This window comes from Micromonospora sp. CA-248089, assembly GCF_050948515.1.
Taxonomy (GTDB): Bacteria; Actinomycetota; Actinomycetes; order Mycobacteriales; family Micromonosporaceae; genus Micromonospora.
The window spans coordinates 3,741,164-3,797,958 of the sequence record NZ_CP192016.1 but is presented as its reverse complement, the minus strand read 5'-3'; the positions used below and the strand labels follow the sequence as shown (position 1 = coordinate 3,797,958).

Annotated in this window: 48 protein-coding genes (2 of these 48 running past the window's edge); 31 read left to right on the top strand and 17 right to left on the bottom strand. The window is 73.6% G+C overall.

The window, feature by feature from the left end; genetic code table 11:
• The 6 genes from ACQP26_RS18065 to ACQP26_RS18040 form a co-directional block, all read left to right on the top strand.
• Window positions 1-1,346, top strand: partial view of a sugar ABC transporter ATP-binding protein gene (locus tag ACQP26_RS18065; protein WP_433493471.1) — the 3' portion only. The gene continues 196 nt to the left of window position 1, outside the view; the window shows 1,346 of its 1,542 coding nt (coding positions 197-1,542); its start codon lies off the left edge, out of view; its stop codon occupies window positions 1,344-1,346.
• Window positions 1,343-2,413 (top strand): ABC transporter permease, encoded by a 1,071-nt coding sequence (locus ACQP26_RS18060; RefSeq protein ID WP_269705550.1) that lies wholly within the window; start codon window positions 1,343-1,345, stop codon window positions 2,411-2,413. Before ACQP26_RS18065 ends, ACQP26_RS18060 begins: the two co-directional genes overlap by 4 nt.
• Window positions 2,410-3,402 carry a galactofuranose ABC transporter, permease protein YjfF gene (gene yjfF / locus ACQP26_RS18055; protein ID WP_091417258.1) on the top strand — a complete coding sequence of 331 codons (993 nt, stop codon included), beginning with the start codon at window positions 2,410-2,412 and terminating at the stop codon, window positions 3,400-3,402. Before ACQP26_RS18060 ends, yjfF begins: the two co-directional genes overlap by 4 nt.
• 26 nt (window positions 3,403-3,428) lie before the next feature.
• On the top strand, window positions 3,429-4,931 hold the full coding sequence (gene araA / locus ACQP26_RS18050) for an L-arabinose isomerase (RefSeq protein ID WP_269705551.1): 1,503 nt from the start codon (window positions 3,429-3,431) through the stop codon (window positions 4,929-4,931).
• A 248-nt stretch (window positions 4,932-5,179) separates the two neighbouring features.
• Window positions 5,180-7,258, top strand: a complete 2,079-nt coding sequence (locus tag ACQP26_RS18045; protein ID WP_281577548.1) for an RICIN domain-containing protein — start codon at window positions 5,180-5,182, stop codon at window positions 7,256-7,258.
• 315 nt (window positions 7,259-7,573) lie between these two features.
• On the top strand, window positions 7,574-8,563 hold the full coding sequence (locus ACQP26_RS18040) for a LacI family DNA-binding transcriptional regulator (RefSeq protein ID WP_269705553.1): 990 nt from the start codon (window positions 7,574-7,576) through the stop codon (window positions 8,561-8,563).
• Window positions 8,564-8,585: 22 nt separating this feature from the next.
• Here ACQP26_RS18040 and ACQP26_RS18035 read toward each other — a convergent pair whose 3' ends face one another.
• From ACQP26_RS18035 to ACQP26_RS18025, 3 genes are read right to left on the bottom strand one after another with little or no spacing between them, the layout of a single operon-like run.
• Window positions 8,586-9,191 (bottom strand): copper resistance CopC family protein, encoded by a 606-nt coding sequence (locus tag ACQP26_RS18035; protein WP_433493470.1) that lies wholly within the window; start codon window positions 9,189-9,191, stop codon window positions 8,586-8,588.
• A 20-nt stretch (window positions 9,192-9,211) separates the two neighbouring features.
• A complete protein-coding gene (locus ACQP26_RS18030; protein ID WP_433493469.1) occupies window positions 9,212-10,444 on the bottom strand; it encodes a Dyp-type peroxidase in 1,233 nt (410 codons plus the stop codon).
• The gene (locus tag ACQP26_RS18025) at window positions 10,441-11,016 is read right to left on the bottom strand and encodes a copper chaperone PCu(A)C (RefSeq protein ID WP_433493468.1); all 576 of its coding nucleotides are present in this window, start codon (window positions 11,014-11,016) and stop codon (window positions 10,441-10,443) included. The genes ACQP26_RS18030 and ACQP26_RS18025 overlap by 4 nt, the downstream gene beginning before the upstream one ends.
• A 227-nt stretch (window positions 11,017-11,243) precedes the next feature.
• On the opposite strand from ACQP26_RS18025, the gene ACQP26_RS18020 reads away from it, so the two are divergent.
• Complete coding sequence (locus tag ACQP26_RS18020) at window positions 11,244-11,648, top strand: Fur family transcriptional regulator (RefSeq protein ID WP_269705558.1); 405 nt, start codon at window positions 11,244-11,246, stop codon at window positions 11,646-11,648.
• 14 nt (window positions 11,649-11,662) lie between these two features.
• Here ACQP26_RS18020 and ACQP26_RS18015 read toward each other — a convergent pair whose 3' ends face one another.
• The 3 genes from ACQP26_RS18015 to ACQP26_RS18005 all read right to left on the bottom strand — a co-directional run bounded on the left by ACQP26_RS18015 (window position 11,663) and on the right by ACQP26_RS18005 (window position 18,126).
• Complete coding sequence (locus ACQP26_RS18015) at window positions 11,663-12,055, bottom strand: SCO5389 family protein (protein WP_269705560.1); 393 nt, start codon at window positions 12,053-12,055, stop codon at window positions 11,663-11,665.
• Window positions 12,056-12,194: 139 nt separating this feature from the next.
• Window positions 12,195-17,660 carry a carboxyl transferase domain-containing protein gene (locus tag ACQP26_RS18010; protein ID WP_433493467.1) on the bottom strand — a complete coding sequence of 1,822 codons (5,466 nt, stop codon included), beginning with the start codon at window positions 17,658-17,660 and terminating at the stop codon, window positions 12,195-12,197.
• Between the two features lie 235 nt (window positions 17,661-17,895).
• Window positions 17,896-18,126, bottom strand: a complete 231-nt coding sequence (locus ACQP26_RS18005; protein ID WP_269705562.1) for a DUF2188 domain-containing protein — start codon at window positions 18,124-18,126, stop codon at window positions 17,896-17,898.
• A 176-nt stretch (window positions 18,127-18,302) separates the two neighbouring features.
• Between ACQP26_RS18005 and ACQP26_RS18000 the strand changes: the two genes are divergently transcribed.
• Window positions 18,303-18,953, top strand: coding sequence for a class I SAM-dependent methyltransferase (locus ACQP26_RS18000; protein ID WP_433493466.1), 651 nt, complete (start codon window positions 18,303-18,305; stop codon window positions 18,951-18,953).
• 6 nt (window positions 18,954-18,959) lie between these two features.
• Here the strand turns inward: ACQP26_RS18000 and ACQP26_RS17995 are convergent, their stop codons facing one another.
• The 6 genes from ACQP26_RS17995 to ACQP26_RS17970 form a co-directional block, all read right to left on the bottom strand.
• On the bottom strand, window positions 18,960-20,162 hold the full coding sequence (locus tag ACQP26_RS17995; RefSeq protein ID WP_433493465.1) for a sugar efflux transporter: 1,203 nt from the start codon (window positions 20,160-20,162) through the stop codon (window positions 18,960-18,962).
• Between the two features lie 69 nt (window positions 20,163-20,231).
• The gene (locus tag ACQP26_RS17990; protein ID WP_433493464.1) at window positions 20,232-20,537 is read right to left on the bottom strand and encodes a DUF2470 domain-containing protein; all 306 of its coding nucleotides are present in this window, start codon (window positions 20,535-20,537) and stop codon (window positions 20,232-20,234) included.
• Window positions 20,534-21,199 (bottom strand): heme oxygenase (biliverdin-producing), encoded by a 666-nt coding sequence (locus ACQP26_RS17985; protein WP_433493463.1) that lies wholly within the window; start codon window positions 21,197-21,199, stop codon window positions 20,534-20,536. The genes ACQP26_RS17990 and ACQP26_RS17985 overlap by 4 nt, the downstream gene beginning before the upstream one ends.
• Before the next feature lie 3 nt (window positions 21,200-21,202).
• On the bottom strand, window positions 21,203-22,072 hold the full coding sequence (locus ACQP26_RS17980) for a heme ABC transporter ATP-binding protein (RefSeq protein WP_433493462.1): 870 nt from the start codon (window positions 22,070-22,072) through the stop codon (window positions 21,203-21,205).
• A complete protein-coding gene (locus tag ACQP26_RS17975; protein WP_433493461.1) occupies window positions 22,069-23,172 on the bottom strand; it encodes a FecCD family ABC transporter permease in 1,104 nt (367 codons plus the stop codon). The genes ACQP26_RS17980 and ACQP26_RS17975 overlap by 4 nt, the downstream gene beginning before the upstream one ends.
• A complete protein-coding gene (locus ACQP26_RS17970; RefSeq protein WP_433493460.1) occupies window positions 23,169-24,209 on the bottom strand; it encodes a heme/hemin ABC transporter substrate-binding protein in 1,041 nt (346 codons plus the stop codon). The genes ACQP26_RS17975 and ACQP26_RS17970 overlap by 4 nt, the downstream gene beginning before the upstream one ends.
• A 242-nt stretch (window positions 24,210-24,451) precedes the next feature.
• On the opposite strand from ACQP26_RS17970, the gene ACQP26_RS17965 reads away from it, so the two are divergent.
• The 4 genes from ACQP26_RS17965 to ACQP26_RS17950 all read left to right on the top strand — a co-directional run bounded on the left by ACQP26_RS17965 (window position 24,452) and on the right by ACQP26_RS17950 (window position 28,880).
• Window positions 24,452-24,718, top strand: a complete 267-nt coding sequence (locus ACQP26_RS17965; protein ID WP_433493459.1) for a hypothetical protein — start codon at window positions 24,452-24,454, stop codon at window positions 24,716-24,718.
• 507 nt (window positions 24,719-25,225) lie between these two features.
• Window positions 25,226-26,719, top strand: a complete 1,494-nt coding sequence (locus ACQP26_RS17960) for an HtaA domain-containing protein (protein WP_433493458.1) — start codon at window positions 25,226-25,228, stop codon at window positions 26,717-26,719.
• Between the two features lie 92 nt (window positions 26,720-26,811).
• Window positions 26,812-28,020 carry a WxL protein peptidoglycan domain-containing protein gene (locus ACQP26_RS17955; protein ID WP_433493457.1) on the top strand — a complete coding sequence of 403 codons (1,209 nt, stop codon included), beginning with the start codon at window positions 26,812-26,814 and terminating at the stop codon, window positions 28,018-28,020.
• Window positions 28,017-28,880 (top strand): hypothetical protein, encoded by an 864-nt coding sequence (locus tag ACQP26_RS17950; RefSeq protein ID WP_433493456.1) that lies wholly within the window; start codon window positions 28,017-28,019, stop codon window positions 28,878-28,880. The genes ACQP26_RS17955 and ACQP26_RS17950 overlap by 4 nt, the downstream gene beginning before the upstream one ends.
• On the opposite strand, the gene ACQP26_RS17945 is transcribed toward ACQP26_RS17950, so the two are convergent.
• The gene (locus ACQP26_RS17945; protein WP_281577556.1) at window positions 28,877-30,451 is read right to left on the bottom strand and encodes an FMN-binding glutamate synthase family protein; all 1,575 of its coding nucleotides are present in this window, start codon (window positions 30,449-30,451) and stop codon (window positions 28,877-28,879) included. The two genes, ACQP26_RS17950 and ACQP26_RS17945, sit on opposite strands and share 4 nt — an antisense overlap.
• 84 nt (window positions 30,452-30,535) lie before the next feature.
• Between ACQP26_RS17945 and ACQP26_RS17940 the strand changes: the two genes are divergently transcribed.
• The 4 genes from ACQP26_RS17940 (at window position 30,536) to ACQP26_RS17925 (ending at window position 32,996) form a co-directional block, all read left to right on the top strand.
• Window positions 30,536-31,102 carry an RNA polymerase sigma factor gene (locus ACQP26_RS17940; protein ID WP_433493455.1) on the top strand — a complete coding sequence of 189 codons (567 nt, stop codon included), beginning with the start codon at window positions 30,536-30,538 and terminating at the stop codon, window positions 31,100-31,102.
• A complete protein-coding gene (locus ACQP26_RS17935) occupies window positions 31,095-31,808 on the top strand; it encodes a hypothetical protein (RefSeq protein WP_269705568.1) in 714 nt (237 codons plus the stop codon). Before ACQP26_RS17940 ends, ACQP26_RS17935 begins: the two co-directional genes overlap by 8 nt.
• 65 nt (window positions 31,809-31,873) lie before the next feature.
• Entirely contained in the window at window positions 31,874-32,398 is a 525-nt protein-coding gene (locus ACQP26_RS17930) for a hypothetical protein (protein ID WP_433493454.1), read from the top strand.
• Window positions 32,399-32,435: 37 nt separating this feature from the next.
• A complete protein-coding gene (locus tag ACQP26_RS17925; protein ID WP_433493453.1) occupies window positions 32,436-32,996 on the top strand; it encodes a DUF5872 domain-containing protein in 561 nt (186 codons plus the stop codon).
• Window positions 32,997-33,065: 69 nt separating this feature from the next.
• On the opposite strand, the gene ACQP26_RS17920 is transcribed toward ACQP26_RS17925, so the two are convergent.
• Window positions 33,066-34,259 (bottom strand): endo-1,4-beta-xylanase, encoded by a 1,194-nt coding sequence (locus ACQP26_RS17920; protein ID WP_269705571.1) that lies wholly within the window; start codon window positions 34,257-34,259, stop codon window positions 33,066-33,068.
• Window positions 34,260-34,467: 208 nt separating this feature from the next.
• Window positions 34,468-35,472 carry a LacI family DNA-binding transcriptional regulator gene (locus tag ACQP26_RS17915; RefSeq protein ID WP_269705572.1) on the bottom strand — a complete coding sequence of 335 codons (1,005 nt, stop codon included), beginning with the start codon at window positions 35,470-35,472 and terminating at the stop codon, window positions 34,468-34,470.
• Between the two features lie 135 nt (window positions 35,473-35,607).
• Between ACQP26_RS17915 and ACQP26_RS17910 the strand changes: the two genes are divergently transcribed.
• The 8 genes from ACQP26_RS17910 (at window position 35,608) to ACQP26_RS17875 (ending at window position 46,454) form a co-directional block, all read left to right on the top strand.
• Window positions 35,608-36,918 carry an ABC transporter substrate-binding protein gene (locus tag ACQP26_RS17910; protein WP_269705573.1) on the top strand — a complete coding sequence of 437 codons (1,311 nt, stop codon included), beginning with the start codon at window positions 35,608-35,610 and terminating at the stop codon, window positions 36,916-36,918.
• Window positions 36,915-37,916, top strand: coding sequence for a carbohydrate ABC transporter permease (locus ACQP26_RS17905; protein WP_433493452.1), 1,002 nt, complete (start codon window positions 36,915-36,917; stop codon window positions 37,914-37,916). Before ACQP26_RS17910 ends, ACQP26_RS17905 begins: the two co-directional genes overlap by 4 nt.
• Window positions 37,913-38,779, top strand: coding sequence for a carbohydrate ABC transporter permease (locus tag ACQP26_RS17900; protein WP_269705576.1), 867 nt, complete (start codon window positions 37,913-37,915; stop codon window positions 38,777-38,779). Before ACQP26_RS17905 ends, ACQP26_RS17900 begins: the two co-directional genes overlap by 4 nt.
• A 39-nt stretch (window positions 38,780-38,818) precedes the next feature.
• On the top strand, window positions 38,819-41,143 hold the full coding sequence (locus tag ACQP26_RS17895; protein WP_433493451.1) for a glycoside hydrolase family 3 N-terminal domain-containing protein: 2,325 nt from the start codon (window positions 38,819-38,821) through the stop codon (window positions 41,141-41,143).
• Window positions 41,144-41,292: 149 nt separating this feature from the next.
• Window positions 41,293-42,402, top strand: coding sequence for a glycosyltransferase family 39 protein (locus ACQP26_RS17890; RefSeq protein WP_433493450.1), 1,110 nt, complete (start codon window positions 41,293-41,295; stop codon window positions 42,400-42,402).
• A 94-nt stretch (window positions 42,403-42,496) separates the two neighbouring features.
• Entirely contained in the window at window positions 42,497-44,377 is a 1,881-nt protein-coding gene (locus ACQP26_RS17885; protein ID WP_281577563.1) for a glycosyltransferase family 2 protein, read from the top strand.
• Window positions 44,371-45,525: a glycoside hydrolase family 26 protein gene (locus tag ACQP26_RS17880; RefSeq protein ID WP_281577564.1), complete on the top strand. Its 1,155-nt coding sequence runs from the start codon at window positions 44,371-44,373 to the stop codon at window positions 45,523-45,525. The genes ACQP26_RS17885 and ACQP26_RS17880 overlap by 7 nt, the downstream gene beginning before the upstream one ends.
• A 47-nt stretch (window positions 45,526-45,572) precedes the next feature.
• Window positions 45,573-46,454, top strand: coding sequence for a DUF1963 domain-containing protein (locus ACQP26_RS17875; RefSeq protein WP_433493449.1), 882 nt, complete (start codon window positions 45,573-45,575; stop codon window positions 46,452-46,454).
• Between the two features lie 13 nt (window positions 46,455-46,467).
• On the opposite strand, the gene ACQP26_RS17870 is transcribed toward ACQP26_RS17875, so the two are convergent.
• The gene (locus ACQP26_RS17870; RefSeq protein WP_433493448.1) at window positions 46,468-47,811 is read right to left on the bottom strand and encodes an aminotransferase class V-fold PLP-dependent enzyme; all 1,344 of its coding nucleotides are present in this window, start codon (window positions 47,809-47,811) and stop codon (window positions 46,468-46,470) included.
• Between the two features lie 139 nt (window positions 47,812-47,950).
• Here ACQP26_RS17870 and ACQP26_RS17865 point away from each other — a divergent pair, with 139 nt between their 5' ends.
• The 3 genes from ACQP26_RS17865 to ACQP26_RS17855 all read left to right on the top strand — a co-directional run bounded on the left by ACQP26_RS17865 (window position 47,951) and on the right by ACQP26_RS17855 (window position 51,651).
• Window positions 47,951-48,841, top strand: a complete 891-nt coding sequence (locus ACQP26_RS17865) for an alpha/beta hydrolase family protein (protein WP_269705583.1) — start codon at window positions 47,951-47,953, stop codon at window positions 48,839-48,841.
• A 93-nt stretch (window positions 48,842-48,934) separates the two neighbouring features.
• Window positions 48,935-50,569, top strand: a complete 1,635-nt coding sequence (locus ACQP26_RS17860) for an AAA family ATPase (protein WP_433493447.1) — start codon at window positions 48,935-48,937, stop codon at window positions 50,567-50,569.
• A gap of 56 nt (window positions 50,570-50,625) precedes the next feature.
• A complete protein-coding gene (locus tag ACQP26_RS17855) occupies window positions 50,626-51,651 on the top strand; it encodes a helix-turn-helix transcriptional regulator (RefSeq protein WP_433493446.1) in 1,026 nt (341 codons plus the stop codon).
• 33 nt (window positions 51,652-51,684) lie between these two features.
• On the opposite strand, the gene ACQP26_RS17850 is transcribed toward ACQP26_RS17855, so the two are convergent.
• Window positions 51,685-52,443, bottom strand: a complete 759-nt coding sequence (locus ACQP26_RS17850) for a class I SAM-dependent methyltransferase (RefSeq protein WP_433493445.1) — start codon at window positions 52,441-52,443, stop codon at window positions 51,685-51,687.
• A gap of 182 nt (window positions 52,444-52,625) precedes the next feature.
• Between ACQP26_RS17850 and ACQP26_RS17845 the strand changes: the two genes are divergently transcribed.
• The 4 genes in view from ACQP26_RS17845 to ACQP26_RS17830 are tightly spaced (at most 52 nt apart) and all read left to right on the top strand, a layout consistent with a single transcriptional unit that may run on beyond the window.
• Complete coding sequence (locus ACQP26_RS17845) at window positions 52,626-54,905, top strand: FAD-dependent oxidoreductase (RefSeq protein WP_433493444.1); 2,280 nt, start codon at window positions 52,626-52,628, stop codon at window positions 54,903-54,905.
• Entirely contained in the window at window positions 54,902-55,222 is a 321-nt protein-coding gene (locus ACQP26_RS17840) for a putative quinol monooxygenase (protein ID WP_269705587.1), read from the top strand. Before ACQP26_RS17845 ends, ACQP26_RS17840 begins: the two co-directional genes overlap by 4 nt.
• On the top strand, window positions 55,219-56,445 hold the full coding sequence (locus ACQP26_RS17835) for a cytochrome P450 family protein (RefSeq protein ID WP_433493443.1): 1,227 nt from the start codon (window positions 55,219-55,221) through the stop codon (window positions 56,443-56,445). The genes ACQP26_RS17840 and ACQP26_RS17835 overlap by 4 nt, the downstream gene beginning before the upstream one ends.
• 52 nt (window positions 56,446-56,497) lie before the next feature.
• A protein-coding gene (locus ACQP26_RS17830; protein ID WP_281577573.1) for a TcmI family type II polyketide cyclase crosses the window boundary here: on the top strand, window positions 56,498-56,795 show its start. The gene runs 368 nt beyond the window's last position; 298 of the gene's 666 nt are visible here — the first part of the coding sequence; its start codon is at window positions 56,498-56,500; its stop codon lies beyond the right edge, outside the window.

The following is a 56,795-nucleotide window of genomic DNA, read 5'->3' as shown; positions in this document are numbered from 1 at the left end:
TCGGCGGCGAGCAGGTCTCGTTCAGCGGTCCGATGCAGGCCGCCGCGGCCGGTGTCAGCACCGTGTACCAGGAGGTCAACCTCTGCACCAACCTGTCGGTGGCGGAGAACGTCTTCATCGGCCGGGAGCCCCGCCGGTTCGGTGCGGTGCGCTGGGGCGAGATGCGCCGCCGGGCCCGTGACCTGCTGGCCCGCCTCGACCTGGACCTCGACGTGAGCGCGCCGCTCGGCTCGTACTCGCTGGCGGTGCAGCAGATGGTCGCCATCGCCCGGGCGATCGACGTGCGGGCCCGGGTGCTGATCCTGGACGAACCGACGTCCAGCCTGGACGCCGGCGAGGTCGCCCAGCTGTTCCGGATCATGCGGCAGCTGCGCGACGAGGGGATCGCGATCCTGTTCGTCACCCACTTCCTCGACCAGGTCTACGGCATCGCCGACCGGATCACGGTGCTGCGCAACGGCCGGCTCGTGGGGGAGTACCGCACCGAGGAGCTGCCGCAGTTCAGCCTGGTCGAGAAGATGATCGGGCAGGAGCTGGACGTGCTGGAGCGGCTCGACGAGCAGCAGAAGCGCGCCACCGTCGACACCGCGGACAAGGCCCCGCTCGCGGACGCCGCCGAACTGGGCCGGCGCGGCGCCGTCGCCCCGTTCAGCCTGCGCATCCACGCCGGTGAGGTGGTCGGCCTGGCCGGCCTGCTCGGCTCCGGCCGGACCGAGGTGGCGCGGCTGATCTTCGGCGCGGACCGGGCCGACCACGGCCAGGTCCGCCTCGACGGCGGCCGGGCGCCGGTGCGCAACCCGATCCAGGCCATCGGCCAGGGCGTCGGGTTCTGCTCGGAGAACCGCCGGGCCGAGGGCATCGTCCCGGAACTCACGGTCCGGGAGAACATGATCCTGGCGATGCAGGCCGCGCGCGGCTGGCTGCGGCCGATCCCGCGCCGCCGCCAGGACGAGCTGGTCCGCAGGTACGTCGAGGCGCTGAGCATCCGTCCGGCCAACCCGGAACTGCCGGTGCGCAACCTGTCCGGCGGCAACCAGCAGAAGGTGCTGCTGGCCCGCTGGCTGATCACCGAGCCCCGCCTGCTGATCCTCGACGAGCCGACCCGCGGTATCGACGTCGGCGCCAAGGCCGAGATCCAGAAGCTGGTGGTGCAGCTCTCCGACGGCGGCATGGCGGTGCTGTTCATCTCCGCCGAGCTGGAGGAGGTGCTGCGCCTGAGCCACCGGGTCGCGGTCATGCGCGACCGCGAGATGGTCGCCCAGCTCGACAACGACGACACGCTCGACGCCGACCGCGTCATGCGCACCATCGCCAGTGGAACACCCCGGGAGGAGGTGACCCGATGACCGCCGTCGCCGACCGCCTCCGCCCGCTGACCGGCCACCGCCTGTTCTGGCCGGCGCTCGTGCTCGTGGTCATGATCGCCGCGAACACCGTCTACCGTCCCGGCTTCCTCGCCGTCGAGGTCAAGAGCGGCCACCTGTACGGCACGCCCATCGACATCCTCCGGCTGAGCGCGCCGCTGATCCTGGTCGCGCTCGGGATGACGCTGGTCATCGCCACCGGCGGCATCGACCTGTCGGTCGGCTCGCTCTGCGCGATCAGCGGCGCGATCGCCTGCCTGCACATCAGTGGGGCGGCCGACCAGAACAGCCCGGCCACGGTGGCCACCGCGCTGGCCCTGGCGTTCGGTGCCGCGCTCGTGCTCGGCGCCTGGAACGGGATACTCGTGGCGGTCATCGGCATCCAGCCGATCATCGCCACGCTGATTCTCATGGTCGCCGGGCGGGGCATCGCCCAGCTGGTCACCGAGGGCCAGATCATCACGATCAACTCCGGTCCGTACCGGGCGATCGGGCTCGGGCACTTCCTGACGCTGCCGCTGGCCATCCTGATCGCGCTCGCCGCCGCGCTGCTCGTGGCCGCGTTCACCCGGCGGACCGCGCTCGGCCTGATCGTCGAGTCGGTCGGCGGCAACGCCGAGGCCAGCCGGCTCGCCGGCATCCGGTCGCGGCGCATCGTCTTCCTCGTCTACGTGATCAGCGCCGTCTGCGCCGCGCTCGCCGGTTTCATGGTCACCGCGAACGTCTCCAGCGCCGACGGCAACGCCGCCGGCCTGTGGATCGAACTCGACGCGATCCTGGCGGTCGTCATCGGCGGCACCTCGCTGGCCGGCGGCCGGTTCTCCCTCGGCGGCACCGTCCTCGGCGCGCTGATCATCCAGACCCTGACCACCACGGTGTACGCGATGAACATCTCGCCGCAGACGTCGCTGCTGTTCAAGGCGGTCGTCGTCATCGCCGTCTGCCTCGTGCAGGCCCCGGCGTTCCGGGCCCGGCTGCGCCGGCGCCGGCGTGGGGCCGAACCCGGCCCGGCGGCCCCGCAGCGGGAGAAGGAGCAGGTGCCGGCATGAGCAGCACGTCGTTGACCACCGGCCGCTCCTGGCGGCCCAGCCTGCCCCGGCGGCACGTGCCGGTGCTGGCCACGCTCGCCCTGCTGCTGGTCATGTACGGCATCGGCGTGTCCCAGTACCGCGCCTTCTCCAACGTCCAGGTCGTCTTCAACGTCTTCATCGACAACGGCTTCCTGCTCGTCGTCGCGGTGGGCATGACGTTCGTGATCCTGACCGGCGGCATCGACCTGTCCGTCGGCTCGGTGGTGGCGATGACCGCGATGGTGTCGGCGTCGTTGCTGCGCGACGGCCTGCCCGCGGCCCTGGTGCTGGTGATCGCGCTGCTGATCGGCCCGACGCTCGGTTTCCTGATGGGCTGCGCGATCCACTTCTTCGAGATCCAGCCGTTCATCGTGACACTCGCCGGGATGTTCTTCGCCCGGGGCATGTGCACGTTCATCAGCGACTCCTCGATCTCCATCACCGACGGTTTCTGGACCTCGATGTCGCAGCAGCGCATCGGTGACCCGGCCGGCAACTTCGTGTCGATCAGCGTGCTGATCGCGTTCGCGGTGGTGCTGATCGCGGCGTACGTGCTGGCGTACACCCGGTTCGGCCGCAACGTGTACGCGGTCGGCGGCAACGCGCAGTCGGCGCTGCTGATGGGCCTGCCGGTGGCGCGGACCCGGATCGCCGTCTACACGATCAGCGGGCTCTGCTCGGCGATCGGCGGGATTCTGCTGTCGTTCTACACGCTCTCCGGCGCGCCGCTGATCGCCGTCGGGATGGAACTGGACGTGATCGCCGCCGTCGTGATCGGTGGCACCGTGCTCACCGGCGGTTCCGGGTACGTCTTCGGCACCGTGCTCGGCGTGCTGGTGCTGGGCGTGATCCAGACCCTGATCACGTTCGACGGCAGCCTCAACTCCTGGTGGACCAAGATCGTGATCGGCGGCCTGCTCTTCGCGTTCATCCTCCTCCAGCGCCTCATCGGCATCCGGTTCAAGTGACGGTTCCTAGCGCGGAAGGCAACAACATGGCAACTCACCCCCAGCCCGAGGTCTGGTTCCTCACCGGCAGCCAGGGCCTCTACGGCGAGGACACCCTGCGGCAGGTCGCCGAGCAGTCCCGGCAGATCGCCGCGCGCCTGGACGAGTCGCCGGACATCCCCGTACGCGTGGTCTGGAAGCCGGTCCTCACCTCCAGCGCGGACATCCTGGCCGTGTGCCGGGACGCCGCGGTGCAGGGCGCGGTCGGGGTGATCGCCTGGATGCACACGTTCTCCCCGGCGAAGATGTGGATCTCCGGGCTGGACGCGCTGCGGACGCCGCTGCTGCACCTGCACACGCAGGCGAACGTGGCGCTGCCGTGGGACGAGATCGACATGGACTTCATGAACCTCAACCAGGCCGCGCACGGCGACCGGGAGTTCGGGTTCGTCCAGACCCGGCTCGGTGTCGCCCGCAAGACCGTCGCCGGCCACGTCACCGACCCGCGGGTCGTCGGCCGGGTCGCGGCCTGGGCCCGGGCCGCCGTCGGCTGGTCGGCGCTGCGGACGCTGCGGCTGGCGCGCTTCGGCGACAACATGCGCGACGTCGCGGTCACCGAGGGGGACAAGGTCGAGGCGGAGCTGCGCTTCGGCGTCTCGGTGAACACCTACGGCGTCAACGACCTGGTCGCGGCCGTCGACCAGGTGGCGGACGCGCAGGTGGACGACCTGGTCAAGGAGTACGACGACACCTTCCGAGTGGCGCCGGAGCTGCGGCCCGGCGGGGACCGGCACGACTCGCTGCGGTACGCGGCACGTCAGGAGCTGGGCCTGCGCGCGTTTCTGGAGGCCGGCGGGTTCCGGGCGTTCACCACGAACTTCGAGGACCTCGGCGGGCTGCGCCAGCTTCCCGGGATCGCGGTGCAGCGCCTGATGGCCGACGGCTACGGCTTCGGCGGCGAGGGCGACTGGAAGACCTCGGTGCTGGTGCACACGCTCAAGGCGATGGCCGTCGGCGTGCCGGGCGGCACCTCGTTCATGGAGGACTACACGTACGACCTGACGTTCGGCCAGGAGCTGATCCTCGGCGCGCACATGCTGGAGGTGTGCCCGAGCATCGCCGCCGACGTGCCGAGCGCGGAGGTGCACCCGCTGAGTATCGGCGGGCGGGAGGACCCGGTCCGCCTGGTCTTCGACGCGGCGCCCGGCCCGGCCGTCGTGCTGGGCATGGCGGACATGGGGGAGCGGTTCCGGCTGGTCGCCAACACGGTGGACGTGGTGCCGCCGCCGCACCCGCTGCGCCGCCTGCCGGTGGCGCGCGCGGTCTGGCGTCCGCAGCCCGACCTGGCCGGCTCGGCGGAGGCGTGGATCACCGCGGGTGCCCCGCACCACACCGTGCTCTCCCAGGCCGTCGGCGTGGAGGAACTGCGCGACCTGGCCGCGATGGCCCGGACCGAGCTGGTGGTCATCGACGCCGAGACGCGCCCGCACCGCTTCGCCGACGAGCTGCGCTGGAACCAGGCGTACTACCGGCTCGCCCGGGGTTTCTGAACCCGTTCGCCGCCCGCCACGCCGACCCGCGCGGCGGGCGGCGTGTTACGCCTTGACGAACGCCATGTTATCGCTCACAGTCGATGGATAGGGTCACCGGCACCGCTCGCGGGCCGTTCCGGGCGCGATCTGCGCCGCAGTTGCCAGGGATCCGACTCCCGCCTGGGTGGGCATCGCTGTTAGCGATAACGCCGACGTCGTCGGCCGTGCCGCCGTGCCCGGGCTCCGGTCGACGAAGGAGGATCGTGGTGACGGCTCGACTGTCCCGTGGACGTGGACGCCTGTCCCGGCTGCTGGCCGGGGTGGTGGCGCTGCTGGTCGGCGGCGTGGTGGTGGGCGCCGTGCCCGCGCCGGTGTCCGCTGCCACAGTGGACACCAGCGCGTACTACGTGCTGGTGAACCGCAACAGCGGCAAGGCGCTGGACCTGTACAACCAGGCGACGAACGACGGTGCGCGGATCACCCAGTGGACGCGCAACGACGGCGCCTGGCAGCAGTGGCAGTTCGTGGACTCCGGTGGCGGCTACTACCGGCTGCGGTCCCGGCACTCCGGCAAGGTGCTCGACGTGACCGGCGCGTCCACCGCCAACGGCGCGGCGGTGGTGCAGTGGACGGACCACGGCGGCACCAACCAGCAGTTCCGGCTGGCCGACTCCGACAGCGGGTACGTCCGGCTGATCAACCGTAACTCGAACAAGGTGATGGAGGTGCAGAACGCCTCCACCGCCGACGGCGGCAACATCGTCCAGTACGACGACTGGAACGGCGCGAACCAGCAGTGGCAGCTCGTCCGCGTCGGGGACAACCCCGGCAACCCGGGCACCCCGGGCGGTAACTTCACCAACCCGGCCGTCTGGCAGGACTTCGCCGACGTCGACATCATCCGGGTCGGCGACGTCTACTACATGTCGGCCTCCACCATGCACTACTCGCCCGGCGCGCCGGTGCTGCGCTCCTGGGACCTGGTGAACTGGGAGTTCGCCGGGCACTCCGTGCCGCGGCTGGACTTCGGCTCCAAGTACGACCTCAGCGCCAACGAGCACGCGTACGTGGACGGCATCTGGGCGTCGACGCTGAACTACCGGCCGAGCAACCGCACGTTCTACTGGGCCGGGTGCATCGACTTCGCGCAGACCCACATCTACACCGCCGGCGCCGTCGACGGCGCGTGGAGCCGGCTCGCCACCATCCCCAACTGCTACTACGACGCCGGCATGCTGATCGACGACAACGACACCATGTACGTCGCGTACGGCAACGGCACCATCAGCGTGGCCCAGTTGTCCGCCGACGGGCGCAGCCAGGTCCGGGCCCAGCAGGTCTACCAGACGCCGTCGAGCATCGGCACGCTGGAGGGCGCGCGCTTCTACAAGCGCAACGGCGCGTACTACATCTGGCTGACCCGGCCGGCCAACGGCCAGTACGTGCTGAAGTCCACGAACGGCCCGTTCGGCCCGTACGAGCAGCGGCAGGTGCTGCTCAACATGCCCGGCCCGATCTCCGGTGGCGGCGTGCCGCACCAGGGCGGGCTCGTGCAGACGCAGACCGGCGCCTGGTACTACATGGCCTTCACCGACGCCTACCCGGGCGGGCGGATGCCGACGCTGGCGCCGATCACCTGGACCTCCGACGGCTGGCCGCAGGTGCAGACCGTCAACGGGGCCTGGGGCGCGAGCTACCCGAACCCGCTGCCGACCCGCCCGGTCAAGCCGCTCACCGGCACCGACACGTTCTCCGGCACCACGCTCGGCGTGCAGTACGAGTGGAACCACAACCCGGACAACAGCAGGTGGTCGGTGAACAACGGCCTGCGCCTGCAGACCGCCAGCGTCACGAACGACCTGTACCGGGCCCGCAACACGCTCACCCACCGCATCCAGGGTCCGACCTCCACCGGCACCATCGAGCTGGACTACTCGACCATGCGCGACGGTGACCGGGCCGGCCTGGCGATGTTGCGGGACAGTTCGGCCTGGATCGGCGTACGGCGGGACAACGGCACCACCCGGGTGGTGATGACGAACGGCCTGACCATGGGCTCGAACAACTGGAACACCACGAGCACCGGTACGGAGATCGCCAGTGCGGCGGTGTCCGGCGGGCGGATCTGGCTGCGGGCCAACGCCGACATCCGGCCTGGCTCGGGGCGACAGGCGCGCTTCTCGTACAGCACCGACGGGGTCAACTTCGTGTCGCTGGGCAACGCGCTGACGCTGAACAACGCGTGGCAGTTCTTCATGGGATACCGGTTCGGCTTCTTCAACTACGCCACCCAATCGCTCGGCGGCGCGGTGACGGTGCGGCAGTTCTCGCTGACGACACCGTGACAACGGTCACCATTCGCGACCGTTGACACATCTTCAATAGCCCGGGGTGCGGCTCGGCAATCGCCGGAAATGCCGCACCCCGGGCCCAATTTCACCCGCTCCGAGCTGCCTGTTCGTGCCACTGCGTAACGGAAGGGAATGAGCCGCCGGTCGATTCCGCGATATCGGCGCGCCACGGTGGGAACGGTCGATCGGCGGTACCGATACCGATGGGACGGCTGGCGTAGACTGTCGCCACCCGGGCCGGTCCGGCGAGATCGACCGGGCATGGCCGCGGGCAGTGGCGAAAGTGAGGTGGCCGTGCGCGGTCCTGCGATGACGGATGTGGCTCGCCTCGCCGGAGTCTCGCACCAGACGGTCTCCCGGGTCCTCAACGGGCATCCCAACGTGCGTGAGCAGACCCGGCTGCGGGTGCAGGCCGCCATCACCGAACTCGGCTACCGGCCCAACCGCGCGGCCCGCGCGCTGGTCACCGGCCGGTCGCAGGTGATCGGCGTGGTCGCGCAGAACACCACGCTCTACGGTCCGGCGTCGCTGCTGGCCGCGCTGGAGCAGACCGCCGCCGAGGCCGGTTTCGCGGTGAGCATCGGCAGCGTCCGCGACCTCGACCACCGCTCCATCTCCGCCGCCGTGGAGCGGCACCTGGCGCACCGGGTCGCCGGCATCGTGGTGATCGCGCCGGTCGAGTCCGCCGGGGAGGCGCTCGAACGGCTGCCCCAGGACGTGCCCCTGGTGACCGTCGACGGCGATCCGCGGCGACCCATCCCACTGGTCACCGTGGACCAGGTCGCCGGCGCCAAGGCCGCCACCGAGCACCTCCTCGCCGCTGGGCACCGCACCGTCTGGCACGTGTCCGGCCCGTCGGACTGGTTCGACAGCGCCGGCCGGATAGAGGGGTGGCGCGAGGCGCTGCGGCAGGCGGGCGCCGAGATCCCGCCACTGGTCCCGGCCGACTGGTCGGCGGCGGCGGGCTACCGGTGCGGGCAGATGCTCGCCCGGATGCCCGAGGTCACCGCCGTCTTCACCGCCAACGACCATCTGGCGCTGGGCGTGCTGCGGGCGCTGTACGAGCACGGCCGCCGGGTGCCCGACGACATCAGCGTGGTCGGCTTCGACGACGTGCCCGAGGCGGCGTACTTCATCCCGCCGCTGACCACGGTGCGGCCGGACTTCGGCGCGGTCGCCGCGGCGAGTCTCGACCTGCTCCTGGCCCAGATCGAGTCGTCGAGCGTCGGGCCGCTGCGGCAGACGATCGCGCCGACGCTGGTCCCGCGCAGCAGCGTCGGCCCGCCGCCCCTGCGCTGAGGCGGCCGGGCCCGCCCGGTCGTCAGCGATCCGGGCGACGATCGCGCGCCCGGCGCGCGACGAGCAGCACGACCCCGGCGACCACGACCAGACCGGCGACCGCCCCGCCGGCCAGCAGCGCGACCTGCGGGCCGTCGTCACCGGACCGTGCACCGGAGGCATCCGGCTCGCCCGCGCCGTCCACGCCTGCCGACGCGGCAGCCGCCGTCGGCGTGGGAGCCGCCGGCGAGACGGGAGCCGACGGTGCGGGCGCGGCCGGATCGGCCACGGTGAAGCGGTACGACCCCTGGACCGGGTGGCCGTCGCGGGACACCACCCGGTACGCGACCGTGTAGGTGCCGTTGCCCAGCGGCTCGTCGATCGTCACCGTGCCGGTGGCGCCGTCCACCGCCGGTGCGGAGGTGGGGACCTTGCGCTGACCGGCATCGCTGACCGTGATCGTGGTGAAGGAGGGGTTCAGTCCCTGCATGAACCGCAGCGTGACCTGCGTCGGTGCGGCGGTGAGCCGGGCGTCGCGCGCCGGCGTGGCCTCCTGGAGCGAGTTGTGCGCCGCCGCGGGCGTGGCCGGTACCAGCAGCATCGTGGTGAGGACCGCGGCGAGCAGCGCGGTGACGGAACGGGTACGCATGACGCGCCTTCCTGTGGTGGTCAGCCGAGCAGTTGCCGGCCGATCCAGCCGCCCTCGGGGCAGCCGGGCGGTACGGCGAACACGGCGGAGCCGATCGGGGTGGTCCACTCGTTGAGCAGGTCGCGTTCGGCCAGCCGCCGTTGGACGGGCAGGAACTGGCGGGCGATGTCGGCCTGGTACGAGGCGAAGACGAGCCCGCTGTCCGCGTTCCCCTCCGGGGTCGGCACGCCGTCGTAGTTGTAGGGCCGGCGCAGGATCTTCTGCCGGTCGTCGGTGACGCGGGCCCGGGTCAGGTGCGAGAAGTCGGGGATGACGGTGAGCCCGTCCGGGCCGAGCGCGGCGAAGTCCGGCTCGTCGTGTTCGGCCCGGCCGGTCAGGGGCGCGCCGGTGTCGAGGCGCCGCCCGACGGCGAGTTCCCGGTCGGTGCGGCCCAGCAGGTCCCAGGTCTCCAGGTTCATGCTGATCCGCCGCACCACGAGCGTGGTCGAGTCCCGCAACCAGTCCGGTCCGTCGGTCACCCACACCGCGGTGTCCGCGGGCGTGCCCGGCTTCGGGTTGGCGGTGCCGTCGAGTTGCCCGAACAGGTTGCGCTGGGTACGCCCCGGCTCGGCGCCGGCCGCCCGGCGGAAGCCCTGCTGCACCCAGCGTACGACGGCGAACGGACGGCTGTCCTTGACCAGGACCCGCTGGGCGTGGGCGACGGTGAGCGGGTCGTCGGCGCAGATCTGCAGCAGCAGGTCGCCGCCGGACCAGCGGGGTTGCAGCCGGTCGATGCCGAACGCGGGCAGGTCGGCGACCGAGGCGGGCCGCCGGTCGTCGAGCCCGGCGGCGGCGTAGAGCCCGGGACCGAAGCCGAACGTGACCGTCAGCCGGGCCGGCAGCAGGCTCAGTTCCGGTTCGGTGTCGGCCAGTGCCGGGCGGCCCTGGGTGAGCCGGGTCGCGTCGTCGGAGAGCAGCCGCAGCATCCGCCCGAGCGCCGCCCGGTCGGTGCCGGGCCGCAGCGTGAACGCGACGAACGCCGCGTGCGCCTGCGGGTCGGTGGTGACGCCGGACTGCCGGGTGCCGTGGAACGGCTCGACCGCGTCGCCCACCTGGGCCACCGGGACGGCGTCGCCGGGGCGTACCGCCGGGGTGCCGGACCGGGCGGCGGCGAGGGCGCCGGCGCCGGCCAGCGCGCCCCCGGCGGCCATCGCGCCGCCGGTGAGCAGGCCGCGCCGGCTGACCCGGCGCGCGGGTGCGCCGGCGCCGGTCATGACGCGGGGCTCGCGCCGTGCCCGGGGGCGTAGCTCTCCTGGGCGCCGGTGAACGGCTTCGCCACCGCGGTGAACGTCTGGGTCCGGCCGTCGGCGAAGGTCAGCGTGATGTCGAGCTGGTCGCCGGGGCGCACCGGGCGGGCCAGGTCCATCAGCATCAGGTGGTCGCCGCCGGGTTCCAGGGCGGCCTGCGATCGGGCGGCCACCACGACGCCGCCCTGCTTCTGCCGCATCGCCATCTTCCCGTCGGCCATGGCCATCTCGTGGATCTCGGCCCGGGACACGTCGGTGGTCACCCCGGTGATCGTGACGTCGGTGTCGCCGTCGTTGGCGAGGGTGGCGAACGCCGCGGTCATGCCGTTGTCGGCGGCCTTCACCCACGGGTCGCGGACGGCGAGCACGCCCGCCGCCGCGCTCGCCGAGGCCGAGGCCGAGGCCGACGCCGAGCCGGACGCCGACGGGGCGGCGGACGGCGTGTCCGCGGACCCGCAGGCGGTGACCGACGCGGCGAGCACGGCGGCGCCGATCAGGGCCGCCGGGCGCAGGAACCGGCGGCTGGTGGTGCTGGGCATGACCTCGTCCCCTCGATGATCCGGTGTTCGTACCGTTTGTCGGCGGGGTGCGGCGGAAAGTTCCGGCCGGGGTGGTCGGTCACGTCACACCCCGGCTCGGTGGACCGGGCCGACCGGGGATCGGCGGTGCGCGCGGAAGGCATAATGGTTCCGGGTGTCAGTGGCGCGCCGGGCACGGCCGGGCCGGACGAGGGTGCCGGGCGGGCGCCCGGACGAGGGAGGCGACGGTGAGCCAGGTGACGACCGGGGCGACCCGCAACACCCGTCAGCGCGCCGAGGTGCTGGCGCTGCTGCGGGAGCTGGACGGCTTCCACAGCGCGCAGCAGCTGCACCAGATGCTTCTCCAGCGGCAGGCGAAGGTCGGCCTCACCACGGTGTACCGGACGCTGCAGATGCTCGTCGACAACGGCGAGATCGACTCGGCCCGGCTACCCGGTGGCGAGCACCTCTACCGCCGCTGCAGCCAGAGCCGCCATCACCACCACCTGGTCTGCCGCCGCTGCGGCCGGGCCGTGGAGGTGGCCGGCCCGGCCGTGGAGCGGTGGGCCGACCAGGTCGCCGCGCAGCACGGGTTCACCGACGTCGGGCACACCCTGGAGATCTTCGGCACCTGCGACCGCTGCGCCGCCTGACCCGCCGGGCGCCGTCAGCAGTTGCGCAGCGTGGGGGACTGGTTGAGCACCTGACCCCGGCTGGAGGTGAACCGGCGGTACGCCTCGGAGCCGGCCGCGCCGCGGCGGAACGCCGCCACCCGGTGGCAGTTCTGGAACGCCAGCGTCACCCCGAAGTGCCGTTCCAGACCGGCGCGGATCGCGTCGCTGGCCAGCGCGCGCAGCAGTTGCCCGCGCTCGGCGTCGCCGGGCGGGGGCACGACGTTGTCGGCGAACTCGGCGTCGGACGCGGCCAGGTCGGCGGCCACCCGGCTGACCGTCTCCCAGGCGTACGGCAGGGAGTCACGGACGCAGGCGACGAACGCCTCCTCGTCCACGGGACCGGTCTCGGCGGCGTGCAGCAGGGCGGGCGGAACGGTGAGCGACATGGGTCCTCCGTCATCGCTAACGAACACGGTTTCCATTACCGATTGAGCACACCATGCCACCGAGGGTCCGTCAAGGACCGGCGCACGCGAAACGGCGGGCGGGCCCGAAGGCCCGCCCGCCGCCCGGCGGTGCGATGTGTCAGCGCAGGTGCGCCTCGATCGCCTCGATGACGCGGGGACGCAGCTCGGCAGCACGGATCACCGCGTCCACCGAGCCGACCTCGACCGCGCGCTGGATGCTGTGCACCCGGTCGAACTCGGCGGCCACCTCGCCCAGCTTCTCCGCCCGCACCGAGGCGCGCAGCTCGTCCAGCTCGGCGGTGAGCGTCGCCCGCTCGGTGCCGGCCGCGGCGGTGACCCGGGCCTCCAGGTCGCGTACCCGGGCGTCGGCGGCGGTGCGGGCGGCGACCTCGCCGGCGAACACCACGGCGGCGGCGGGCGCGCCACCGAGCACCGAGGCGAACGACCCCTCGATCGCCAGCACCGTCATGTCCGGGTTGAGCGCCTTGGAGAAGACCACGAACGCGCCGCCGTGGTAGCGCGAGATCACGCAGAACACGATCGGGCCGCGGAAGTTCACGATCGCCCGGCCGATCTCCGCGCCGTACTCCAGTTGCAGCTTGCGCATCGACTCGGGTGAGCCGTCGAAGCCGGACAGGTTGGCGAGCACGACCAGCGGCCGGTTGCCGCTTGCCGCGTTGATCGCCCGCGCGGCCTTCTTCGACGAACGCGGGAACAGCGTGCCCGCGGTGTACGTGTCCGGGCCGTCGGTGGGCGGGAAACCGTGCCGGGGCACCGAGCGCGACTCGATGCCGAGCAGGCACACCGGGATGCCGCCGAGGTGCACGTCCTGCACCACCGCCGTCTCCGCGTCGGCCATGCCGGCCCACCGCTCCAGCACCGGGTGGTCCTGGTCGGCGAGGGCCCGCATCACGGTACGGATGTCGAACGGCTTCTTGCGGTCCGGGTTGGCGGTGGCGGAGAAGATCTCGCCCACAGTGGCGAAGTCGCTGCCGGCCACCGCGTGCGGGTAACCGCAGATGTCCCGGTCCACCGGGTCCATGGTGACGGCCCGGCGCGGGGCGTGCTCGCCCGGCGCGACGTACGTGTGGTCGTAGTGCGCCATCAGCACGTCCCGAGCGGCCGGCAGGTCCGGCGCCCAGTACTGCGCCTGCCCGTTCGGCCCCATCACCCGGTCGTAGCCGCCGATGCCGAAGTTGTCCTCGGCGGAGACGCCGCCGGAGAAGTCGAGCGACTGCTTGCCGGTGAGCACCATCGCCGAGTCCGGCGTCATGACCAGCACGCCCTTGGTGTGCATGAGCATCGTCGCCTCGGCGTTCCAGTACGGCTGGGCGCCGACGTTGATGCCCGCCACCACGATGTTGATCTCACCACCGTCCTGGGTGAACTCGACGATGCGCTTGAGCGCCGCGGCCACCCAGTCCATGTTCTCCGTGCCGGAGGTCATCGAGATCCGGGCGCCGGCGCTCAACGCGTACCACTCCAGCGGCACGCCCATCCGCTGCGCCAGGTCCAGCGCGGCGATCACCCGCCGGCACTCCGGCTCGGACAGCGCGCCCAGCGCCTTGGTCGGGTCGCCGAGCAGCACCACCCGGGTCACGCCCTGCGGGTGCCGCGGCGTCGGGGTGGTCACCACGCCGGCCACGATCGCCGCGGTGTTGCGGCCCTTCGGCCGGTCCACCGGCACCAGCTGGTGGTCGGCGTCCAGGTCGTGCTCGACGAAGTCACCCAGCAGACCGGTCAGCTCGTACGGGTAGACCGTGTTGCGGCCGGCCGCGCGCAGCACCTTCAGCCGGTAGTCGTCCAGCGGCTCGACCGGCTCGACCGGCGGCTCGCCCACCGTCAGCTGCGCGTGCCCGCTCACGTCGAAGGTGATCCGCACGCCCACCTTGGTCAGCTCGCCGGTACGCCGGTCGCGCTGCCGCGCGATGAACAGGATCTCCTCCAGCTCGGCGCCCACAGTGGTCGGGCGTACCCGCCCGGCGATCAGCTCCATCTCCTCGCGGGTCAGCTCGCTCGGCGGCCACACGTAGATGACGATCCGGTTGGTCGGGAACCGCGACTTCGACGGCCGCCTCGACTGCGCCCGGCGGATCGAGTCGATGCAGGCCGCCACCGTGTCCTCGGTGGTCGGCAGCGCCACCAGCCGGCCGTCCTGTTCCCGCAGCTCGGTCAGGTCACGCACCTGCGCGAACGCGACCAGCCGCTGGTCGGACGGGTTCTGCCGGGCGACCGCCTGGAACAGGTAGACCTCCTCGTCCAGCGACGGCAGCCGGGTCAGGTCGAACTCGCGCAGCCGTTCCAGGTGCATCCGCTGCGCGATGTACGGGTGCAGGCCGCGGATCAGCCGCTCCTCGACCATCCCGCCGCCCTCGGCGGGGCGGAACGTGACGTGGTGGTGCATCACCGCGCCCGCGCGCCCGGCGACGGTGGTGGTGAGGCGGCGCACCTGCTGCGGCAGCGGGTGCGCGTTGACGACCTCCAGCAGCGCGGCGGCGGTGGCGCCCAGGTCCTCGGGCTGGTTCTCCCAGGCCAGGTAGACGTCCGCGTCGACGGCCTCGCAGTCCCGGGCCACCTGGGCCAGCCCGCGCAGCGCGTCGCCGAGGGCGTCGAAGCGTACGGCGGCCGAGACCACGCTCGACCCGTCGCGCCCGGCCACCACGAACGTGCAGCCGCCGGCGGCGCGGGTGCTGACCTCGGTGAGCGCCTTGTTGCCGTAGTACCGGCGGGTCAGCACCTCCAGCATGGCCGCGTTGTCCAGGTCGTTGCGGACCAGGCGCTGGCCGAGCAGCCGCACCAGCGGCTCGGTGCTGCGGACCATCTCGGCGATCCGTTCGGCGCGGTCCGGCGCGTCCGGCTGCGCGTCGAGGTGCCGCAGGTGGGTGCGGACCTGGGCGTAGACCCGGGCCCGGTTGCGGCGCAGTAGCGGCTGGGCGAACCAGGCGAACACCACGCCGCGGGCCAGGTCGGCGACCACCGGGAAGCGGACCTGGGTGGCCGCGACGAGCCGCTCCAGCGTGAGACCGGCCGGCTCGCGCAGCGCCTCGTCCGGCGGCGGCTCGCGCAGCCAGGAGCGCAGCAGCGCGGCGATCACCGTGGCGTCCGCGGCGGCCCGCTGCTGGGCCAGGAAGATCCGGAAGACCGCGGCCTCCAGGTCGGGGGAGCGGTCCAGCTCGGTGACGCCGTAGTGGGCGAGCGCCTTGGCCAGGCGGGTCCGGAACGACTCCGGGGAACCGGCCCGCTCGACGTCGAGGCTCTGCAGGTAGGTGTGGAAGTACTCGCGGGCGCTGTGCACGTGCCCGCCCGGCCCGTCGTCGCCGCCGGGCCGGTTACGGCTCAGCTCGGCCAGGTCGGCGAAGACGTTCACCAGTTCCAGTTCCTCGGCCAGCGGCCGGTGCCCGGCCTCGGTGGCCGCGCGCCGCGCGTCCAGGTAGTCGTCGAGCACGCGGCGCTCGTCGTGCGGGTCGACGTCGTAGCCGAGCAGAAGCGAGCACAGGTCCTCCTGGCCGCGTTCGGCCCGCGACCGCGCCGGCACGTCGGCGGGCGCGGTGGGCAGGTCCAGCTCGACCGCCGGTCCGGCCGGGCCGGCGGCCGCCTCGTCGCCGGACTCCGCGATCGGTTCCAGGCGCAGCAGCGGTGCCCCGGCCTCCACCTGGGTGCCGACCGCCACCGACGACTCCTTGAGGCGGGCCCGGAACGGTGCCCGCAGCACCGTCTCCATCTTCATCGCCTCCAGCACCAGCACCGGCGCGCCGGCCTCGACCTCCGCACCGACCGCGAGTGGCGTGGCGACCACCAGCGCCGGCATGGGCGAGCGCAGCACGCCGCCCTCGTCGCGGCTGATCCGGTGCGTCACACCGTCCACCTCGACCAGATGCACCGGCCCGTGGGTGTCGGTGAGTAGGCGGAACCGCGCGCCGTTGACGGCGATCTGGCCGGTGTGCCGGTCGAAGCGGTCCAGCTCGACGTCGGCGGTGCGCGCGTCGCCACCGGCCTCGACGCCGACCCGGAACCGGTGCGCGCCGACCCGGGCCACCCGCATCCGGTAGGTCACGCCGCGCAGCTTCAGGTCCAGCGGCCGGCCGCTGCGGTGCTGCACCTGCGGGCGTCCACCGGCGGCGGTGGACAGCAGCCGCTGCCGCTCGGCGGTCTCGTCCTCCTCGTACGCCTCGATCGCGGCGGCGGCGAGCGCCACGGCGGAGTGCCGGTGCGCGACCAGCCGGCCCTCGCCGCGTACCCGGTCGATCCAGCCGGTGTCCGCGCTGGCGTCGATCACCTCGGGCTGGTCGAGCAGGTCGAGCACGAAGCTCTTGTTCGTCGCGCCGCCGGCGATGACCACTGTGGTGTTCGCCATCGCCCGGCGCAGGCGGCCCAGCGCCTCGTCCCGGTCCCGGCCGTACGCGATGATCTTGGCGATCATGGAGTCGAAGTCGGCCGGGATGGTGTCGCCCTCGCTGACGCCGGTGTCGACCCGGATGCCGGGCCCGGCGGGCAGGTCCAGCCGGGTGATCCGGCCGGGGGAGGGGGCGAAGTCGCGGTCCGGGTCCTCGGCGTTGAGCCGCGCCTCGATCGCGTGCCCGCGCTCGACCGGCGGCTCACCGGTGAGCCGGCCGCCACCGGCCACATGCAGCTGTGCCTTGACCAGGTCGAACCCGGTGGTCGCCTCGGTGATCGGGTGCTCGACCTGCAGGCGCGTGTTGACCTCCAGGAACGCGAACAGCCGGTCGCCCGGGTGGTAGAGGAACTCGACAGTGGCCGCGCCCCGGTAGCCGACCGCCACCGCCAGGCGCTCCGCCGACGCCTTCAGCTCCGCCACCTGCTCCGGGGCGAGCACCGGCGACGCGGACTCCTCGATCACCTTCTGGTTGCGCCGCTGCACCGAGCAGTCCCGTACCCCGAGCGCCCACGCGGTGCCCTGACCGTCGGCGATCACCTGCACCTCGACGTGCCGGGCGCCGGTGACCAGGCGCTCCAGGAACACCACGCCACTGCCGAACGCGCGCGCCGCCTCCTGGCTGGTGCGCTCGTAGGCGTCGGCCAGCTCGGCGTCGCTGCGGATCACCCGGATGCCGCGCCCGCCGCCACCGGCTGTCGCCTTGAGCATCAGCGGGTAGCCGATCGAGGCCGCCGCGCGCAGCGCGTCCTCGAGGCTCTCCACCGCGCCGCGGCTCCACGGCGCGACCGGCACGCCGACCTCCTCGGCGATCAGCTTCGCGCCGATCTTGTCGCCGAGCTTGCGCATGGCATCAGGGCTCGGCCCGACGAACGTCACGCCGATCTTCTCGCACAGCTCGGCGAACGCCGGGTCCTCCGCCACGAAACCCCAGCCCACCCACGCGGCGTCCGCGCCGGTCTCGACCAGCGCGCGCTCCAGGGTCTTCAGGTCGAGGTACGGGCGGGCGGACGCGGGGCCGAGGTCGTAGGCGATGTCCGCCTCGCGGACGAACGTGGCGGTACGGTCGACGTCGGTGTACAGCGCGACGGTCTCGATCCGGCTGCCGGTCTCCGCGGCCAGTTCCCGGACCGCGTGGATGAGCCGCATCGCGGCCTCACCACGGTTGACGATGGCGACACGGGTGAACACGTGACCGTCCCCTTCGGTTGACCCACTCCTGCGCGCCGGGCGCGGCGATGCCCCCGGCTTGCCTCACCCTTCCGGCTGTGCGCGGGCGGCGCCATGTCGTAACGGCCGAAGCCTGAGCGGGGACCGTTGTAGGAACCGAACAAAAGTTTTTAGCCAGCCACTCACTACCAGCCGGTACGCGATACGGCGCCGGACCCGTGCGGGTCCGGCGCCGTGACGTGCCTGCGGTGCGGGCTCAGCCCGGGATGTCCCGGGGGTCGCGCTCGCGGGGGTACGTGTTCTTCTCGCCGATCGTGCCGTCCTGCTTCTTGATCACGTGCTCGGTGCCGCGGTCGGCCGCCATCTCCCGGCCGGCCGCTTCGGCCTCCGCCTTGGTGTCGTGGCGGCTGCTCGCGCGCTCGTTGCCCTCCGGGCGGTTCTTCCACTGCCCGTCCTGCTGGTAGGTGTCGATGTCGCCCTTCGCCATGCCGTCAGCTCCCCTCGTTCGCGTGTCCGATGACAAATGTCTGCCCACGGGCGCGGTGCGTTAATCCTGCGGTAGCTCAGCCGTTTGCCGGAACAGCAAGCTTCCTTGCTGTCCGGTCCGGGGCGACGCACGATGGCGGGGCCGGTCGGCAGACGACCGGCGGCGAGGAGGCAGATATGACGGGGCACCACCACCACGAGCACCCGGCGGACACCGACCCGGCCCGGTTCTGGGACGAGCGGTACGGCCAGCGGGACCGGATCTGGAGCGGCCGGGTGAACCCGGTCCTGGCCGAGGTGGCCGCCGCGCTGCCCCCGGGCACCGTGCTCGACCTGGGCAGCGGCGAGGGCGGCGACGCGGTGTGGCTCGCGTCGCACGGCTGGCGGGTCACCGCCGTGGACATCTCGTCCGTCGCGCTGGACCGCCTCGTCGTGGAGGCCGAGCGGGCCGGGGTGGCCGACCGGATCACCACCGTCCGGCACGACCTCACCCAGGGCTTCCCGCCCGGCCGCTACGACCTGGTGTCCGCGCAGTTCTTCCAGTCGCCGCTGGTCCTGCCCCGGGAGGAGGTGCTGCCCCCGGCGGCCGAGGCGGTCGCGCCCGGCGGCCTGCTGCTCGTCGTCGAACACGGCGCGCCGCCGCCCTGGGCCGGGCCCGACACCGGCCACCACCGGTTCGCCGAACCGGAGGAGATCCTGGCCGCGATGAGCCTCGACCCGGACGCCTGGGAAACCGAGCGGCTGGGCGCGGCGCGCCGTACGGCCACCGGCCCGGACGGCCAGACCGGTGAGTTGATCGACCACGTGGTGCTGGTGCGGCGCCGCTGACCCCGGTCAGGCCCGCGCGGGCGGCCGGGTCAGCAGCAGCACCAGCAGCCCGGTCGCGCACAGCGCGGTGCTCATGCCGTACGCCCACCGGTAGCCGACCTGCGCGGAGAGCCCGAGCAGCGGCCCGGCGAGCATGGCGCCGATCGGGAACGTGTTGGTGAACAGCGTGGTGGCCCGGCCCGGCTCGCCCGGCAGCAGATCCTGCACGTAGGCGATGCCGACGCCGGACACCGCGGCGATGAACAGCGCGTTCACCGGCTGCGCGAACAGCAGGACCGGCACGCTCGGCGCCAGCGCGGCGGTCGCGTAGTAGGCGACCCCGCAGGCGCCGCCGACCAGGACCAGCAGTCGCAGCCGGACCCGCGCGGTCAGCGCGCCCAGCCCGAGGATCAGCGGGATCTCCAGCGCCGCGCACAGGCCCAGCACCAGCCCGGCGCGGGAGGGGTCGTCGTTCAGTTCGGTGTCGATGAACAGCGGCATCGCCTGCACACCGACCGTCAGCGGGCACTGGAGCAGGACGAACGTGAGCGCCGTCAGCGCCAACCGCAGCCGGGACGCGCCGGGCGGGCCGGGCGGGGCGCCGTCCGGGTCGGCCGCGACCGGCCGCGCCGGCAGCGGCAGCTCCTCCAGCCGGAACGCGGCCACCAGCGCGGCCAGCGCGTACATGACGGCGGCCATGCCGTAGACCAGGCGGAAGCCGCCGACGTCGAGCAGCACCGCGGCCAGCGCCGGCCCGGCCACCCAGGCCAGCGAGAACACGGTACGCATGAGGCTGACGCCGAACGCGGCCCGCGCCGGATCGTCCCTGTCGAACAGCGCCCGGGTGTACGCGAACGACTGCGGGAACAGCGAGTTCGCCAGCGCGGTGGCGGTGGCGGTCAGCCCCAGCAGGATCCAGTAGTCGCGGACGTACGCGGTCAGGCCCGCGCCCACCACGCCGGCCAGCGCGGCGCCGACCAGCAGCGCGCGCCGGATCGGCAGGCGGTCCGACAGCCGGCCGATCAGCGCGGAAGCGACCACCCCGGACAGCGGGGCGACGACCAGGAACACGGTCACCCGTACCGGACTGGCGTGGACCTCCCGGTCGAGGAACAGCGACAGGAACGGCAGCACCACGGCGGTGGACAGACCGACGGTCAGGAAGACCACACCCAGCGGGAGCAGCCGGAATCGGCCGGCGCGCACCGCCGGCCTGGTGTCCACAGCCATGCGGCGGACTGTACGCCGCGGCGGCGCGGCGGCCGACCGGGTTTCCGCAGCCCGGACAGTCCCCGGTGCTCAGCCGGCCGCCCGGGGCGGTACGCCGGCCTGCTCACACGCCTCCCGGTACATGCGCACCACCTCCCGGCGGATCTGCGCCCGTTCGGTGAGGCGGTGGGCGAACGGGACGCGCACCGGGACCTCGGTGCCGCCGACGGTGACGGCGAAGTCGATGCCGTCGGCGTCCAGGCCGGTGGTACGGGCCGCCGTGGCGTCCGGCCGGCCGCCGAGCGTACGGCAGATCAGCAGCGCGTCCCCGGCGTGGTCGTCGTTCATGTGCCGGCTGACGGCGGCGACCACCTCCGGCGGGAACCCGGCGTTCACGCGGCGCCCTCCCGATCGTCGGCCGCGACGAGACGGCCCAGGTCGGTGAAGACCGCGATGTTGTGCTCGTACGCCAGCAGCACCTCGTCGCGCAGCGCGGCGCGGCCGGCCTCGTCCAGCGCGAGCGCGTCCAGTCTCGCCCGGTAGGCGTCCTTGTACGCCTTCGGGTCGGTGATGCGCGGGAAGCGGTAGAACGACGCCCCGGCGTCCGCTGTCACCCCGTAGTACCGGGTCACGCAGCGCCCGATGTGCCGTCCGCCGGACAGGTCGCCGAGGTAGCGGATGTAGTGGTGCGCGATGAACCGCTCGGGCGAACCGGGGCAGGCCGAGGCGATCCGCGCGGCGTACGCGGACGCGGCCGGAACCGGCTCCACCGCCTCCGGCCACCGCGGGCCGAGCAGGAACCGCAGGTCGGCGTCGAGCGCGGGCAGCCGGGTCAGCGCGTCGTCGACGAACGGGCCGGCCAGCGGGTCGTGGCGCATCGTCTCCGCGACGCCCTCCAGCGCCGCGTAGATGGCGTGGTGCGCGACGACGAGCGCGGTGTAGCCGGCCACGTCGAGTTGACCCGAGGTGAGCGCGGAGACGTACCGCTGGGACTCGGCGCTCTGGTGCGCGTCGCGGGTCTCGGCACGCAGCCGGGCCGCGAACGTCTGTGTATCCATCTGCTATCTCTCCTCGTCGACTGACGATCTGTCGGGCCGGCCGCGTCGGGGAACGATCAGCGGCAACGCGTCACGGGGGTGGGGGACGACCTCGATGTCGTACCGGTAGACCTCGCTGAGCAGCGGGGCGGTGAGCACCTCGCGCGGTGCCCCGGCGGCGCGGACGCGTCCGTCGCCGAGCAGGGTCACGGTGTCCGCGTACGCACCGGTCAGCGTCAGGTCGTGCAGCACCACGACCACGGCGTCCCCGGCGTGGGCCCGCTCCCGCGCGATACGCATCACCAGTTCCTGGTGGCGCAGGTCGAGCGCGGCGGTCGGCTCGTCGAGCAGCAGCGTGGTGGCGCGCTGCGCGAGGACCCGGGCCAGCGCGGCGCGGGCCTGCTCGCCGCCGGAGAGCGCGGGATACGGCCGGGCCGCGAAGCGGGCGATGTCGCAGCGGTCGAGCACGTCGGCGACGACGGCGTCGTCCTGGTCCCGCTCGGGCCGCCCGGCCCACGGCGCCCGGCCCATCCGCACCACCTCCCCGACCGTGAACGGGAAACTCAGCGTGTTGCGCTGGGTGAGGACGGCCCGGCGCCAGGCCAGTTCCACCGCGCTCCACGACTCGCGGGGCAGCCCGTCGACCTCGATCCGGCCGGCGGCGGTCGGCACGTCCCCGCTGATCGCGCCGAGCAGCGTCGACTTTCCGGCGCCGTTCGGCCCGACCAGGGCGTGCACCTCACCGGCGCGTACCTCCAGGTCGACTCCGTCGAGCACGGCCCGTCCGGCGCGTTCGACGCGTAGCCCGGCCACCCGGATCCGGAGGTGCCCGGCGGGCGCCGTCTCCGGTGGGCGGGCGGCGGCGAACCGGCGCGGCGGACGCAGGCGGCTCATCCCCAGCCTCCGGCCCGGTCGCGGGTGCGGCGCAGCAGCCAGAAGAACGCCGGGCCGCCGATGACCGCGGTGAGCACGCCGAGGGGCAGCTCCTGGTGCTCGACGAGGGTACGTGCCGCGAGGTCGGCGCCGATCACCACGACGGCCCCGCCGAGCGCGCTGGCGATCAGCAGCACCCGGTGGCCCGGTCCGGCGACCATCCGGATCAGGTGGGGCACGACCAGTCCGACGAAGCTGATGATGCCGGTGAACGCCACCGCGGCGGCACCGAGCAGCGCGGTGACGACGATCAGCCGCAGCCGCAGGCGTTCGACGTCGACGCCGAGGTGCCGGGCGGCGGGTTCGCCGAGGGCGAGCAGGTCGAGCCGGCGCGCGTCGGCGCAGGCGACGGCGAGGCCGACGAGCAGGCACGGCGCGGCGAGACCGACGGCCGTCCAACTGGCCTGGGCGAGGCTGCCGAGGTTCCAGAAGGCGATGGCCTGTACGCCGGACTGGTCGGTGACGAACATGAGCAGTCCGATCACCGATCCGGCCACCGCGTTGACCGCGACGCCGGTCAGGACCAGCGTCACCACCTCGGTCCGGCCCCCGGAGCGGGCCAGCGCGTACACCAGGTAGGTGGTGGCGAGGCCGCCGGCGAAGGCGGCGAGCGGCACTGTCCATCCGCCCAGGACGGTGACGCCGGTGACGATGGCCAGCGCGGCGCCGACGGCCGCGCCGGCCGACACCCCGATGACGCCGGGCTCGGCGAGCGGGTTGCCGAAGACGCCCTGCATGATCGCGCCGGCACAGCCGAGGGCGGCACCGACGACGGCCGCCAGCAGCACCCGCGGGAAGCGGACGATCCAGAGCGCGTTCTCGCCCTGCGCCGCCGACGGCAGCGGACCCAGGTCCAGGCCGAGGCGGTGCAGCACGGAGCCGAGCACCTCGGCGGGGGAGATCGCCACCTGGCCGCGCCCGGCCGCCAACAGGGCGACGAGCACCAGGGCGACGCCGAGCCCGGCCAGCAGTACGGTGCCCCGCCGGCCGGCGGACCGGGGGGCGCCGGTGGCGGGCGCCTTGTCGGTGGCGGGCGCGCGCTCGGTCCGTACCGCGGTCACGACGGGTCCTCGCACGAGTAGACGGCGCGGGCCAGGGCCTGGACGACGCGGCCGGAGCGGACGCCGAAGGTGAGCAGCGTGCCGTCGGCCATGTCGACGACGCGCCGGTTCGCGCCGGCCGGCGTCTGCGCCACACCGGGCAGCTTCAGCAGCCCGTCGACGCCGCCGACGGAGGCGAGCCCGGCGCTCATCACCAGGATCACGTCCGGCGCGGCGTTGATGAGGCCCTCGCTGGTCAGCGGACGGAACTTGGACAGCCCGGCGGCGCTGCCGGCGTCGACGCCGCCGATCGCCTCGATCATCGCGTCGGACCCGGCGCCCCGGCCGCCGATCAGGTACACCCCGGCGGTGCCGCGCAGGTAGAGGAACGCGATCCTCGGCGCCCGGCCCGCCGGGGCGGCGCGCCGGGCCTCGGCGGTCTCGCTCTGCACGCGGGCCACCAGCCGCTCCCCGGCCTCGGGTACGCCGAGTGCCGCCGCGATCGCGCGGATGTGCGCCGGTACGCCGTCGAGGGTCGGCTCGGCCCGTACCTGCACGACCGGGATGCCCGCGGCGCCCAGTTGGCGCAGCACCTCGGGCGGCCCGACGCCGTCGTCGACGAGCAGCACGCTCGGGTCGAGGTCGAGCACCGCCTCGGCGGAGAGGTCGTGCCCGCCCGGGGTGACCACCGGCAGGTGCGCGGCGGCGGGGAACGTGGTCGAGGTGTCCCGTCCGATGACGTTGCCGCCCAGGCCGAGGCCGAAGACGATCTCGGCGATCGAGCCGTGCAGGTTCACCGGGAGGATGCGGCTGACGTCGTCGACCGTCACCGTCGTGCCGTCGCCGGAGCGTACGGTGGCCGGCAGCGCGGGTGTGGGCGCCGGGCGGACCGGGTCGACGTCGGCGTCGTCCACTGTGGCGGTGACCGGCCCGCAGCCGGCGGCGGACGGCGTACCCGATCCGCCCGGCGCGGCGCAGCCGGTCGCCGCCATGGTGGCCGCGAGCAGCGCGATCAGCGGTCCCCGGCCTGGTCGCCGGGGGCGGTGCGGGCGGCTCATCGGCCGGCACCACGACGGCGCCGCCACCGGCCGAGGCCGACCAGGGCGACCAGGGCCAGCCCTGCGGCGACGACCCCGATGGTCCATCCGCGTCCGGCGCCGGCGGTGTCGCTGATCCGGGTGACGTGCAGGTCGCCGGCCGCAGCCGGCGACGGAGCCCCGGCACCGGTCGCGGCGGGCGCCGCCCCGGGTGCGGCGGGCGCGCTGCCGGAGGCGGCGGGGCCGGCGCGCCCTGGCCGGTGATGGCCCGGGGCGCGGTCGCGGCGGGCGTGGTCGCCTTCGACGCGGGGTCCGCCTTCGCCGGGGCGCTCGTGGTGCCCGCGGCGGCGGCGAAGGTGACCGGCACCCGCACGTCCTGCGAGCGGTCGGAGGCCCGGGTGTGGTCGGCGCGGGTGACGACAGCGCAGCGCCGGACGGTGCAGTCGACGTCGCCGATGGTGGGGGTCACCTTGACCGTCACCGAGAACGAGCCGCCGGGCCCGTACGGCTTGGGCAGGCCCTCGGCGTAGCTGGGCGGGTTCGACGAGATCCACTGCGAGGCGCCGAGGCTGCCGCTGGTGTCCGCGCCGCCGCCGCACGGAGTCGCCGTCACGCCGGGGCCGTTGTCGACGCAGTACGCGACGTAGATGCCCTTGTCGACGTCGTAGCCCCGCCCGGAGACGGTCACTGTGGCGCCGGAGCGGCTCAGGCCGGTGCTCGGCGTGACGGTGAGCTTCTGGCCGCCGCTGCCGGTGGCGGTGCCGGCGTGGGCCGGCACGGGCGTGGCGGCGACGACGGCCGCGGTGAGCAGAACTGTGGTCAGGATGGTGCGGCGCCGTGCTCGCATCGGGCTCCTCACACGACAGGTACGACCGAGTGCCGGCCGAGTGGTTGCTTAGGTTTGGCTAACCTAAGTGGCAAAGCCGCAGGTCGCAAGGGGCCCTTTCAGTTGAAGATCTTGGTCCGCTTTGCCGATCACTCGTCATCTTAGGGTTGCCTAACCTAATGCCTTCGCTTCCCCTCCCGAGAGGAACAGCATGTTCAGATCCAGAGCCGGAGCCCTCCGGTCGATGCGCTGGGTGGCGGTGCTCGCCCTCGGCGTGTCGAGCGCGCTCGTGGGCGCCGGACCGGCCTCGGCGGCCGAGGCCGAGATCACCAGCGGAAGTCTGACCTGGGGTTTCAAGGCCAGCTTCCGCGCCTACGTCAAGGCCGGCAACGGGAACCCGCCGATCGCGGTCAGCAACGGCGCCACCGTCAACGCCGACGGCACGTTCACGTTCCCGTCGACCGGCGGGACGCACGACGCCGCCGCCGGCACGACGAGCGCCACCTACGGCGGCACAGTCGTCTTCTCGTACCCGGCGCACCTACTGACCATCACGCTGGCCAACCCGACGGTCGACGTCGGCGGCGGCACCGCCTCGCTGAAGGCGGACGTCGACCTGGCCACCACGATGACCGAGCCGGTATCGGTCAAGCAGGCCACCATCGCCACCCTCACCGGGAGTCCCTCCTCCAGCGGGAACACGGTGACGGGCAGCAACCTGGCCGCGGCGCTCACCAGCGCTGGGGCCGGCGCGTTCAACGGCTTCTACGTCGCCGGTGAGGCGCTGGACCCGGTGTCGTTCACGTTCACCACCGGCGGCGGCACCGCGCCCGCCACCCCGGCGGTGACTGTCGACCCGGCCCAGGGCCTCGACCCGGCCGGCGCCACGGTCACCGTCCGCGGCACCGGCTTCGACCCGGACTTCAACAACGGGGCGGGCATCTACGTCTCGTTCGGACCGAAGGTCGACGAGCACTGGGCCAACGCCGGTGTCCTCCAGGTCACCAAGTGGGTCAACAAGACCAACGAGCCGACCGACGCCCGGGACCGGATGGCCGCCGACGGCAGCTTCACCACGACGCTGCCGATCAGCGCCGTCTACACCGACCGCAACGGCGGCGAGGTGGACTGCACCCAGGTGCAGTGCTACGTCATCACCTTCGCCGCCCGCGGTTCGGCCGACCGCCGCCAGGACACGTTCACCCCGATCACCTTCACCCGTACCGGCGGGGGTGGGAACTCGGCCCAGCAGCGGATCACCAGCACCGTGACCGGCGGCCCGCTCAGCCTGAGCGTGGCCGGCGCGAACGTCGCCCTGCCGCCGGTCGGCAAGGGCGAGTACGCCCGGGCGCCGCTGAACACGGCCACGGTGGCCGACCTGCGCGGCGCCGGCACCGGCTGGAGCCTGGTCGGACAGGTCTCCGACTTCACCTCCGCCGCCGGTGGCGTCATCGCCGGGAACTACCTCGGCTGGGCGCCGACGGCGAACGTAGTGGACGACCCGCTGGGCGGCACCACCGGCGCCGTCATCCCGGGCGCGGTGGCCGCTCCCGGCGCCGGTCTCGGTGAGGCCCGTGCCCTGTGCACGGCCGGAGCCGGGACCAGCAACGGCGTCTTTGCCTGCGGTGCCGAGCTCAACCTCGGTGTCCCGGCGTCCACCGCGGCGGGCGACTACGTCGCCACGCTCACCCTGACCCTCTCCTGATTCACCGACCGGGTCGGACCTGGTGGGGCGCGGGCACGTCGCCCGCGCCCCACCAGCCGCGCCCCGGCGACCACCTCGCAGCGGAGCACGGTATGCCCCTCCTCACGCCTCCCACACGCACCCCGCGGCGGCAGACGCCCGGCGCCCCGGCCGCGCGGTGGTGCGCCGCGCTCGCCGCCGTGCTACTCGCGGTGCTGCTCGGGCCGCCGGCCGCTGGCGAGGCCGCCCCCCGGCCGGCGCCGTCCGCCGACCCCGGCGCCGTCCGCTGGGCGGTCCAGCCGTCCGGACCCGGCGGGCCCACCGGGCGCAACTACTTCACCTACGACCTGGCGCCGGGCGCCACCATCACCGACCACGTCGGGGTGACCAACCTCGGTGACCGGCCGCTCACCTTCGCGGTGTACGGCACCGACGCGTACACCACCACCGACGGCGCGTTCGCGCTGCTGCCCTCGGACCGGGCCGCCACCGACGTGGGTGCCTGGATCGGCGTCGAGCGGCGAAGCTGGACCGTCCAGCCCGGCAAGCGCGCGGACATCCCGTTCCGTCTCACGGTGCCGCGCAACGCCACGCCGGGCGACCACACCGGCGGCGTGATCGCCGCGGTCGCCCAGGACGGCGTCACCGCCGACGGGCAGCGGGTCCGGCTCGACCAGCGGATCGCCGCCCGGGTCTACCTCCGCGTGGCCGGCGAGGTCCGCCCCGCCGTGACGGTCGAGTCGGTACGCGTCGACTACGACACCCCGCTCAACCCGATCGGCCGCGCCGACCTGACGGTCACCTACCGGATCCGCAACAGCGGCAACGTCCGCGTCGGCGGCACCGGCGCGGTGGTCGTCGACGGCCCTGGTGGCTGGACGCTGTCCCGGACCAGCCCGGTGGACCTGCCCGAACTGCTGCCCGGCGCCGAGTTCACCGTCACCGAGCGGGTCACCGGCGTACCGCCCGCGCTGCGGCTGACCGCGACCGTCGACCTCGCACCCACCACCGTCGACACCGCGTTGCCCCCGGTGCAGCGCACCGCGAGCGTGTGGGCGCCGCCCTGGCTGCTGATCGCCGCACTGGCGGCCGCCGGAGCCCGGCTCGCCCTGCGTCGCCGCCGTCGTCGCACCCCGGCCACGCCGTCCACCTCGCCCGGATCGGCGTCGGTGCCCGAGCCTCCGGCGACGGCTGCACCCGCCGGGCCGGTGTCGATGTCCGAGCCCTCGGCTGCTCCGGCCGGGCCGGAGGATGTGCCCGGGGCTCCCGCCGCGGGGACGGCCGAACCCCCGGCGGGCGGCACGGCGGCCGGTGCCCGGTGAACCCGGTCCTGCCGGCCGCCGCCGCGATCCTCGCGCTGGCCGCGCCGGTCCCGGCACCGCCCTCCAATGCGGCCGGCACCGCCGCGACGGCTCGCCCCACGATCACGGTGCCGTCCGGGCCGGTGGCGGTCGGGCAGCGGGTCACCGTCACGCTGCGTGGCTGGCCGGCCGGCCCGGCGCACCTGACCGTCTGCGGCAACGACGCCCGCCGGGGCGCGCTCGACTGCGCCAACGAGCACGCCACCACCGTCCAGGTGGCGGCGGGCACCGCCGTGGCGCCGATCGTGCTGGACGCGCCGCCTGTCGCCTGCCCCTGCGTGCTGCGGGCCGGTCAACTGACCGGCGTCGCGCAGGTCACCGCGGCTCTGCCGCTGAGCGGCGTGACCGCCGCCCCGGCGCCCGCCCCGGCCACCGCGCCACGACTGCACCTCGACGAGCTGGGTGTCGCCGGCCGCAGCCCGCTGCGGACCTGGTTCGGGCTGCCCGAGACGCTCACCGTGCGCGTCGCGCTGCGCAACGCCGGTCCGGCCGACGTGGTCGAGCCGCCGTTCACGCTGCTGTTCGGCCGGCCCGGCCGGGCGCAGACCATCGTCGCCGCCCCGCCCCTGGGCACCATCGGCGCTGGACAGACCCGGACGTACGAGATCCCGGTGCCGGTGGACGTCGCAGTCCTCGGAAAGCACGAACTGCACGGACGCGTCGACGTACCGGAACAGCCGGTGGCCTTCGTGGTCGAGACCAGCCGTCACCCCTGGGGGCTGCTCGGCGCGGCGGCCGTCCTGGTCGCCGCGCCGCTCGTGCTGCGGCCGAGCCCGTCCCGCCGCCGGGGCCGGCACCGCACCGCCGCGGGAACCGGCTAGCCGACGGCGGTGGGGGAGGGCGGCGCGCTGCCGCCCTGCGGCGCCTCCGCCGTCATCAGCCGGACGATCTCCGCCCGGTCGGCGGCCGACGGCATCCCCCACTCCGGCCGGTAGCCGAACGCCCGGTCCAGCGGGATCGACGAGGTGCGGCCGTCGAGGATCTCCACCGCGTCGGTGCCGATCAGTCCGGGGTGCTCGACGCCGCACGCCTCGGCCACCTTGACCAGGTCGCGGCGCAGCGTACGGATGTAGTTCGCGGCCCGCACCGACTTGCGGGCCGGGTCCAGGCCCCGGGCCAGCCAGGCGTTCTGCGTGGCGACGCCGGTCGGACAGGTGTCGGTGTGGCACTTCTGCGCCTGGATGCAGCCGATCGCCAGCATCGCCTCCCGCCCGACGTTGACCATGTCGGCGCCGAGCGCGAACGCCACCACCGCGTTGTCCGGCAGGCCGAGCTTGCCCGCGCCGACGAACACCACGCTCTCGTGCAGGTCGCGCTCGGCGAACGTCCGGTAGACCCGGGAGAAGCCCTGCTGGAAGGGCAGCGAGACCGAGTCGCTGAAGATCAGCGGTGCCGCGCCGGTCCCGCCCTCGCCGCCGTCGACGGTCACGAAGTCCACCCCGCGGCCGGTGTCGCGCATCAGCGTGGTCAGCTCCTCCCAGAACCCCAGGTCGCCGACGGCGGACTTGATGCCGACCGGCAGGCCGGTCTCGGCGGCGAGCAGTTCCACCCAGTCCAGCAGGCTGTCGCAGTCGGAGAACTCGGCGTGCCGGGACGGGCTGACGCAGTCGCGTCCGGCCGGGATGCCCCGGGTGGCGGCGATCTCGGCGGACACCTTCGCCGCCGGCAGCAGCCCGCCGAGGCTCGGCTTGGCGCCCTGACTGAGCTTGATCTCCAGCGCGCGGACCGGTGCCGACGCCACCAGGTCCTTGAGCCGCTCCAGGCTGAACCGGCCCTGCTCGTCCCGGCAGCCGAAATACGCGGTGCCGAGCTGGAAGACCAGCTCACCGCCGTTGCGGTGGTACGGCGACAGCCCGCCCTCACCGGTGTTGTGCAGGCATCCGGCCAGCGCGGCGCCCCGGTTGAGCGCCTCGACCGCGTTGCCGGACAGGGAACCGAAGCTCATCCCGGAGATGTTCACCACCGACTGGGGGCGGAACGCGTGCGCCCGGCCGCGCGCCGCGCCGAGCACCTTGGCGCAGGGCAGCGTCACGTCGTGCCCGGCGGTCGGCGCCGACGGCGGGACCGTCCGGCCGAACGTGCGGTGCTTGATGATCGGATAGCCGGAGGTGTGCTCAATGTCGTTGTCGGTGCCGAACCCGAAGTAGTTGTTCTCCTGCTTGGCCGAGGCGTACACCCAGCGCCGCTGGTCGCGGGTGAACGGCCGTTCCTCGTCGTTGCCGGCCACGATGTACTGCCGCAGCTCCGGTCCGATCGACTCGATCAGGTACCGGGCCCGGCCCAGCACGGGGAAGTTGCGGCGCAGCGCGTGGTCGCGTTGCAGCAGGTCCCGCGCCGCCAGCGCGGCGACGGCGGCGACGGCTGCGGGTACGGCTCTTCTCGCCCAGCTCATCCCGCCACTCTTTCCGGCCCGGCACCCGGTCAAACGCCTGATGGAACCCGGCCGCCCCGGGCGGTGTCATGGAAGCGGACGACGGTGGAGGCTGCCCTGGACGACGACGACCTCGTCACCCGCGTACGCGCCGGCGACCGGGAGGCGTACGACGCCCTGGTCGCCCGGCACACCGCGTCCGCGTACCGGACGGCGGTGCTGCTCGGCGCCGGGCCGGACGCCGAGGACGTGGTCCAGGAGGCGTTCGTCAAGGCGTACCGGAAACTGTCCCGCTACCGGGCCGAGGCGTCGTTCCGGTCCTGGCTGCTCGCGATCGTCGCCAACGAGACCCGGAACCTGCACCGGACGCGTACCCGGCGGGACGGGCTGACGCTGCGCGCGGCGGCGGCGGACCCGGTCGCGGCGGTCACCGCCGAGGACGGGCTCGACGCGGTGCTGGCGGCCGAGCGCCGGGCCGCGCTGGTGGCGGCGCTGCGCCGGCTGCCCGCCCGGGACCGCGAGGTGATCGTCTGCCGCTATCTGCTCGACCTCGGCGAGGAGGAGACGGTGACGGTGCTGGGGGTGGCCCGGGGCACCGTGAAGTCCCGGACCCACCGGGCGCTGACGAAGCTGCGCGCCCTGCTGGACCGGGAGGTGGCACACCGTGGATGACCTGGAACGGGAGCTGCGGGAGCTGACCGGCTGGCTGGAGCCGGCGCGGACGCCGGACGTCACCGCGCGGGTCCGCGCCCGGCTCGACGCGCCCGCACCTCGTCGCCGCCGGCGGTACGTGCTGGCCGCCGCGCTCGCCGCCCTGCTCGTCGCGGTGCTGCCGCCGGGGCGGGCGGCGCTCGCCGACGCGGTGACCGGGCTGCTGCGGTTCTCCGGGGTCGTCGTCGACAGCGCACCCGCGCCGCCCCCGACGGGTACGCCGTCGCCGCTGCCCGCGCAGCACGAGGTAGCCCTCGCCGAGGCGCAGCGGCAGGTCCGCTTCCCGATCCGGGTGCCGGCCCGGCTCGGCGCACCGGAACGGGTGCTCGTCGCCGATCCGGACGGCACCGGCGCGCACCGGGTCGCCAGCCTGCTCTACCGGGGCGGGACGGTCCGGCTGGACGCCTTCGACGGTTCGCTCGACATCGTGTTCCACAAGCGGTCCCTCGGTGCGGACGTGACGCTCACCCACGTCGGCGGCGAGTTCGCCATCTGGGTCGGGGGTCCGCACGCGCTCGCGTACGTGGACCGCTCGGGCACGGAACGGGTCGCCACCGCGCGGTTGTCCGCCGCCACGCTGATCTGGGAGCGCGCCGGAGTGAGCTACCGGCTGGAGGGAGACCTGACCCGCGAGCAGGCGCTGGACGTCGCGTCCTCGGTCCAGTGAGCGGCGGGAACCTCGGGGCGCCGGGCGGTGTCCTGGTGACGAGAGTCGTCGACGGGGGAGGCCGGATGTCCGTTCCGAGAAGAGTCCTGCTGGTGCCGGTCCTGCTGCTGGCCGGGTGCACCGGCCCGGCCGCGCAACCGGCCGGCGGGCCGGCCACGGGTACCGTGCCCGCCACCGGACCGTCCACGCCGGCGACCTGTGCCGAGCGGGTGGAGACCGGCCGGCTGCCGGACTGGGCGGACGCCGGGTTCACCGGCGACACCCGGATCCGGCACGTCTTCGGCACCCGGGGCGACATCGTGGCGATCCTGTTCGCGTACCCGCTGGTGCACGCGCGCGGCGACGGCGCGAACAACAAGATCCTCTGGGTGTCCCGCCCCGAGCCCGGCCGGTCCGAGCCGGCGCCGCGGACGCCGCTGGTGATCACCGCGACGCGGGACGGGACGGACAACCCGGTCGTCCGGGAGGTGGCGGGCGGGCCCGGGCCGTCCATCGTCGACCTGCCGGCCGCCGGGTGCTGGCGGCTGCGGCTGGACTGGTCCGGCCGCAGCGACACGATGGATCTGGTCTACCGGCCGTCGTCCCGCTGACCGGCATGGCCGCTGCCGGTCCGGGTAACGCTGCGTCATGGCGAAGTACACCGAGCCGGAACTGCGGGAGCGCCTCAAGGCCGAGATCCGCGCCTCCGACAAGGGCGGACGGCCGGGGCAGTGGTCGGCCCGCAAGTCGCAGCTGCTGACGAACGAGTACAAGAAGGCCGGCGGGGGATTCGAGGGCCCGAAGGACGCACGGCAGCGCTCGCTGCAACGCTGGGGTGGCGAGAAGTGGCAGACCCGCAGTGGTGACACACGCGCCCGCAACGGCGGCGAAACCCGCCGCTACCTGCCCAAACGGGCGTGGGAGGAGCTGTCGGAGACCGAACGCCGGGCCACCGACACCCGCAAGCGCCGCGCGTCGCGCTCCGGCCGCCAGTACGTGCCGAACACCGGCCCGGCGAAGCGGGCCCGGCGGGACGCGACCGCCGCTGAGCAGATCAACGAGTTGCCGGTGACCGAGGCGGTCAAGCTGGTCCGCGATCTGGACACCCGTCAGCTCGACGCGGCGCTGCGCCGGGAACGCGGCGGCAAGGCCCGCAAGACACTCATCGGACGGCTGGAGTCGGAACTGGGCCGGCGCCGGGCGGCGTGAGCGCGGACCGGCCGGACACAGGCGGCGGGGCCGGTCACCGGACCGGCCCCGCCGTGGTGCGCTCGCCGCCTAGCGGCGCGGGTGCTGCGGGATGCGCGGCAGCACGTAGGGCGGACCCGAGAAGATCAGGTCGGCCTTCAGCTCGTGGTACGCGAGCTTCGGCTGGTAGTTCTCGTCGTACACGGTGGCCAGGCCCTCCGGCGGGTCGGAGAACGCGCCGGGCACCCAGGAGTGCTTGTCGGTGAAGCCCCAGAGGGTGAACGACAGGCAGTGCCGCTCGGCCAGGCAGGCCTGCATCAGCACGCTGAAGCCCGCCGCGGACGCCTGCAGGCGCGGGTTGATCTCCGCGGAGTCGCCGGCCTCCACGCCCTCGGTGATCTGGCTGCGCACGTCCACCTCGGTGAGGGCCGTGGCCAGCCCGAGCCCGGCGAACTTGCGCAGCGCCGCGACCACCTGGAGCGTGCTGAAGTTGCCGTACTGGGTGCCCAGGTGGCCCTGTGCGCCCACGCCGTCGATCGGCACGCCCTTGGCCCGCAGGTCACGGGCCATGTTGTAGACGAACTGCGTCTTGTCGTCGGCCGGGTTGCCGGAGCCGAACGCCTCGATGTTGTAGTCGTTGTAGAACAGCAGCGCCTTCGGGTCGGCGGCGCGGGCCCAGCGGAACGCGTCGGCGATGTAGCCGGGGCCGAGGTTCTGCGCCCAGAACCCCTTGTAGTGCAGGGTGGACGGGGTGTCCCAGGGGTCGCTGACCGCCTCGTTCACCACGTCCCACTGCCAGATCTTGCCCTTGAAGTGGGTGACCACGGCGGTGATGTGGTTGCGCAGGATCTGGCGCAGCTCGGCCTTGCTGATCGAGCCGTCCGCGACTCCGCTGGTCAGCCACGCGGGCAACTGGTTGTGCCAGACCAGCACGTGGCCGCGGACCCGCTGGTTGTTCTTACGGGCGAACTCGATCAGCTCGTCGGCCGGGCCCCAGTTGTAGGTGCCCCGGGTGGGCTCGAGGCTCTCCCACTTCATCACGTTCTCGGCGGTCACGGTCGAGAACTCCGACGCGGCCAGCTCGCGGTACCGCGGCTCGGAGGCGTCGTTGAGTGCGGCCATGTCCACCGCGGTGCCCACGTACAGGCCGTGGCGCTTGGCCAGCTCACGCAGGCTCTGCGCGGCCGGGTCGTACGGGCGTCCGGCCGTCGCGGGGACGACGTTGAGGGCGGTGGCGGTCGCGACGGCGACGGCGCCGGCGGCGAGCCATCGTCTCAGCTTCATGGTCGTTCCTTTCGGGAGGGTGCGCGCGGCCGAGGGCCGGCGGTGGCGGTGCCGGAGACGCCGCGCCGTGGAACGGATCGGCGGGCGCCAGGATGGACTGACGATGCGGCTTCCGAAACTTCCGGACCAGCTTCCGGAAGTAGCCCGAAACATTACGGACGCCGATAGCCGTCCGTCAATCACCGGGGCGGGAGGGTGTGGCGGCGCCTCAGCGCAGCGGGTGGCAGGAGGCGCGGACGACCAGCTCGGTGGGGAGCTGGATGTGCGTGTCCCGCTCGACGCCGGCGATGAGGTCGATCAGCAGGCGCAGCGACTCGGCGCCCATGCGTTGCAGCGGCTGCCGGATCGTGGTGAGCGGCGGGTCGACGAGCGCCGACTCGGGGATGTTGTCGAAGCCGATGACCGACAGGTCCTCCGGTACGCGCAGGCCGAGGCCGCGGGCGACATCCACAGTGGAGATGGCGGAGAGGTCGTTGCCGGCGAAGATCGCGGTCGGCCGGTCGGCGAGCGCGAGCAGGTCGGCCGCCGTGCTGGCGGCGGTCTCGGTGCGGAAACCGCCCACCCGCACGAGCCGCTCGTCCACCGGCACGCCCGCGTCGGCCATCGCCTTGCGGAACCCCGCCTCGCGCAGCCGGGCCGACTCCAGGTCGGGGCGGCCGCTGATGTGCGCGATCCGCCGGTGCCCGAGCGACAGCAGGTGGTCGGTGGCCAGCACCGCGCCGGCGAAGTTGTCGGAGTCGACCGTGGGCAGGCCGGACGGGCCGGTGTGCGGGTCGACGGCCACCACGTGGAAACCGTGCTTGGTCTCGACCACCGTCGGCGTCACGATCACGGCGCCGTCGATGAGCGTGCCGGACAGCCGCGCCAGGGAGCGCCGCTCCCACCCTATGGCCGCGCCCTCGCCGTCCCCGCTGGAGTAGGCGAGCAGTTGGTAGCCGCTGCCGGCGACCTCGCGGGACGCGCCCTTGAGCAACTCCGTGGAGAACGGCTCGAACTCGGCGACCAGGATGCCCAGCACGTTCGTCCGGTGGCTGCGCAGGCTCTGCGCCCCCAGGCTGGCCTCGTACCCCAGCTCGTGGATGACCTGCTGGACGCGTTCGACGGTGGCCTGCGCGACGCCGTACCGGCCATTGACAACCTTCGATACAGTTGCCACCGAGACGCCGGCCGTACGTGCCACGTCCGACATCTTGACGCGCTCCTGGAAGACCACGCCGACGATGATAGAGGGCTCTCCCGGGCGGATCGAAGACGATGTCGAAAACGTTATCGATACCGATTGACTTCACGTTACGGCCCTGTAAAACTCCCCGGCAGGTAACCCGGCTATGTGGTCGAGGAGACATCTATGGCGATGAAGCGCCGTGCTGGTGCCGTCCTGGCACTGTTTGTGACAAGCGCCCTGCTGGCCTCCGCGTGCAGTGGTGGTGGCGAGGAGGAGAAGGCCGCCGAGAGCGAGCTGTACAAGAACCCGGTGACGCTGACCTGGTGGCACAACGCCTCGCAGGACGGCCCCGGCAAGACGTACTGGGAGAAGGTCGCCAAGGACTTCTCCGCGGCCCACCCGACCGTCAAGATCGAGATCGAGGCGATCGAGACGAACCAGCTCCAGCGCACCCGGCTCCCCGCCGCGCTGCTGAGTAACGACCCGCCGGACATCTTCCAGGCCTGGGGTGGCGGCGAGATGCGCGAGCAGGTCGAGGCCGACTACCTCAAGGACATCACCGACCAGGTGAAGGGTGAGGTGGCCGACATCGGCAGCCCCGCCGAGATCTGGCAGGTGGAGGGCAAGCAGTACGGCCTGCCGTTCCGGATGGGCATCGAGGGCATCTGGTACAACAAGGACATGTTCGCGAAGGCGGGCATCTCGGCGCCGCCGACCACCTTCGAGGAGCTCAACGCCGCTGTCACCAAGCTCAAGGCCATCAACGTCATCCCGATCGCCCTGGGCGCCGGTGACAAGTGGCCGGCCGCGCACTGGTGGTACAACTTCGCGCTGCGTGCCTGCTCGGTCGACACGCTGAAGAAGGCCTCCAAGGACCGGACCTTCGACGACCCGTGCTTCGTCAAGGCCGGTCAGGACCTGAAGACCTTCATCGACACCAAGCCGTTCCAGAACAACTTCATCGCCACGCCGGGCCAGAACGACCCGACCAGCGCCAACGGCCTGCTCGCCAACGGCAAGGCCGCGATGGAGCTGATGGGCGAGTGGAACCGCGGCACGCTGGACACCGTCGCCACCGACAAGGCGGCCCTGGGCAAGTTCCTCGGCTGGTTCCCGGTGCCGGCGATCTCCGGCTCCGCCGGTGACCCGAAGGCGGCCCTCGGCGGCGGCGACGGCTTCGCCTGCTCCAAGAACGCACCGGCCGAGTGCGTCGAGTTCCTCAAGTACATCGTCAGCCCCGAGGTGCAGAAGGGCTACGCCGCCACCGGCACCGGCCTGCCGGCAGTCAAGAGTGCTGCCGACGGCGTGACCGACCCGGCGCTGAAGTCCATCCTGGAGTCGACCGCGTCGGCCACCTACATCCAGCTCTGGCTGGACACGGCCTTCGGCAGCACCGTCGGCACCGCGATGAACGACGCGATCGTCGCGATCTTCGCCGGCAACGGGACACCTGAGAAGGTCGTCTCGGCCATGAAGGCGGCCGCAAGCAAGTGACGTCCGCATCGCAGACCCGTACGCCCGCCGTCGGCGCGCAAGCGCCGCCGGCGGGCCTCCGGCCCGGCGGCGCACGGGCCGCCTCCCGCCGTGCCGAGACCCGTCGCAAGTGGTACGAGATCATCGGTCTGACCACGCCCGCGATCGTCATCTACGTGATGTTCGTGCTGGTGCCGATGGGCTTCGCGTTCTACTACAGCCTGTTCCGCTGGCGCGGCGTCGGCCCGCCCACCGAGTACGTCGGCTTCCGCAACTACACGCTCGCCTTCCAGGACCCGATCTTCCTCGACGCGCTGCGCAACAACGCGATCATCGTGTTCGGGTCGCTGCTGATCCAGGGTCCGGTCGCGCTGGGCATCGCCCTCCTGCTCAACCGCCGCTTCCGCGGGCGCTCGGCGTTCCGCCTGCTGGTGTTCGTGCCGTACGTGCTGGCCGAGGTCACCGTCGGCATCATGTGGAAGCTGATCCTGACCGAGAACGGCACGCTCGACGCGCTGCTGCAGTCGATCGGGATGGGCAGCCTGGTACAGGCGTGGCTGGCCGACCTGGACGTGGTGATCTGGACGCTGCTGTTCGTCCTCACCTGGAAGTACGTCGGCTTCGCCATCATCCTGCTGCTCGCCGGCCTGTCGAACGTGCCGCCGGAGCTGAACGAGGCCGCCGAGATCGACGGCGCGAGCTGGTGGCAGATCCAGCGCCACGTCACGCTGCCACTACTCGGCCCCACCATCCGGATCTGGATGTTCCTGTCGATGATCGGCTCGTTGCAGGTCTTCGACATGATCTGGGTGACCTCGGTGCCGGCGGTACGGTCCCTCGGCGCCTCGGCCACCATGGCGACGTACATGGTGGACAACGGCTTCTTCGCCCGCCTCTGGGGCTACGGCAACGCGGTGGCCGTGATCCTGTTCGCCATCTCGTTCGTCGCGGCGTTGCTGTTCCAGCGGTTCCTGCTCCGCCGGGACATCGAGGGCGCCATCACCCGGAAGGGGAAGTGACAGTGGCCGTGAACTCCGTATCCGCCCCCTCGGCCGGGCGCCGGCCGGTGCAGTGGAGCTCGCCGCTGACGTACGCGATCGCGCTCGCGGTCGCGGCCGTGTCGATCGCACCCGTCGTGTACGTCGTCGTCGGCGGTTTCCGGACCACGCCGCAGATCGTGAACGACCCGGCCGGCCTGCCGGACCCGTGGGTCTGGGACAACTACTACCGGGTGCTGACCCAGAGCGACTTCTGGAAGCAGGCGTTCAACAGCGCCGTGGTCGCCCTCGGCACCACGCTCGGCGTGGTGGTGCTCGGCATGGCCGCCGCGTTCGTGCTCGCCCGCTACACGTTCCGGGGCCGCGAAGGTCTCTACACCTTCTTCACCCTCGGCCTGCTGTTCCCGGCCGGCGCGGCGATCCTGCCGCTGTACCTCATGCTGCGCGACCTGAACCTGATCAACTCCTACTACGCGGTGATCCTTCCGCAGGTGGCCTTCTCGTTGCCGCTGACGATCGTCATTCTGCGGCCTTTCCTGTCGGCCATTCCGCGGGAGCTGGAGGACGCGGCCGCCATCGACGGCGCCGGCCGGCTCGGCTTCCTCTGGCGGATCGTGCTGCCGCTGTCGCGGCCCGCGATCGTCACCGTCGGCATCCTCGCGTTCGTGGCGAGCTGGAACGCGTTCCTCCTGCCGCTGCTCGTCCTCGGGGATGTCAACCTGCACACGCTGCCGCTGGGCGTGCAGAACTTCTCCAGCCAGTACACCACCGACACCGCGGGCGTCCTCGCCTTCACGTCGCTGGCGATGTTGCCGGCGCTGCTGTTCTTCACCCTGGCGGAGAAGCAGATCGTGGGCGGTCTCCAGGGCGCGGTCAAGGGCTGAGCGGCAGCGGCACCAGCACAACCAGTGGAAAGGCACACCATGACAGAGGTCCACGCGGTGGTGGACGGGCCGGTACCGGCTCAGGCAGGGTCGGACCACGACCGGCCGGACGGGCGCGGCGCCGAGGCACGCGTACGGGAACTGCTCGCTCGCATGACGATCGAGGAGAAGGTCGCGCAGCTCGTCGGGTTCTGGGAGAAGGAGGACGGTGAGGCGGTCGCGCCCCTGCAGGGCGAGTTCGCCTCCACCGGCCGGCTCGAGGACTTCTCCCGGCACGGGCTGGGTCACCTCACCCGCGCCTACGGCACCCGCCCGGTCGACGCCGCGGCCCGCGCGGCCTGGCTGTGGAAGTTCCAGCGGGACCTGGTGACCGGTACCCGGCTGGGCATCCCGGCGATCGTGCACGAGGAGTGCCTGACCGGCCTGTCGGCGTGGAAGGCGGCCACCTTCCCGACGCCGCTGGCCTGGGGCGCCGCGTTCGATCCCGACCTGGTCGCCGAGATGGCGGCGGCGATCGGGGCCTCGATGCGCGCGCTCGGCATCCACCAGGGACTGTCCCCGGTGCTGGACGTGATCCGGGATCCGCGCTGGGGCCGGGTCGACGAGTGCATCGCCGAGGATCCCTACCTCGTCGGCACCATCGGGACCTCGTACGTGCGCGGGCTCCAGTCACAGGGCGTGCTCGCGACGCTGAAGCACTTCGCCGGCTACTCCGGCTCGCGGGCCGGGCGCAACTTCGGCCCGGTGCACGCCGGTCCCCGGGAACTCGCCGACGTGCTGCTGCCGCCGTTCGAGATGGCGATCCTCGACGGCGACGCGCGCAGCGTCATGCACTCGTACGCGGAGATCGACGGCGTGCCGGTCGCGGCCGACCCGACGATGCTCACCGACCTGCTGCGGGACCGGTGGGGCTTCGACGGCACGGTGGTGGCGGACTACTACGGCGTCGCCTTCCTCAGCCTGCTGCACCACGTCGCGGCGGACAACGCGGAGGCTGCCGTGCAGGCGCTGAGCGCCGGCCTCGACATCGAGCTGCCCACCGGCGACGCCTACCTGACCCTGACCGAGTCGGTGCGGGCCGGGGCCGTCGACGAGGCGCTGGTCGACCGGGCGGTACTGCGGGTCCTGCGCCAGAAGCAGGAACTCGGGTTGCTCGACGCCACGTTCGACGACGAGCCGCCGGGCGCGATCGACCTCGACTCGCCGGAGCACCGGTCGATCGCCCGCCGGCTCGCCGAGGAGTCGGTCGTCCTGGTCGCCAACGAGGGGGTGCTGCCGCTGCCGGCGGGCCGCCGGGTGGCGGTCGTCGGCCCGAACGCCGACCGGCAGGGCGCGCTGTTCGGCTGCTACTCCTTCCTCAACCACGTGCTGGCCCACCACCCGGGCGTGGAGACCGGCTTCGAGGTGCCGACGGTGCTGGAGGCGGTGCGCGCCGAGTTCGGCGCCGACCGGGTCACCTTCGCGGCCGGCTGCGAGGTGGACTCGGCGGACCGGTCCGGGTTCGACGAGGCGGTCGCCGCCGCGTCCGCCGCCGACGTGGCGGTCCTCGTGATGGGCGACCACGCCAGCCTGTTCGGGCGCGGCACCGTCGGCGAGGGCTGCGACCGGGACGACCTGGAGCTGCCCGGCGTGCAGCGCCAGCTCGTCGAGGCGGTGCTGGACACCGGCACCCCCGTCGTCCTGGTGCTGCTCACCGGCCGCCCGTACACGCTCGGCTGGGCGCTGTCCCGGTGCGCGGCGGTGGTGCAGACGTTCTTCCCGGGTGAGGAGGGCGCCGGGGCGATCGCGGGCGTGCTTTCCGGGCGGGTCAACCCGTCCGGCCGGCTGCCGGTCACGCTGCCCGGCTCGGCCGGCGCGCAGCCGTACTCGTACCTGCACCCGGAGCTGGGTGAGGGCATGAACGGCACCAACCTGCCGGCGACGCCGGTGGCGCCGTTCGGGCACGGCCTGTCCTACACCACGTTCGCGTACACCGACCTGACCGTGCCGGCCGAGGTGCCGACCGACGGGTCGCTGCGGGTGTCGGTGCGGGTGACGAACACCGGCCCGGTCGCCGGTGACGACGTGGTGCAGCTCTACGGCCGCGATCTGGTCGCCTCGGTGACCCGGCCGGTCGCGCAGCTGCTCGGCTACCGGCGGGTGCGTCTGGAGCCGGGCGCTTCGGTGACCGTCGAGCTGACCGTCCCCACCACGCGGCTGGCGTTCACCGGCCGCTCGTTCACCCGGGTGGTGGAGCCCGGGGAGGTCGACGTCTGGGTGGGCACGAGCGCCCGGCGCGACGCCCAGGCGCGGACGACGCTGACCGGGGACACCGCCGAGATCACCGCCGCCTCGCCCCGGTGGACGACGACCGACGTTCGCTGAGCCGGGTCCGCCGGTCGTCCACGGGGCGGCCGGCGGACCCTTTCACCTGATATCGGCGTTATGTCGTTTTTGGCTCACTAGGCTCCAGGATGTCATCCAGCTACGGCTGGATCCCGGTCGCCGGCACCCACAGGGATGCGTGAGTCACGATGATGGACGCGGACACCATGGTCCTGCCCCGGCTCGGGGACGCCGCGGTCGAGGACCCGTGGGGTGAGGACCGGCCGCGTCGGGCCGCCGCACGCACCGCGACCGGTGTGCCGGCGCGGTGGCGGATCGCGGCGTGGCTGGTGCCGGCGGTGCTGGCGGGTGCGCTCGGCGCCGCCCGGATCACCGCGTCGGGGCTGAGCGCCGGAGAACTGGCGACCCGCCAGGCGGTCACGTCGCGGTGGCACGGGCTCGGCACCGCGCTGACCGGCGACGAGGTCGCGCTCGGGCCGTACCATCTGCTGCTGCGCGGCTGGGCGGCGCTGTTCGGCGCGGCGGACCTCGCGCTGCGCGTACCCTCCCTGCTGGCTGTGGTCGGCGCCGCGGCCCTGGTCGGCGCGCTCGCCGCCCGGATCGCCACGCCCGCCGCCGGCCTGGCGGCCGGCGTGATCTTCGCGGTGCTGCCGACCTCGATCCGGTACGCGCAGGAGGCGCAGCCGTACGCCCTGGCGGTGTTCGCCGCCGTGCTCGCCACCTGGCTGCTGGTGCCGGTGCTGGACCGGCCGCGCCCGCGCCGGCTCGTGCCCTACGCCGGCGCGGTGCTGCTGCTGGGCCTGTGCCAGCCGGTGGCGTTGCTGCTGCTCGCCGGCCACGGCTGGGTCGTGCTGGCGTTCCGTCGCCGCGACGCCGTCAGGTGGCCGGCCGCAGTGGCCCTCGGGCTGCTCCCGGTCGCCGCCTGGTACGCGGCCGGCCTGCGCGACGGCGGGCATCTGGCGTCCGGCGCGTCGCCCGGTGCTGCCGTGCTGGCGGCCACGCCGGGGGACCTGTTCGGCGTCGCCGCGCTCGGCGGCGTGCTGGCCGGGCTGGCCCTGTTCAGTCTTCCGCTGCGGTACCCCGCCGCGATCTGCACCGCCTGGGCGCTGGTGCCGGCGCTCGGGCTGCTGGCGCTGGCGCAGGTCGTGCCGGTCTGGTCGGCGGGGAACCTGCTGTTCACGGTGCCGGCCTGGGCGGTGCTCGGCGGGGTCGCGCTGACCCGGGCGCGTGCCGTCGGTGCGCTCGCCGTGCCGGCGCTCGTCGCGCTGCTCGCGGCGGCCGATCAGCTTCCGTGGTGACCGACCGACGATCGGGCGACCTCTGCCTGATTCACCCCTTTTGCGGTTGATTGTCGGCTTAGCATTCGGGCGGCTCCTGAGCCGGATGCAGACCATGGGGGGAAACGTGGCCGTCGCCGCCGATACACGCCCGTCCCGCGCCACGACGGCCGGGACGCCGGGCGCCCGCCCGACCGCGCCCGTACCGCCCGAGGCGCCGGGAGACCCGGACCGCCGGCAGCGCAACGTCCGCGCCCGCCTCGCGTACGCCCGCTGCGGCGCCACCGCCGGGCCGCTGCGGCCGCCCCGGCGCCCCGACGCGGCGGTCGAGTTCCGCCCCACCGCCTCGGTCGCCGCGCGGCTGGTCCTGACGCTGCTGGTGCTCGTCAACAGCGCCGCCGGGCTGATCTTCGTCGGCTGGCTGCTGCTGCCCCAGCACGTGCCCGGCCCCGGCGTCGTCGGGCTCGGCGGGTGGCAGACAGTCGCCGCCCGGCTCGCGTTCTGCGTGGTCGTCGGCGTGGAGCTGATCCGCCTGGCGCAGAACGTGGTGGTCTGGGTCTTCGCCTTCCACGCCCGGGACCCGGTGCCCGTCGACCCGCCGGTCGGCCTGCGCGTCGCCCTGCTCACCACGATCGTGCCGAGCAAGGAGCCGATCGAGGTCGCGGAGCGGACGCTGCGCCGGCTCCGGGAGATCGTCTACTGCGGGCACGTCGACGTGTGGATCCTCGACGAGGGCGACGACCCGGCGGTCCGGGCGATGGCCGCGCGGCTCGGCGTCCGCCACTTCACCCGCAAGGGCCGCCCCGAGTACAACCGGCCCGGCGGTGAGTTCCGGGCCCGGACCAAGTCCGGCAACCACAACGCCTGGCGGGCCGAGCACGAGCACCGCTACGACGTGGTCGCGAACGTCGACCCGGACCACGTGCCGTTGCCGAACTTCCTGGAACGCACGCTGGGCTACTTCCGCGACCCGGACGTCGCGTTCGTGGTGACCCCCCAGGTGTACGGGAACATGCACCAGAACTTCGTCGCCCACGGCGCCTCGGTGCAGCAGTACCTCTACAACGGGCTGATCGCGCGCGGCGGCAACGGCCTGGACGCGCCGCTGCTGACCGGCACCGGGCACCTCTACCGCCCGGCGGCCTGGCGGACCATCGGCGGCTACCAGGACTCGATCATCGAGGACCACCTCACCAGCATCCGCGTGCACGCCGCCGTCAACCCGGCCACGGGCAACCGGTGGAAGGGCGTCTACACCCCGGACGTGGTGGCGCTCGGCGAGGGACCGACCTCCTGGGCGGACTACTTCAACCAGCAGAAGCGCTGGGCGGCCGGGATCTGCGAGATCCTGCTCCGCCGCGAGCTGCGCACGCCGCGCGACCTGCCGTCGCGCCGCCGCTGGCAGTACCGGCTGCTCCAGTTCTACTACCCGAGCGTGGCGGTGAGCCTGCTGCTCGGTAACGCCGCCACCGCCCTGTACCTGCTGACCGGCGTCGACGCGGGCCGGCTCGACCCGCAGGTCTGGGCGACGCTGTGGGGTTCCACCATCGGCACCTGGTTCCTGCTCTGGCTCTGGCTGCGCCGTTTCAACATCGCCCCGCACGAGCGGGAGGAGGTGGGCATGACCGGCATGGCGCTCGCGCTGTTCGCCGGACCGGTCTACGTGGCCGCGGCGGTGGGCGCCCTGCTGCGCCGCAAGCTCGGCTTCGTGGTCACCGCCAAGGGCGCGTTGCGCACGGTGGAGTCGCCGCGTACGTTCCGGCTGCACCTGGGCTGGTCGCTCGCCGCCGCCGGACTGCTCGCGGCGAGCTTCGCGCTCGACCACGACTATCCGCTGCTGCGGGTCTGGCCGGCGCTGACGCTGCTGACCGGGCTCGCGCCGCCGCTGATCTCGTGGGTGGAGAGCCTGCGGGCGCGCCGGGGGAGGACCGCCGAACCGGCCCGGGAACCCCAGGTGGTGCCCCGGCCCGTGACCGACGGCGGTGTGCCGTGCTGAGGCCGACGCTGCCCCGGATAGGCCTGGCGCTGGCCGGGCTGCTGCTGCTCGCGTACGCCTTCGTGGTGGCGCCGGGCGCGTGGCGCGACCCGGGCACCGACGCCGCGGCGCGGCGGCCTGCCCCGGCCACGCCGCAGGCGAGCACCGACGTGCCGGCGGCGGCCACGCCGAGCCCGCGCGGTGGTCCGTTCCCGCCGGCCGGGCAGGCGTTCTTCGGCGTGATGACGGACAAGGGGCCGTACGACTTCGCGCCGGTCGACAGCTTCGCCGAGGCGGCCGGGCGGTCGCCGCAGGTGATGCTCTTCGGCGCCGACTGGGCGTCGGCGGCGTTCGACCGGAGCCTGTTCGACCGGATCGCCGAGCGGGGCATGATGCCGATGCTCGGCTGGGAGCCGTGGGACCACACAGTCGACCGGGAGGCCCGGCGCACCGACCTGACCGACAGGCAGATCGACCGGCTGCGCGCCACCCAGCCGGACTACCGGCTGGCCCGCATCGCGCGCGGCGACTTCGACGCGTACCTGCGCTCCTGGGCGCAGGGGGTGCGGTCGCTCGGCTACCCGGTGGCGATCCGCTTCGCGCACGAGATGAACGGCGACTGGTACCCCTGGTGCGAGCGGGCCAACGGCAACCGCCCCGGCGACTACGTCCGGGCCTGGCGGCACGTGCACGACATCTTCACCGAGGCCGGCGCCACGAACGTCACCTGGGTGTGGAGCCCGAACGCCCGCTGGGACAAGACGACGGCCGGGGTCACCGGGCTCTACCCGGGCGACGAGTACGTCGACTGGGTGGGCGTCACCGGCTACTACGGCAGCGGCGCGTTCACCAAGACGTACTGGTCGTTCGACCAGATCTTCGGCCCGACGATCGCCGAGATCCGCAAGGTCACCGGCAAGCCGCTCGTGGTCACCGAGACCGGCGCCGCCGACGCCGCCGGGCACAAGGCGCGGTGGATCCGGGACACGTTCCGCGCGCTGCCCCGCTATCCGAACCTGATCGGGCTGATCTGGTTCGAGGTGGACAAGGAGAAGGACTGGCGCATCGCCGGCTCACCGGCTGCGGCGACCGCGTTCGCGGAGGCGGTGGCCGCCGAGCGCTACGACGTCACCTGGTCGCCGGCGGTGCGGCCGCGTACCGGGACCTGACCCCGTTCCACGCTCCATGTCGGACGGTGCGGCTACCCTCCACGACCATGAACGAGAGAGATCAATTCCGGCGGGCGGCGATCGAGCAGGGTGTGCCCGAGGACGAGGTGGCCCGCTTCGCGGAGCTGATCCGGTTCCGGATCCACGCCTGGCAGCGCGAGGAGGGCGTGCACGCCGGGCGGCGGGGCGGGCGGCCGCGGCTGCCGGTGGGCATGCCGTGGCCCACGTGCCCGAAGGGCTTCCCGTTGCCGTTCCTCCTCCGGCTCGACTGCGCGGCGCTGCCCCGGGTTCCCGACCTCGCCCTGCCGGCCGACGGCACGCTGCTGTTCTTCCTCGACCAGGAGGGCGCACAGGACGCCTGCGGCATCGAGAACGAGAAGGCGTACTCGCGGGTCGTGTACGTCCCGGCCGGCACCGAGACGGCCGACGGCGAGTACGTCCTACCCGTCGGGACCGCCCGGGAGTCCTTCCTCGCTCCCGAACACGAGATGTACGCCGCCGTCCAGGCGGAGCTGCCGGACTGGCTCGACCGCGCGGAGGAGTGGCTGTGCGACACCCAGATCCAGCTCCTGCGCGACATGCCGCACCGCAAGGAGATGAGCGCGCTGGTCGAACAGCCCTGGCCGGAGCGGGACTGGTGGATTGAGCGCGACGTCTTCGTCGGCGGCTACACCATCTCCGCGCAGGACCCGCCCGAGGTGATCATGATGGATCCGGAGCGGGTTCAGCAGGGATGGTCCCTGCCCCGCGCGGAGCGAATGGTCGCCCGGTACGAGGAAGAACAGCGGGTGATGCGCGAATGGGTGCCGCTGGCCCAGTTCGGCGTACCGGACGAGGAGTACGTCAACGCGCGGTTCCTGATCCGTCACGACGACCTCGCCGCCCGGCGGTTCGACAGGGTGCTGTCCTTCTGCGAGTTCACCGAGTGACAGCCGGGCCGGCTCAGACCAGCGTGCGGACCGCCCGCAGCGCCGCCTCCACATCCTGCTCGCCGTTGGCGATCGTCGCGCCGAAGCGCAGGTACGACGGCCGGTAGGGGGTGCTGCTGGCGATCACGCCGGCCGACCGCAGCCGGTTCACCGCCCTCTCCGGCGGCACGCCCGGCACCTCGCAGCAGACCACCCCGGCGGACAGGTCGGCGGCGCGCGGCGTGACCAGCCGGACGCCCCGGATCCCGGCCAGCCCCTCCTTCAGGCGGTCGGCGAGTTCCCGGGTGCGCTCGGCGACCCGGGCCGGACCGATCCGCCGGTGGAACGCGAACGCGTCGGCGAGCGCCCACCGGTGCTCGAAGCTGTGGTAGCCACCGGGCGTGTGCGCCGGCCCGGGCGGCGCGGGCGGCCCGCCGGTGGCGCCGGTGAGCCAGCGGCCGATGACCCGTCTGTCGAAGCTGGGGATCACCGGCGTCATCCGGGCCCACGCCCGCTCGGCGGCCCAGACCAGACCGGTGCCACGCGGCCCGAGCAGCCACTTGTGGCAGCCGGAGACCAGCACGTCGCAGCCGAGTTGCTCCGGTGTGGACGCGTCGGCGCCGAAGCCGTGCACCGCGTCGAGACAGAGCAGCGCCTCCGGGCTGCGCTCGCGGACCACCTCGGCCAGCCGGCGTACCGGCAGCTTCACCCCGGTGCTGGAGTGCACCCAGGTCAGCGCCACCACACGGGTGCGGGGCGTGAGCGCCGCGGTCAGGCCCGCGACCATCTCGTCCACGCCGGCCGTGGCCGCTTCCCGGTACAGGCGGGCCCGGCGCACTGTCACCCCGTCGCGTTCGGCACGCAACCGCAGCGACTCGTGCGTGGCGTAGAAGTCGTGCTCGGTGGTCAGCACCTCGTCGCCGGGCCGCAGCCGGACCGCGCCGTAGACCAGGCCGAGGCCCATGGTGGTGGAGTCGGTGAGCGCGACCTGGTCTGGCCGGGTGCCGAGGTGCCCGGCCGCCGCGTCGAGCACCGCGCGGTCCAGCCGTTCCTCGTGGAGCCCCAGATAACCGGCCGCGTCCCGGTCGAGGCCGGCGCGGTGGATCGCCACGGCGGCCCGTACCGGGGCCGGGTGCGGGGCGAAGACGAACGTGGCCAGGTGCGCCCGGGAACGGTCGAGCGCGAACTGGGCGCGGACACTGTCCCAGCTGGCCGGATCCAGGGCGGGCGCGTCGTCGTCCGGGGCCGCGGTCCCGCCCGCCGGGCGGTCCGGCTCGCAACCGGTGGCCAAACCGGTCACGCCGGCCGCCGCGGTCGCGCCGAGCAGGTGCCGCCGGGTCAGCTGCCGCCGGGTGAGGTGCCGCCGGGTCGGGTGCATGAGGCAATCGTCCGCCGTGCATGTCACGGCCGGGTCACCGTCGGTGCCGGGGGACCGGTGATTTCACCGATGCGCGCCGGTGGCCCGGGCACGGATGCTGACGCATGTCGATGTAATTCCGGCGCAAGGAGTAACCGACGTGCCCACCACCATCCGTTCCCGTACCCCCGTCCGTGCCCTCGCCCGCTTCGCCGTGGCGGCTCTGCTCGCCACCGGCGGTGCCCTCGCCGTCCCGGCCGCGGCGAGCGCCGAAAGCCCCTACGAGCGCGGTCCGGCTCCCACGAGCGCCATCCTGGAGGCCAGCCGCGGCCCGTTCGCCACCTCGTCGATCAACGTCTCCTCGTTGAGCGTGACCGGCTTCGGCGGCGGCGTCATCTACTACCCGACCAGCACCGCCGAGGGCACCTTCGGCGCGGTCGCCATCTCGCCGGGCTACACCGCCTCGTGGTCCAGCCTCAGCTGGCTCGGGCCGCGGATCGCCTCGCACGGCTTCGTGGTGATCGGCATCGAGACCAACACCCGGCTGGACCAGCCGGACAGCCGGGGGCGCCAGCTCCTGGCCGCGCTGGACTACCTGACCCAGCGCAGTTCGGTGCGGGGCCGGATCGACTCCTCCCGGCTCGCCGTGGCCGGACACTCGATGGGTGGCGGCGGCAGCCTGGAGGCCGCGGCGGCCCGGCCGTCGTTGCAGGCCGCCGTCCCGCTCGCGCCGTGGAACCTGGACAAGAGCTGGTCCGAGGTGCGGGTGCCGACGCTCATCATCGGCGGCGAGACCGACAGCGTGGCGCCGGTCGCGACCCACTCGATCCCGTTCTACAACAGCATCCCGGCGTCCTCGGAGAAGGCGTACCTGGAGCTGGACGGCGCGAGCCACTTCTTCCCGCAGACGACGAACACGCCGACGGCGAAGCAGATGGTGGCCTGGCTGAAGCGGTTCGTCGACGACGACACGCGCTACGAGCAGTTCCTCTGCCCGGGCCCGAGCGGGTCGGCGATCCAGGAGTACCGCAACACCTGCCCCAGCTCCTGATCCCCGCCGCTCCCGGGGTGGCCGCCACGGCGGTCACCCCGGGAGCGTGTCCGCCTCTTTTCCGACGGGTTGCCCATCTGTGACACTGCATGCATGGTTTCTGCATCGACAGTGCATATAGCCCTCTGGGGTCGGGACGACGAGTGCGACGCGATCCGCCGACTCCTCGACCGCGACGACGGCGGCGCGCTGCTGTTCCACGGGCCGCCCGGCTCGGGGCGCACCGCCCTGCTGGCGTACGCCCGCCAGTCGGCGGGCCGGCGCGCGGTGCTCAGCGGCGCCGGCGTGGCCGACGAGGCGACACTGCCCTACGCCGGGCTGCACCGACTGCTCGACCCGGTGCTCGACGCGGACACCGCGCTCCCGGTGCGGCAGCGCCGGCTGCTGCGCCGCGCACTCGGTGGCGACGGGTGCCCGGCCGAGCAGCGGCTGGCCCTGGCCGCGGCGGTGCGGTCCCTGCTCGCCGCCGCCGCGGCGGACCAGCCGCTGCTGTGCACCGTGGACGACCTCGACGCCGGCGATCCGCAGAGCGCCTGGACCCTGGCGGTGGTGGCGCGCCGGCTGCGCCGGCTGCCGGTGGCGATGCTGCTGACCGCGACCGCACCCGCCACCGTCGACGGCGTACCGGCCCACCGGCTTCTTCCGCTGCACGCCCACGAGTGCCACGCCATGCTGGCCGGGCTGCGGGAGCGGCCGTCCGCGCCGGTGGCCGCCGCGCTGGCCGCGCTCAGCCGGGGCAGCCCGGCCGCGCTCGCCGACCTGGCCGGCACGCTCACCCCCGCCCAGTGGCGAGGCGAGGCGCCGCTGCCCGACACGCCGCCGGTGGACGGCGCGCTCGCCGCCGCGTACCGGGCCCGCCTGGACCGGCTGCCGGTCCCGACCCGGCGCATGGTCCTGCTCGCCGCGCTCGACCCCGGCGACGACCCGGGCATCCTGGTCCGCGCCGCCTGGGCGGCCGGCCTGACCGTCGAGACGCTCGCGCCCGCCGAGGCCGCCGGCCTGCTGCGTACCGGGCCCGGCGGCGTGACGTTCCCGCACCCGCTCGCCCGCACGATGATCACCGCCGTCGCGCCGCTCGCCGACCTGCGCGCGGCCCACCTGCTGCTGGCCGGCACGCTCGCCGAGGGCACGCTGGGCCGGGCGCTGCGCCACGCCATCGCCGGCGACTGTCCGGCCGACACGCTCGCCGCCGAGTTGAGCGCGGCGGTCGACGAGGTGCCGGACCGCGCCGCCGCGGCGGTCGTGCTGCGCCGCGCCGCCGAACTGAGCCCCGACCCCGGCCGCGCCGCCGAGCTGACCGTCGCGGCGGCGCGGTGCGCCTGGACCGCCGGCGACCCGGACCAGGCCCGCGGGCTGCTGCGAGGCCTGACCGGCGCGTCGCCCGCCGAGCGTCGCGCCGACCTGCTCCGCGGCGAAATGCAGCTGCGCTGCGACGCGCCCGCCGCCGCGGTCGCCACGCTGCTGGCCGCCGCCGACGCGGTCGCGCCGACCGACCGGCGGGCCGCGTTGCTGGCGCTGGTCCGGGCCGGCGAGGCCATCTGCGTCACCGGCGACCAGTTCCGGTACGCCGAGGTGGCCCGCCGGGCCGAGGCGCTGCGGCGTCCCGGCGACCCGCCCGAGCTCGACCTGCTGGCCACGTTCGCCTCGGGGTCGGGGCGACACTGCGCGGCGACCACGCGCGTGGCGGTCCGGCGCTGCGCCGGGTCGTCGTCCTCGGCGGCCGGCTGACCGGGCCCGCGCTCACCCCCGGCGCGCTCGTCTGCGCCGCTGCGGCCGCACTGCTGGTGGCAGTGGACGGTCCCGCGCACCGGCTCGCCGGCCGGGCGGTCGAGGTGGCCCGCTCGCGCGGCGAGCTGTCCCTGCTGCCCCGGGCGCTGGAGCTGCGGGCCGTCGCCGAGTACTGGCTGGGCCGGCACGAGGCCGCGGCGGAGACCGCCCGCGAGGGCGTGCGCGCCGCCCGCGCCACCGGCCAGCACGTCTGCGCCCAGGTGCACCTCGGCATCCTCGCCGTACTGGCCGCGGTCCGCGCCGACCGGGACGCCGCGCTGGCCCGGATCGCCGAGATCGGTGACGGGGCCGCGCCGGGGAGCCGGCCGGACGCGTACGCCCGCTGGGCGCTGGGCGTGCTGGACCTCATCGACGGCCGTTACGCCGACGCGGTGGCCCGGCTGTCCGCGCTGGCCCGTACCGGCACCGGGCGAGGTCAGGTGCTGGTCCAGGTGATGGCCACGCCGTACCTGGTGGAGGCCGCCGCCCACGACGGCGGGCGGCCGGCCACCGCGCTGGCCGTGTTCGACCACTGGGCCAGCAGTACGGCGAGCCCGTCGCGGCGGGCGCTCGCCGCGCGCTGCCGGGCGCTGCTCGCACCCCGGGGTGGCCCGGAGGCCGAGCGGGAGTTCCACGCGGCGCTGCGGCTGCATCCGGCCGACACCGACCGGTTCGAGCGCGCCCGCACCGAGCTGCTCTTCGGCCGCGAGCTGCGTCGCCGGCGCCGCCCCCGGGACGCCCGGGCGCACCTGCACCGGGCGCGGGAGGCGTTCACGCTGCTCGGCGCCACCGTGTGGGCCGACCGGGCGGGGGAGGAGCTGCGCGCGGCGGGGGAGTCGGTCGGGCCGGTGCGGCACGGTCCGGAGCAGTTGCTGACCGGGCAGCAGCTGCACATCGCCCGGCTGGTCGCGGAAGGGGCGACCAACCGGGAGATCGCCACCCGGATGTGCCTGTCCACCCGGACCGTCGACCACCACCTGCGCAACGTCTTCCACCGCCTCGGCGTGCGCTCCCGCACCGAACTGGCCCGCCTGTTCGCCTGAGCGCCGGACCGGGCCGGTTTCGGCCGGCCGGGGTCAGCGCAGCGCGGCCACCGCGGCGTCCGCGCCGCCGCGCCAGAGCACGCCGGCCTCGGTGAAGCCGGCCGCACGCAGCGCGTCCAGGTGCCACGCCGCGGGCGGGGTCCACTCCGGGCTGTGCCCGGTCGGGTAGATCTGCCGCCGCTTCTCCACCAGCGGTCCGAGCACCGGGTCGTCGGCGGCCTGCGACCACCAGTCCGACCAGGACAACGCCGCGCCCGCGCGCTGCCGGGCGGCCCGTAGCTCGCGGGCGCGGGCGGACAGCCGCTCGCCGAGCGCCGGCATCGCGTCGTCGGGCATGTGGTCGGCGTTGACGAACACGCCGCCGGGGCGGAGCACGTCGCGGATCTCGCCGTACAGCTGCGCGAGGCGCGGACCGTCCACCCAGTGCAGCGCGGTGGCCGTGAGCACCGCGTCGTAGTCCCGGTGCGGGAGCGCGGCGGCCCAGTCGGACCGGTTGAGGTCGGCGGCCACCACAGTGGCCCGAGCGGCGAGCGCCGCCTCGGCCAGGGTGAGCAGCACCGGGTCGAGGTCGAGCACCGTCACCTCGGCGTCGGGCCGGCGGGCCAGCGTCCGCAGGCTGATCGAACCGGTGCCGCCGGCCAGGTCGAGCACGCGCGGCGGCCGGTCGCCGACGACCGCCTCGACGGCGTCGAGCATCGCCGCGAACCGGTGCTCCCGGTCCGGCATGAACGTCTCCTGCTGCCGGTCCCAGCTCTCCTGCCAGGCGCGCACATCCAAGTCGTAAGGAGTCATGCCGCTAACGATAGTTACCGGTCGGCGACCCTGTCGAGGCTTGTTGCCAACTTTTTGCAATAAGCGGGAGCGTCCCGGCGGCGTCACCGGCACCGGACGTCCGGCGGGGCGACGGTGACGAGGCGGTGACGCGCGCTGCGGCAGGGTCGCGGCACGACGACGGCACCGTACGAGGGGGCTGCATGATCAGGACGATGCTCCGGCTGCGCGCGCGCCCCGGCTGCGAGCCCGCGGTCGGACCGGCGTTCGAGACGGTCGCCGGTCAGCTCGGCGCGCTGGCCGGGAACCTGCGGCACGAGCTGCTGCGGGACGCCCTCGACCCGCGCGGCTTCGTCGTCGTCACCGAGTGGGCCGACGAGGCGGCGCTGCGCGCGTACCGGCGGGGGCCGGTCGCGGCCCGCCTGGCCGGCCTGCTCCGGCCACTGACCGAGCCGGCGGACGGCCCCGGCTACCCGCTGCTGCGGGAGACCGGGGACGGAACGGGTCCGGTCTACGTGGACGTCGAGCTGACCGTGCCGCGCGACCGGCTCGCCGAGTTCCACAGCGGCTACCCCGAGGTGGTCCGGCGGATGGCCGCGATACCCGGCTACCGCCGCGAGCAGCTGCTGCGCGAACCCGGCTCGGACATCCACCACATCTTCGCCGAGTGGGACGGCGCCGCGCCGTTCCTCGCCTGGATCGGCGACCCGGCCCACGCCTCGGCGCAGGCCGGACCGATCGCACCGTTCCTTCTCGACATCCGGCGCCGGCTGTTCCACGTCGTGCCCGACGCGGACGACCGCCGACACCCCACCACGGGCTGGGAGGCCGACGTGCACAGGACAACAGACGTACTCGTCGTCGGGGCGGGGCCCACCGGGCTGACCGCCGCCGTCGAACTGGCCCGCCGGGGCATCGACTGCCTGGTGATCGACAAACAGGTCACCCCGCCCGGCCACGCCGACAAGGCGATCGGCGTGCACTGCCGCACCATGGAGATCTGGGAGGAGCAGGGCGTCGTCCGGGACGCCATGGACGCCGGCATCTGGCTCACCGGCAACATGGTCTTCGTCAACGGCGAGCAGACCCACCGGATGAGCTGGGAGCTGCCCGGCCTGCCGTACGCCCACCTCGGCCTGCCGCAGTACGAGACCGAGCGGATACTCACCGACCGGCTGGCCACGCTCGGGGTGCGCCCGCAGCGCGGCGCCGAACTCGTCGACTTCACCCAGGACGCCGACGGCGTGACCGCCACCGTCCGCACCGCCGACGGCGGCACCGAGACGGTACGCGCGGCGTACCTGATCGGCGCCGACGGCGCGCACAGCCGGGTACGGGAGCGGCTGGGGCTCACCTTCACCGGCGGGCTGGGCCGGTTCCCGCAGCTGTTCATGCTGGTGGACGTCGACGTCGACTGGGACATGCCGGACGGGCACCTGCTGCGGTTCCTGCACATGACCGACGGGCAGATGGACGGGATGCTGGTCTGCGTACCGCTGCGCGGCGAGCACCGCTACCGCATCGCCACCCTCGCGCCGCCCCGCTTCTTCGCCCAGACCGGCGGGCGCGACGCCCCGCCCGGCTTCAGCGAGGAACTCGACGAGCCGACCATCGCCGACGTGCAGGCCGCGCTGGACCGCCTCGCGCCGCCCGGCACCCGGGCGACCAACCTTCGCTGGTCCTCGGTGTTCCGGATCAGCCATGGCATCGTCGACCGCTACCGCGACGGGCGCGTGTTCGTCGCCGGGGACGCCGCCCACCTGCATCCGCCCGCCGGCGGGCAGGGCATGAACACCGGCATCCAGGACACCTGGAACCTGGCGTGGAAGCTGGCGCTGGCGGTACGCGGGCTCGCCGCGCCCGGCCTGCTGGACAGCTACGAGACCGAGCGGCGCCCGGAGGGCGAGGAGATCGTCGGCCGCGCGGTCCGGATGGCCGGCACCGAGGAGGTGGACCGCGCCGACCTGGAACGCCAGTTCCTCCAGGAGATGTCCATGCTGCTCAGCTACGCCGGCAGCCCGCTGGTCGGGGAGACCGTCGCCGATCCGGCCGCGCTCGGTGACGCGCCCCGCCCCGGCGACATCGCGCCCGACGTGGACGGGCTGCGCCGGCGCGGCGTCGGCCACCCGCTGCGGCTGCGCGACCTCACCCGGGGCACCCGGCACACGCTGCTGCTCTACGCCGACCGCACGGCCGGCGCGGGGGAGCTGGCCGCGCTGACCGGGCTGTGCGCCGACGCGCGCCGGCTCACCGGCGGCGAACTCGAGGCGTACCTGCTGCTCGACCCGGACGCGGACGAACCGCGACTGCTCGACCCGCCGGTGGTGCGCGACGCCGAGCGTCGCTTCCGCGCCGGGTACGGGCTGACCGGCACCGGCCTGTACCTGATCCGCCCGGACGGACACGTCGGGTTCCGCGGCGCGCCGGTCGACCCGGACGCGCTGCGCAAGCACCTGCACCTGGTGTTCGGGAGCGCGCGGTGAGCCGGGTCCGGACCGTGCTGTCGATGCGGACCCGGGCGGGCTGCGAGGAACGCTTCGAGGCCGAGTGGCTCACCGCCGCCGAAGAGATCCGCACGCTGGACGGCTGCCTGCACCAGGACCTGGTCCGCGACGCCGACGACCCGCGCAGCTACCTGATCATCAGCGACTGGGCCGACCGTGAGCGGCTGGACGCGTTCGGCCGCAGCGCGCACCGGGACCGTCTGCTGAGCATCATCCGCGAGCTGCGCGAATCCGCCGACCGGCACACCTACCAGGTGCTGCACAGCGTGGCCGGCGAACCGGGGGAGAGGCGATGACCGACGACGTGATGCCCGCGAGCGAGCTGTACACCGACGCGTTCGCGGCCGACCCGTACCCCGCGCTGGCCCGGCTGCGCGCGGACCGGCCGGTCTGCCCGGTCGGCTCGCCGCGCTTCGACTCCTGGCTGATCACCCGCTTCGACGACGCGCGGACCGCGCTGACCGACCCGCGCCTGTCCAAGGACCTGTACGGCCCGGAGCAGCACTACCTGAAGATCTTCGGCCCGAACTCCGAGGGCCTGAACCGCAACATGCTCAACTCCGACCCGCCGGAGCACACCCGGCTGCGCCGGGTGGTGTCGCAGGCGTTCGCGCCCCGGCGGATCGAGGCGCTGCGCCCCCGGGTGGCGTCGATCGTCGACCAGCTCATCGACAAGATGGCGCCGCACGGCGAGGCGGACCTGATGCACGAGTTCGCCATCCCGCTGCCGATGACAGTCATCTGCGAACTGCTCGGCGTGCCGCCGGCCGACCACGACCGGGTGCTCGACTGGACCCAGGTCATCCGCACCTCCGGGTCCACCAGCCGGCCCCCGGCGCAGGAACGGGCCGCGGTGCAGGAGGCCCAGCTCCGGCTGCACCAGTACCTGGCCGGGCTGGTCCGCGCCAAGCGTGACGACCCGGCCGACGACATCATCGGCGCGCTGATCAAGGCGGTTGACGCGGACGGGACGCTGTCCGAGGCGGAACTGGTCACCACCACGTTCCTGCTCCTGTTCGCCGGGCACCAGACCACCGCCGACTTCCTCGGCAACGCCGTGCTTGCCCTGCTCACCCACCCCGAGCAGATGGAACTGCTGCGCACCACGCCGCGGCTGCTGCCGGCCGCGATCGAGGAGCTGCTCCGGTTCGACGGGCCGCTGCCGGTGGCCAGCCCGCGCATCGCCACCGAGGACGTCGACTACCAGGGCGTCCGCATCCCGCGCGGCGCGATCGTCGGGGTGGCGATCAACGCGGCCAACCACGACCCGGCGCACTTCGCCGACCCGGACCGGCTGGACCTGCGCCGGGTCCGGGGCCCGCACCTCGGGTTCGGGCACGGCGTCCACTACTGCCTGGGCGTCTCGCTGGCCCGGATGGAGGCCGAACTCGCGCTCGGGGCGCTGCTGCGCCGGCTGCCCGGACTGCGCCTCGGCGTGCCGCTCGCGCAGGTGCGCCGGCTCCCGGCCGCCTCGCCGTTCCGCGGCCTGCTGGAACTGCCCGTCACCTTCACCGCCTGACGGCGCCGCCGTCGCGCGCCCCCGTCCTCGTCGCAATCATCAAGGAGCAGTCATGGTCTTCCGCAACGTGATCGTCTGTCACATGGTCCCCGGCAGCGAGCAGATCGTCGGCGGCGTGTTCGGCCACTACGACCAGGCCACCCGGCCGCAGGACCTGGGCGTCATCGGCCGGTACCTGCTGTCGCACCACGACCTCTACATCCACGTGATCGAGCGGGAGCAGGACCCGCGGATCTCCGGGCAGACCCGTGGCCTGCCCGCCTTCCAGAAGATCGCCGAGGAGATCGGGCCGTACGTCACTCCGTACCCGCGCTACTGGAAGAACCCGTCGGACTCGGTGGCGAAGGAGT

What these genes read in the sequence shown, in the direction of transcription:
- ACQP26_RS17835 (WP_433493443.1), top strand. Translation starts at nt 55,219, where the DNA reads ATGACCGACGACGTGATGCCCGCGAGCGAGCTGTACACCGACGCGTTC.
- ACQP26_RS17875 (WP_433493449.1), top strand. Translation starts at nt 45,573, where the DNA reads ATGAACGAGAGAGATCAATTCCGGCGGGCGGCGATCGAGCAGGGTGTG.
- ACQP26_RS17970 (WP_433493460.1), bottom strand. Translation starts at nt 24,209, where the DNA reads ATGAGCCGCCCGCACCGCCCCCGGCGACCAGGCCGGGGACCGCTGATC.
- ACQP26_RS17995 (WP_433493465.1), bottom strand. Translation starts at nt 20,162, where the DNA reads ATGGCTGTGGACACCAGGCCGGCGGTGCGCGCCGGCCGATTCCGGCTG.
- ACQP26_RS17925 (WP_433493453.1), top strand. Translation starts at nt 32,436, where the DNA reads ATGGCGAAGTACACCGAGCCGGAACTGCGGGAGCGCCTCAAGGCCGAG.
- araA (WP_269705551.1), top strand. Translation starts at nt 3,429, where the DNA reads ATGGCAACTCACCCCCAGCCCGAGGTCTGGTTCCTCACCGGCAGCCAG.
- ACQP26_RS18005 (WP_269705562.1), bottom strand. Translation starts at nt 18,126, where the DNA reads ATGGCGAAGGGCGACATCGACACCTACCAGCAGGACGGGCAGTGGAAG.
- ACQP26_RS17945 (WP_281577556.1), bottom strand. Translation starts at nt 30,451, where the DNA reads ATGAGCTGGGCGAGAAGAGCCGTACCCGCAGCCGTCGCCGCCGTCGCC.
- ACQP26_RS17845 (WP_433493444.1), top strand. Translation starts at nt 52,626, where the DNA reads ATGATCAGGACGATGCTCCGGCTGCGCGCGCGCCCCGGCTGCGAGCCC.
- ACQP26_RS17890 (WP_433493450.1), top strand. Translation starts at nt 41,293, where the DNA reads ATGATGGACGCGGACACCATGGTCCTGCCCCGGCTCGGGGACGCCGCG.
- ACQP26_RS17850 (WP_433493445.1), bottom strand. Translation starts at nt 52,443, where the DNA reads ATGACTCCTTACGACTTGGATGTGCGCGCCTGGCAGGAGAGCTGGGAC.
- ACQP26_RS18015 (WP_269705560.1), bottom strand. Translation starts at nt 12,055, where the DNA reads ATGTCGCTCACCGTTCCGCCCGCCCTGCTGCACGCCGCCGAGACCGGT.
- ACQP26_RS17910 (WP_269705573.1), top strand. Translation starts at nt 35,608, where the DNA reads ATGGCGATGAAGCGCCGTGCTGGTGCCGTCCTGGCACTGTTTGTGACA.
- ACQP26_RS17985 (WP_433493463.1), bottom strand. Translation starts at nt 21,199, where the DNA reads ATGGATACACAGACGTTCGCGGCCCGGCTGCGTGCCGAGACCCGCGAC.
- ACQP26_RS17955 (WP_433493457.1), top strand. Translation starts at nt 26,812, where the DNA reads ATGCCCCTCCTCACGCCTCCCACACGCACCCCGCGGCGGCAGACGCCC.
- ACQP26_RS17895 (WP_433493451.1), top strand. Translation starts at nt 38,819, where the DNA reads ATGACAGAGGTCCACGCGGTGGTGGACGGGCCGGTACCGGCTCAGGCA.
- ACQP26_RS18040 (WP_269705553.1), top strand. Translation starts at nt 7,574, where the DNA reads ATGACGGATGTGGCTCGCCTCGCCGGAGTCTCGCACCAGACGGTCTCC.
- ACQP26_RS17930 (WP_433493454.1), top strand. Translation starts at nt 31,874, where the DNA reads ATGTCCGTTCCGAGAAGAGTCCTGCTGGTGCCGGTCCTGCTGCTGGCC.
- ACQP26_RS17980 (WP_433493462.1), bottom strand. Translation starts at nt 22,072, where the DNA reads ATGAGCCGCCTGCGTCCGCCGCGCCGGTTCGCCGCCGCCCGCCCACCG.
- ACQP26_RS17870 (WP_433493448.1), bottom strand. Translation starts at nt 47,811, where the DNA reads ATGCACCCGACCCGGCGGCACCTCACCCGGCGGCAGCTGACCCGGCGG.
- ACQP26_RS17920 (WP_269705571.1), bottom strand. Translation starts at nt 34,259, where the DNA reads ATGAAGCTGAGACGATGGCTCGCCGCCGGCGCCGTCGCCGTCGCGACC.
- ACQP26_RS18000 (WP_433493466.1), top strand. Translation starts at nt 18,303, where the DNA reads ATGACGGGGCACCACCACCACGAGCACCCGGCGGACACCGACCCGGCC.
- ACQP26_RS17960 (WP_433493458.1), top strand. Translation starts at nt 25,226, where the DNA reads ATGTTCAGATCCAGAGCCGGAGCCCTCCGGTCGATGCGCTGGGTGGCG.
- ACQP26_RS18035 (WP_433493470.1), bottom strand. Translation starts at nt 9,191, where the DNA reads ATGCGTACCCGTTCCGTCACCGCGCTGCTCGCCGCGGTCCTCACCACG.
- yjfF (WP_091417258.1), top strand. Translation starts at nt 2,410, where the DNA reads ATGAGCAGCACGTCGTTGACCACCGGCCGCTCCTGGCGGCCCAGCCTG.
- ACQP26_RS17860 (WP_433493447.1), top strand. Translation starts at nt 48,935, where the DNA reads ATGGTTTCTGCATCGACAGTGCATATAGCCCTCTGGGGTCGGGACGAC.
- ACQP26_RS17885 (WP_281577563.1), top strand. Translation starts at nt 42,497, where the DNA reads ATGGGGGGAAACGTGGCCGTCGCCGCCGATACACGCCCGTCCCGCGCC.
- ACQP26_RS18030 (WP_433493469.1), bottom strand. Translation starts at nt 10,444, where the DNA reads ATGACCGGCGCCGGCGCACCCGCGCGCCGGGTCAGCCGGCGCGGCCTG.
- ACQP26_RS18060 (WP_269705550.1), top strand. Translation starts at nt 1,343, where the DNA reads ATGACCGCCGTCGCCGACCGCCTCCGCCCGCTGACCGGCCACCGCCTG.
- ACQP26_RS17965 (WP_433493459.1), top strand. Translation starts at nt 24,452, where the DNA reads ATGGCCCGGGGCGCGGTCGCGGCGGGCGTGGTCGCCTTCGACGCGGGG.
- ACQP26_RS18025 (WP_433493468.1), bottom strand. Translation starts at nt 11,016, where the DNA reads ATGCCCAGCACCACCAGCCGCCGGTTCCTGCGCCCGGCGGCCCTGATC.